The sequence below is a fragment of the Nocardia sp. NPDC058499 genome (assembly GCF_042719915.1).
Taxonomy (GTDB): domain Bacteria; phylum Actinomycetota; class Actinomycetes; order Mycobacteriales; family Mycobacteriaceae; genus Nocardia.
Genome location: NZ_JBHXMZ010000018.1, coordinates 1 through 57671 on the forward strand (window position 1 = coordinate 1; position 57671 = coordinate 57671).

51 protein-coding genes and 2 pseudogenes (1 of these 53 running past the window's edge) are annotated in these 57671 nt (G+C 66.2%); 19 read left to right on the top strand and 34 right to left on the bottom strand.

Annotated features, from left to right (window positions below; translation table 11 throughout):
• The 3 genes from ACFWPH_RS32415 to ACFWPH_RS32425 form a co-directional block, all read right to left on the bottom strand.
• Positions 1–1789 (bottom strand): IS481 family transposase (locus tag ACFWPH_RS32415; RefSeq protein WP_378756073.1); only part of this gene is annotated, 1789 nt, incomplete at its 3' end.
• A gap of 1092 nt (positions 1790–2881) precedes the next feature.
• Positions 2882–4981 carry an FAD-binding protein gene (locus ACFWPH_RS32420; RefSeq protein ID WP_378756074.1) on the bottom strand — a complete coding sequence of 700 codons (2100 nt, stop codon included), beginning with the start codon at positions 4979–4981 and terminating at the stop codon, positions 2882–2884.
• Positions 4982–5807: 826 nt separating this feature from the next.
• Complete coding sequence (locus ACFWPH_RS32425) at positions 5808–5993, bottom strand: hypothetical protein (protein ID WP_378756075.1); 186 nt, start codon at positions 5991–5993, stop codon at positions 5808–5810.
• A 458-nt stretch (positions 5994–6451) separates the two neighbouring features.
• Between ACFWPH_RS32425 and ACFWPH_RS32430 the strand changes: the two genes are divergently transcribed.
• On the top strand, positions 6452–7246 hold the full coding sequence (locus ACFWPH_RS32430) for an IclR family transcriptional regulator (RefSeq protein ID WP_378756076.1): 795 nt from the start codon (positions 6452–6454) through the stop codon (positions 7244–7246).
• An 8-nt stretch (positions 7247–7254) separates the two neighbouring features.
• On the opposite strand, the gene ACFWPH_RS32435 is transcribed toward ACFWPH_RS32430, so the two are convergent.
• On the bottom strand, positions 7255–7878 hold the full coding sequence (locus ACFWPH_RS32435) for an IS5 family transposase (RefSeq protein ID WP_378756077.1): 624 nt from the start codon (positions 7876–7878) through the stop codon (positions 7255–7257).
• Between ACFWPH_RS32435 and ACFWPH_RS32440 the strand changes: the two genes are divergently transcribed.
• On the top strand, positions 7765–9009 hold the full coding sequence (locus ACFWPH_RS32440) for an NF041680 family putative transposase (RefSeq protein ID WP_378756128.1): 1245 nt from the start codon (positions 7765–7767) through the stop codon (positions 9007–9009). The two genes, ACFWPH_RS32435 and ACFWPH_RS32440, sit on opposite strands and share 114 nt — an antisense overlap.
• 65 nt (positions 9010–9074) lie before the next feature.
• Positions 9075–9226: pseudogene (locus ACFWPH_RS32445) on the top strand (IS21 family transposase); the annotation flags it as partial.
• Positions 9227–9344: 118 nt separating this feature from the next.
• On the opposite strand, the gene ACFWPH_RS32450 reads toward ACFWPH_RS32445, so the two are convergent.
• From ACFWPH_RS32450 to ACFWPH_RS32465, 4 genes are all read right to left on the bottom strand, one after another.
• Positions 9345–10127, bottom strand: coding sequence for an SDR family NAD(P)-dependent oxidoreductase (locus ACFWPH_RS32450; protein ID WP_378756078.1), 783 nt, complete (start codon positions 10125–10127; stop codon positions 9345–9347).
• Positions 10128–10240: 113 nt separating this feature from the next.
• The gene (locus ACFWPH_RS32455; RefSeq protein WP_378756079.1) at positions 10241–11713 is read right to left on the bottom strand and encodes an NAD-dependent succinate-semialdehyde dehydrogenase; all 1473 of its coding nucleotides are present in this window, start codon (positions 11711–11713) and stop codon (positions 10241–10243) included.
• Between the two features lie 175 nt (positions 11714–11888).
• Positions 11889–12293: an LLM class flavin-dependent oxidoreductase gene (locus ACFWPH_RS32460; protein WP_378756080.1), complete on the bottom strand. Its 405-nt coding sequence runs from the start codon at positions 12291–12293 to the stop codon at positions 11889–11891.
• A 329-nt stretch (positions 12294–12622) separates the two neighbouring features.
• Positions 12623–12880 carry a hypothetical protein gene (locus tag ACFWPH_RS32465; protein WP_378756082.1) on the bottom strand — a complete coding sequence of 86 codons (258 nt, stop codon included), beginning with the start codon at positions 12878–12880 and terminating at the stop codon, positions 12623–12625.
• 352 nt (positions 12881–13232) lie between these two features.
• Between ACFWPH_RS32465 and ACFWPH_RS32470 the strand changes: the two genes are divergently transcribed.
• Positions 13233–14705, top strand: a complete 1473-nt coding sequence (locus ACFWPH_RS32470) for an MFS transporter (protein WP_378756083.1) — start codon at positions 13233–13235, stop codon at positions 14703–14705.
• Between the two features lie 485 nt (positions 14706–15190).
• Entirely contained in the window at positions 15191–15346 is a 156-nt protein-coding gene (locus ACFWPH_RS32475; protein ID WP_378756084.1) for a hypothetical protein, read from the top strand.
• Positions 15347–15544: 198 nt separating this feature from the next.
• Here the strand turns inward: ACFWPH_RS32475 and ACFWPH_RS32480 are convergent, their stop codons facing one another.
• The gene (locus ACFWPH_RS32480; RefSeq protein WP_378756129.1) at positions 15545–17272 is read right to left on the bottom strand and encodes a 3-ketosteroid-delta-1-dehydrogenase; all 1728 of its coding nucleotides are present in this window, start codon (positions 17270–17272) and stop codon (positions 15545–15547) included.
• Positions 17273–17484: 212 nt separating this feature from the next.
• Between ACFWPH_RS32480 and ACFWPH_RS32485 the strand changes: the two genes are divergently transcribed.
• Positions 17485–18264 (top strand): IclR family transcriptional regulator, encoded by a 780-nt coding sequence (locus ACFWPH_RS32485; RefSeq protein ID WP_378756085.1) that lies wholly within the window; start codon positions 17485–17487, stop codon positions 18262–18264.
• Between the two features lie 15 nt (positions 18265–18279).
• On the opposite strand, the gene ACFWPH_RS32490 is transcribed toward ACFWPH_RS32485, so the two are convergent.
• Positions 18280–18951 carry a PadR family transcriptional regulator gene (locus tag ACFWPH_RS32490; RefSeq protein ID WP_378756130.1) on the bottom strand — a complete coding sequence of 224 codons (672 nt, stop codon included), beginning with the start codon at positions 18949–18951 and terminating at the stop codon, positions 18280–18282.
• A gap of 93 nt (positions 18952–19044) precedes the next feature.
• Here ACFWPH_RS32490 and ACFWPH_RS32495 point away from each other — a divergent pair, with 93 nt between their 5' ends.
• Positions 19045–19392 carry a hypothetical protein gene (locus ACFWPH_RS32495; protein WP_378756086.1) on the top strand — a complete coding sequence of 116 codons (348 nt, stop codon included), beginning with the start codon at positions 19045–19047 and terminating at the stop codon, positions 19390–19392.
• Positions 19385–20062: a Dabb family protein gene (locus tag ACFWPH_RS32500; RefSeq protein WP_378756087.1), complete on the top strand. Its 678-nt coding sequence runs from the start codon at positions 19385–19387 to the stop codon at positions 20060–20062. The genes ACFWPH_RS32495 and ACFWPH_RS32500 overlap by 8 nt, the downstream gene beginning before the upstream one ends.
• Positions 20063–20089: 27 nt before the next feature.
• Here the strand turns inward: ACFWPH_RS32500 and ACFWPH_RS32505 are convergent, their stop codons facing one another.
• The 11 genes from ACFWPH_RS32505 to ACFWPH_RS32555 all read right to left on the bottom strand — a co-directional run bounded on the left by ACFWPH_RS32505 (position 20090) and on the right by ACFWPH_RS32555 (position 33262).
• Positions 20090–20881: an alpha/beta fold hydrolase gene (locus ACFWPH_RS32505; protein WP_378756088.1), complete on the bottom strand. Its 792-nt coding sequence runs from the start codon at positions 20879–20881 to the stop codon at positions 20090–20092.
• 27 nt (positions 20882–20908) lie between these two features.
• Positions 20909–21169, bottom strand: coding sequence for a hypothetical protein (locus ACFWPH_RS32510; protein ID WP_378756089.1), 261 nt, complete (start codon positions 21167–21169; stop codon positions 20909–20911).
• A 433-nt stretch (positions 21170–21602) separates the two neighbouring features.
• The gene (locus tag ACFWPH_RS32515; RefSeq protein WP_378756091.1) at positions 21603–23576 is read right to left on the bottom strand and encodes a flavin-containing monooxygenase; all 1974 of its coding nucleotides are present in this window, start codon (positions 23574–23576) and stop codon (positions 21603–21605) included.
• A complete protein-coding gene (locus ACFWPH_RS32520; RefSeq protein ID WP_378756092.1) occupies positions 23573–24457 on the bottom strand; it encodes an SDR family NAD(P)-dependent oxidoreductase in 885 nt (294 codons plus the stop codon). The genes ACFWPH_RS32515 and ACFWPH_RS32520 overlap by 4 nt, the downstream gene beginning before the upstream one ends.
• Complete coding sequence (locus ACFWPH_RS32525; protein WP_378756093.1) at positions 24457–25347, bottom strand: SDR family NAD(P)-dependent oxidoreductase; 891 nt, start codon at positions 25345–25347, stop codon at positions 24457–24459. The genes ACFWPH_RS32520 and ACFWPH_RS32525 overlap by 1 nt, the downstream gene beginning before the upstream one ends.
• Positions 25348–25405: 58 nt before the next feature.
• Positions 25406–26395, bottom strand: coding sequence for an alpha/beta hydrolase (locus tag ACFWPH_RS32530; RefSeq protein ID WP_378756131.1), 990 nt, complete (start codon positions 26393–26395; stop codon positions 25406–25408).
• A gap of 67 nt (positions 26396–26462) precedes the next feature.
• Positions 26463–28088: a flavin-containing monooxygenase gene (locus ACFWPH_RS32535; protein WP_378756133.1), complete on the bottom strand. Its 1626-nt coding sequence runs from the start codon at positions 28086–28088 to the stop codon at positions 26463–26465.
• 569 nt (positions 28089–28657) lie between these two features.
• A complete protein-coding gene (locus tag ACFWPH_RS32540) occupies positions 28658–29614 on the bottom strand; it encodes a VOC family protein (RefSeq protein WP_378756094.1) in 957 nt (318 codons plus the stop codon).
• 29 nt (positions 29615–29643) lie between these two features.
• Positions 29644–30828, bottom strand: coding sequence for an acyl-CoA dehydrogenase family protein (locus tag ACFWPH_RS32545; protein WP_378756095.1), 1185 nt, complete (start codon positions 30826–30828; stop codon positions 29644–29646).
• A gap of 43 nt (positions 30829–30871) precedes the next feature.
• Positions 30872–32056, bottom strand: coding sequence for a Rieske 2Fe-2S domain-containing protein (locus tag ACFWPH_RS32550; RefSeq protein WP_378756096.1), 1185 nt, complete (start codon positions 32054–32056; stop codon positions 30872–30874).
• Positions 32057–32173: 117 nt separating this feature from the next.
• Positions 32174–33262, bottom strand: coding sequence for a 2Fe-2S iron-sulfur cluster-binding protein (locus ACFWPH_RS32555; RefSeq protein ID WP_378756097.1), 1089 nt, complete (start codon positions 33260–33262; stop codon positions 32174–32176).
• 243 nt (positions 33263–33505) lie between these two features.
• Here ACFWPH_RS32555 and ACFWPH_RS32560 point away from each other — a divergent pair, with 243 nt between their 5' ends.
• Positions 33506–34306 carry an IclR family transcriptional regulator gene (locus tag ACFWPH_RS32560; protein ID WP_378756098.1) on the top strand — a complete coding sequence of 267 codons (801 nt, stop codon included), beginning with the start codon at positions 33506–33508 and terminating at the stop codon, positions 34304–34306.
• Here the strand turns inward: ACFWPH_RS32560 and ACFWPH_RS32565 are convergent.
• The 4 genes from ACFWPH_RS32565 to ACFWPH_RS32580 all read right to left on the bottom strand — a co-directional run bounded on the left by ACFWPH_RS32565 (position 34209) and on the right by ACFWPH_RS32580 (position 36790).
• Complete coding sequence (locus tag ACFWPH_RS32565; RefSeq protein WP_378756099.1) at positions 34209–35063, bottom strand: FAD-binding protein; 855 nt, start codon at positions 35061–35063, stop codon at positions 34209–34211. The genes ACFWPH_RS32560 and ACFWPH_RS32565 overlap by 98 nt on opposite strands.
• Positions 35064–35077: 14 nt before the next feature.
• Entirely contained in the window at positions 35078–35515 is a 438-nt protein-coding gene (locus ACFWPH_RS32570; protein ID WP_378756101.1) for an FAD-dependent oxidoreductase, read from the bottom strand.
• Between the two features lie 85 nt (positions 35516–35600).
• Complete coding sequence (locus ACFWPH_RS32575) at positions 35601–36035, bottom strand: VOC family protein (RefSeq protein WP_378756102.1); 435 nt, start codon at positions 36033–36035, stop codon at positions 35601–35603.
• Positions 36032–36790, bottom strand: coding sequence for an SDR family NAD(P)-dependent oxidoreductase (locus tag ACFWPH_RS32580; RefSeq protein ID WP_378756103.1), 759 nt, complete (start codon positions 36788–36790; stop codon positions 36032–36034). Before ACFWPH_RS32580 ends, ACFWPH_RS32575 begins: the two co-directional genes overlap by 4 nt.
• A gap of 127 nt (positions 36791–36917) precedes the next feature.
• Here ACFWPH_RS32580 and ACFWPH_RS32585 point away from each other — a divergent pair, with 127 nt between their 5' ends.
• Genes ACFWPH_RS32585 through ACFWPH_RS32610 form a run of 6 tightly spaced genes read left to right on the top strand, consistent with a single transcriptional unit; the run spans position 36918 to position 42940 of the window.
• A complete protein-coding gene (locus ACFWPH_RS32585; RefSeq protein ID WP_378756104.1) occupies positions 36918–37718 on the top strand; it encodes an enoyl-CoA hydratase-related protein in 801 nt (266 codons plus the stop codon).
• Entirely contained in the window at positions 37715–38881 is a 1167-nt protein-coding gene (locus ACFWPH_RS32590; RefSeq protein WP_378756105.1) for an acyl-CoA dehydrogenase family protein, read from the top strand. The genes ACFWPH_RS32585 and ACFWPH_RS32590 overlap by 4 nt, the downstream gene beginning before the upstream one ends.
• Positions 38878–39981: an acyl-CoA dehydrogenase family protein gene (locus tag ACFWPH_RS32595; protein WP_378756107.1), complete on the top strand. Its 1104-nt coding sequence runs from the start codon at positions 38878–38880 to the stop codon at positions 39979–39981. The genes ACFWPH_RS32590 and ACFWPH_RS32595 overlap by 4 nt, the downstream gene beginning before the upstream one ends.
• The gene (locus tag ACFWPH_RS32600) at positions 39978–41255 is read left to right on the top strand and encodes a CaiB/BaiF CoA transferase family protein (protein WP_378756108.1); all 1278 of its coding nucleotides are present in this window, start codon (positions 39978–39980) and stop codon (positions 41253–41255) included. Before ACFWPH_RS32595 ends, ACFWPH_RS32600 begins: the two co-directional genes overlap by 4 nt.
• 20 nt (positions 41256–41275) lie before the next feature.
• Entirely contained in the window at positions 41276–41980 is a 705-nt protein-coding gene (locus ACFWPH_RS32605; protein ID WP_378756135.1) for a GntR family transcriptional regulator, read from the top strand.
• A 3-nt stretch (positions 41981–41983) separates the two neighbouring features.
• Positions 41984–42940, top strand: coding sequence for an alpha/beta hydrolase (locus tag ACFWPH_RS32610; protein ID WP_378756110.1), 957 nt, complete (start codon positions 41984–41986; stop codon positions 42938–42940).
• Between the two features lie 290 nt (positions 42941–43230).
• Here the strand turns inward: ACFWPH_RS32610 and ACFWPH_RS32615 are convergent, their stop codons facing one another.
• From ACFWPH_RS32615 to ACFWPH_RS32650, 8 genes and pseudogenes are all read right to left on the bottom strand, one after another.
• Positions 43231–44514, bottom strand: a complete 1284-nt coding sequence (locus ACFWPH_RS32615; protein ID WP_378756111.1) for an NAD(P)/FAD-dependent oxidoreductase — start codon at positions 44512–44514, stop codon at positions 43231–43233.
• 4 nt (positions 44515–44518) lie between these two features.
• Positions 44519–44839, bottom strand: coding sequence for a 2Fe-2S iron-sulfur cluster-binding protein (locus ACFWPH_RS32620; RefSeq protein ID WP_378756112.1), 321 nt, complete (start codon positions 44837–44839; stop codon positions 44519–44521).
• Positions 44840–44848: 9 nt separating this feature from the next.
• Positions 44849–46087 (bottom strand): cytochrome P450, encoded by a 1239-nt coding sequence (locus tag ACFWPH_RS32625; RefSeq protein ID WP_378756113.1) that lies wholly within the window; start codon positions 46085–46087, stop codon positions 44849–44851.
• A 33-nt stretch (positions 46088–46120) separates the two neighbouring features.
• Positions 46121–47026, bottom strand: coding sequence for an SDR family NAD(P)-dependent oxidoreductase (locus ACFWPH_RS32630; RefSeq protein ID WP_378756114.1), 906 nt, complete (start codon positions 47024–47026; stop codon positions 46121–46123).
• Positions 47027–47060: 34 nt separating this feature from the next.
• Positions 47061–48008 carry an SMP-30/gluconolactonase/LRE family protein gene (locus ACFWPH_RS32635; RefSeq protein ID WP_378756115.1) on the bottom strand — a complete coding sequence of 316 codons (948 nt, stop codon included), beginning with the start codon at positions 48006–48008 and terminating at the stop codon, positions 47061–47063.
• A gap of 479 nt (positions 48009–48487) precedes the next feature.
• Positions 48488–48664 (bottom strand): annotated as a pseudogene (locus ACFWPH_RS32640) (FAD-binding protein); the annotation flags it as partial.
• Positions 48665–48723: 59 nt separating this feature from the next.
• Positions 48724–49113, bottom strand: a complete 390-nt coding sequence (locus ACFWPH_RS32645) for a VOC family protein (RefSeq protein WP_378756116.1) — start codon at positions 49111–49113, stop codon at positions 48724–48726.
• Positions 49114–49412: 299 nt separating this feature from the next.
• Positions 49413–50906 carry an MFS transporter gene (locus ACFWPH_RS32650; RefSeq protein ID WP_378756117.1) on the bottom strand — a complete coding sequence of 498 codons (1494 nt, stop codon included), beginning with the start codon at positions 50904–50906 and terminating at the stop codon, positions 49413–49415.
• Positions 50907–51399: 493 nt separating this feature from the next.
• Between ACFWPH_RS32650 and ACFWPH_RS32655 the strand changes: the two genes are divergently transcribed.
• The 4 genes from ACFWPH_RS32655 to ACFWPH_RS32670 all read left to right on the top strand — a co-directional run bounded on the left by ACFWPH_RS32655 (position 51400) and on the right by ACFWPH_RS32670 (position 56796).
• Positions 51400–52236 (top strand): SDR family NAD(P)-dependent oxidoreductase, encoded by an 837-nt coding sequence (locus ACFWPH_RS32655; RefSeq protein ID WP_378756118.1) that lies wholly within the window; start codon positions 51400–51402, stop codon positions 52234–52236.
• Between the two features lie 137 nt (positions 52237–52373).
• Positions 52374–53387: an alpha/beta hydrolase gene (locus ACFWPH_RS32660; RefSeq protein WP_378756119.1), complete on the top strand. Its 1014-nt coding sequence runs from the start codon at positions 52374–52376 to the stop codon at positions 53385–53387.
• Positions 53388–54530: 1143 nt separating this feature from the next.
• Positions 54531–55337, top strand: a complete 807-nt coding sequence (locus ACFWPH_RS32665; RefSeq protein ID WP_378756120.1) for an SDR family NAD(P)-dependent oxidoreductase — start codon at positions 54531–54533, stop codon at positions 55335–55337.
• Positions 55338–56010: 673 nt separating this feature from the next.
• Positions 56011–56796 (top strand): IclR family transcriptional regulator, encoded by a 786-nt coding sequence (locus ACFWPH_RS32670; protein WP_378756121.1) that lies wholly within the window; start codon positions 56011–56013, stop codon positions 56794–56796.
• A gap of 156 nt (positions 56797–56952) precedes the next feature.
• On the opposite strand, the gene ACFWPH_RS32675 is transcribed toward ACFWPH_RS32670, so the two are convergent.
• Positions 56953–57671 carry the final stretch of a glycoside hydrolase family 2 TIM barrel-domain containing protein gene (locus tag ACFWPH_RS32675; protein ID WP_378756136.1) on the bottom strand. It continues 1222 nt past the right edge of the window, so 719 of the gene's 1941 nt are visible here — the last part of the coding sequence; its start codon lies off the right edge, out of view; it ends in the stop codon at positions 56953–56955.

Below are 57671 nucleotides of genomic sequence, written 5' to 3' on the forward strand. Positions count from 1 at the left end.
GCGTCCAGCCATGGTCCCTATCGTCCCTTCTGGCCCTCACCAGGGCCAACGAGACTCTAATTCCGGCTGGTCGCATCCATGGGGAGCGGGTCACCTCGATCACGACGGTGACGGTCTTTCCGGCGTGCGCGATTCCGGGCCGTAGCTTCTGGCCGGCGACCTGGAATGTGCCGTCGGCTCCGATCCGGCGGATGGCTTGCCGTGGCCGTGACGGCGGGGCGGGCAGGGGTGTGGTGGAGGTGCGTGCGCCGGTGAGTTTCGCGCGGCGTTCGTGCGGGATCGGGGCGGGGAGGGTCTTGACCAGCAGTCCTGCGTGGATGACATACATGATGTTGCCGTCGAACCGCAGGGTGAGGTGTTTGCCGATCAGTTCCGAACCGAGGGCGACCGGTGCGGTGCCGAGAGAGACGACGCCGTCCTTGCTTGCTTTGCAATCGACTTCGACGACAGCTGTGGGTGCCAGTGGCCGCTCGGCACTGACACCGCCTCGCGGTTCGGGTCCGCCGATCCGGCCGCCGCGCATGATCACCGCTTGCAGGTCGGCGTCGGTGAAGCTCATCGCCCGGGTCCTGTTGAGTTGCCCGTCGAGTAGGACGTGGACGGTGTGGTGAGAGACCCAGATGGTGACGGTGCGCCCGACCAGGGTCGGGCTGAACTTCAAGCTCCGGTTCCTGGGCAACGTCACATGCCGGCTGGCGCGGATCACGGCGTCGAACTCGACCGCCTGCAGCGCGACGTTGCCCTCGGACGAACCCGGCGGCGGGAGCATCGGCAACCGTGTCACCTTTTCGGTTGCCAGTATCGTTTCGGTCGGCGCCGGATCCGGTGCTGGGGTGGCCGGCATCGTGTGAGGGCGGAAGACCTGAGCGGGAGTGGCCATTTCGAGGGACTGGTGGGGGCGGGTGTGGTTATAGGCGTGGACCCAGGCATCGATCGCGGTCTGGGCGATCGTGGCATCGGCGAACGGCCCGGAGTGGTCGAGCATTTCGCGGCGCAGCGTCTTGTGGAATCGTTCGATCTTGCCTGTCGTGGTCGGCGATCGAGGTTTGGTCAGGCGCTGGAAGATGCCGTTTTCGCGGCATACCCGCTCGAACATGATCTCGGTCGGAAGCGGCTTGGAGTATCGGCCGGTGAACTGCTTGCCGTTGTCGGTCAGGACCTCCGACGGGACCCCGAACCGGCGCATCGCGTCGATGAATGCCTGGCATACTGCCCGCCCGGACGGCTGCACCAGCACCGCGGCGATCACGATGAACCGTGAACAGTCGTCGATCCCGGTGACCAGCTTGCATTCGCGACCGTCGGCGAGGAACACCCCGCCCATGATGTCCATCTGCCACAGCTGCATCGGCGCATCACGCTGCCACCGACGATAGACGCGACGATGAACCTGCACCTGACGCTCGACCAGACCATTGCGCACCAGGATCCGGTGCACCGTCGACCGGCCCGGCGGGTCCGCGATCCCGCGTGCTGCCAGCTCGTGGGCGATCCGGCGCGCACCCCACTTCGGATACGTCTGCCGAAGCTGACAGATCGCGATTTCCACGTCGACCGGAACACGCGACGGCGAGGTATGCGGCCGCCGCGACCGATCCTTCAACCCCTCCCGGCCGCCTTCCCGGAACCGCCGCAACCAGGCATGCACCGACTGCCGCGAGGTCCCATACCGGCGGGCGACCTCGGCAACCGGCGATCCATCGAGCACCTCCGCCACGGCCCGGAACCGGTGCTCCACCATCCAGTCGCCCTCGGCAACTCCACCATGCTCATCCTGCGTCTCGACCACGGCAATCCACGATGACGCAGATCTGTCACGAATGTGGTTGAACCGTAGGAAATGTCCCGCGACCGTAAACACTCACCCGGGACACCGGCGTCAAGCAAGTCCTGGGACTTTACAGTGGGGAGGATCTCATGGCCGCTGACAGATCGGGATGATCAGCCCCATCGCCTACGAACAATCACTGTCTGCGGCTGCGACGACTGCTTGATCCCCTGTCCACCATTCGGGGTGAACCTCAGGGATCCGAGTGTCAAGCATCTCCGTCAGTTTTATATCGACAAACGGAGCTTGAGAATCGGACGCGTGCTAGTTGGATTCACGCCACCAGACCGGAATGCGGACGGATGATGCGTAGCCGTGAAGGCGGACAGGCCGGCACGTCGACCTGAAGCGCGGCCAACTCGTTGCCACCATCGCCATGCTCCACCGCAACGGCCTCCTAACACGCGAAACAAGGCGGGCGACAACCAGCCCACTCGGCTACTCGAGCGCATACGAAAGCCGGTGCCCATCGGCTGCGTTCCCTCCCTGAAAGCACGCGCCGGGTCACCGCGATGTTTGGACGCCATCCCAATGGCACCGAGAAGCAGCAGAGCAATGAGAGGAAGCGTCGGTGGACTGCCTCGCCCGAGCACGACATTCGCCCCGGGAAAAGACTACCCACCGGCAGTTCGCCCGCCAGCCGTTCGCAGGCCGCTTTCCCGCTCCAGGCTGGAGAAAGCCGACCCGGCGCATGCCATCGGTAACAAAGGTGGCCGAGTACGCCGCACCGTCCAAAGGTGGCTTCTGGAACGGTGTCATGCAGATGCTCGCCCCGTTGCTATCCAGCGCGGTCTTGTGGCACTTTCCGGACCCATTCCACGGAGCCGCTCAGGAGCAGGCCATCCGCAACCAAGCTCGGGCCCTGATACTCGACCGAAGCCGACAGAACGACGCTGCCTCTACGAAAACCGCTGTGGGACAGACGTAACAGCATTCGAGCCGGCTACCTGCACGTACCGGCTCCACCTCGGGCCCGGTTGGCTGAGTTCGCAATGCACGTCGCAACCGGGCGGTACTCCTGCCCTAATACGAGACCGGCGAGCCCCAACCCGATCAGCCCCAGCTATCTGCGCCGGAGGCGCCGGCCGCCACTGGCTCCGCCACCAGGTCACGGAACGACGCCCGGTAGAAAAACAGCGGCTCAGCCTCGCGAATCGGCCCGACCGCAGTAACCCGCGCGATCACGATGGTGTGGTCGCCACCACGCAATTCTTCCTCGAACGTGCATTCCAGCGAAACCAGCGATCCGGCAAGTCGTGGAGCGCCGTTACCACCCCGCGCCCACTCCACACCCGCGAAGTTGTCGGCCCTGCTGCGGGCGAAGACGCCGAATACCTCGTTCTGATCGGCGGCGAGCACGTTCACGCAGAAGCTGCCCACGGCCCGGACCTCCGACCAGGTGGTCGAGCTCATCGCTGGGTAAAATCCGATAAACGGCGGTTCGATAGACAGCGACGAGACCGACTGGCAGCTGAATCCTATAGGACCGTCCGCGCCGATCGCCGTCACGATGGTGACGCCAGAACAAAAGCGACCAAGTGCCGATCGGAATTCGCCGGGGGTAGTTTCGGAACGCGCAATTGTAGATACCCCAGGCATTCCGGTCGCGTCCGCCATATCCAGCGCGGCACGATGCGCGAACACCATCGAGGCGCCGATAGGGTTTCCTCCCCTCGGATAGGTGCTGCCTTTCACCGCCGCCATCGAGTTACCCGTGGCATAAAGCCCGGGAATGACCTCCCCTGTGGAATCCAGGACCCGGGCGGCGGCATCGGTCCGCAGGCCCCCTTTCGTCCCCAGGTCCGACAGGCCGAATGCCGCGGCGCAGTACGGGCCGCCGTCGATCCGTACCAACGGATCCGGATAGCCCGGTACCGAGCGGTCGTAGAGTTCGCCGCCGCGGCCGAAATCCGGGTCCGCACCCGCGTCCACGGCATGGTTGAAACGCTGCACGGTCTCTGTCAGCGCCGGGACGGGAACCCCGATGAGACCGGCCAGCTCTGCGAGAGTGTCGGCGCGATGCCACAACCCGGCCTCACGGTATGCCTCATGATCATCCAGTGGTATTCCCGTGAACAAAACCGGGGGTGCAAAATCCGGCGTCCCGCTATAGATCATCCAATAGGGCAGCTCGATGCGGCCGGAATCCACGGCCGCGAGCACATCCCGACCGACCCGGTCGTAAGGCGCGGACTCGTTGGTGAACCGGCGGCCCCCGCTGTCGACGAAAATACCACCGGTGAACCACATCGAGAAGGTGGAGCAGCCGTCAGGATGAGTCAGTCCCGGCGCCCACCACGCCTCGTTCATCAGGTCCACATCGCCCCCCACACCCATCGCGGCTTCGACGGCCGCGCCCGTATTCCCGGCCGGTGCCATGGAATCGCGCGCGAAGCCCGGCACCCCGAAGGCGGAACGCATCCGGCTGTTCCGTTCGAACCCGCCCGCCGCGACGAGCACACCATGCGTGGCCCGAATTCGTCGCAAGCCCTCGGGCGTAGAGACCGAGGCGCCCACAACTCGGCCGTCCAGCCGGATCAATTCCCGGCATGCTACGCGCCGTTTCAACTCCACCGCCGGCAGCGCCTGCAACGCCAGCAGCAGACGTCCGATCAATGCGCGGCCACCTTCCAACTCAGCAGGTACCGGGGCCGACCGGCGATCGGTGGCCAGCGGTGCCCGTATCTCCGCCGCCAATTCCCCCAACGCATCGGCACGCAGCGGGAAAGGAATGATATGACGCCAGGTGGGCCCCACCTGTGGTGCGTTACCGAAGTAGTCGGGCCAGGGCAGAATCTGAAACTGCAGCGCCGGATCCTGTTCGAGATACTCCACCAGAGGGGCCCCGCCGGTCACGAAGGCTCGCTGCAACTCCACTGATGTCCGCTCACCCACCACCGCCCGGAAATACTTCAGGGCATCCACCGGAGTGTCGGCATCACCCGCCCGCACCAGCACCGGATGTCCGGGAAACCACATTCCGCCGCCGGAGTACGCCGTGCTACCACCGAACCGGTCGGTGGCCTCGGCGACGATCACATGCAGTCCCTCGCGCCCGGCGGTGTAGGCCCCGGTGAGCCCACCATCGCCGGATCCAAATACCAGTACCTCGCATCGTTCGTCCCACTCAACCGCCGAATCCACCCAGCTCATGAGGTTAACCTTTCTCACCGCAACTGCTGAGCCCCGTCGCCGCCAGGTGGCCGCCCGCGCTGCGCGGCGGTGATCAGTGAATTGCTCCTTTACGGACCGAGTGAATAGTGACAGAACATCGAGACGCGGCGGACTCCCGAATTCCGTTCAGCGAGATGGCGACCGCAGTATCGACGGTCCTCAGCCCACTTCCGCACTTCACCAGTAGTATCGGTCATGGCGCTACCACGCAACCTGGTCAGCACGGTCGACGGGTCGGAACCGTCGCTGCGCCCACACGACGGTTCGCCCGCTGCTGGCACTGTCTGGGTCCAGCTTCGGACTTCGCGGCCAGAAAGCCGCACGCCGTGCATGCCTTCGGGACCGATCCCGCGCCTGCTGTGCACCTGGGGTACCGACCGCAGGTCAACCTCCTGGATGCGTACTGCCGTCGTATGGCTGCGACCTCAGAGCTGTAAACCGAGCCCTATCCGGTAGTGGTGTCTGCACCAAATGGGTCACGCAAAACTCCTCGACTGTGTGCTCGGCGGCGATGTCGCAGTCGAAACCGCCGACCGCGCGTGCACCGCATCGGCGGCGGCGCTCACCAAATCCGGGCAGGCACTGCCACGAGCACCCAGTTCCGTGAAAGGCTTCGCATACCGACAGGTCTATGGCACCTTTTCCTAATTGAAATAGCTATGTCAGAGCGCTGGCATAGTAGGCAAGGGAGCCACAGCATGACGATCACAAATCACGAGATGCAGACCGGTACTGCCGCGATCCCCCTTCGAATGTAACCAGGACCTCGGGGGGGCGGAGATCGTCCACCGTACCGGCCTGCCGCTCATCCGCCCATCGAATACTGGACCGACTCGTTCAATTGCGCTGACTCAGGCGAGAAGGCCGCAATTACAGTCTCGGGATCAGACTGGTGGAACTGAGCTCTCTCGCGGTACACCAAGACCGGATCGATGCAGCCGCCCGCGAATAACTTCACCACCTGCATCGGGCCACAGGCCTGATGGTCCACCTGGCAATTCTCGATAGCAACGATGTCGTGTACCCGAGAAGCGCGGCGGCCGTTTCGCGGCCTTCGTTCCGACCCGAGTGGGTCGGCGACTGCCGGCCACACATGCTGGATTGGGAAAGGCGCTGTGGCCTTCAACGGCGGCACCAGGCCTCAAGACGCCCGGATCAGGGGATTCGGCTACGTTACAGAGCGCGACGACATCGCGAGGGGCTCGGATGCGTCGCTGCACCGATCGGGCCGGTCGGTGCAGCAGCCACCGCCGTATCCCTCTGCGGGCGGTCCGGACGGCAGCCATATGGGCCGCCGTCTCACTGACCGGGAGGCTCGCTCGGCGCCGGACGGCAGTGAATGAAATGGTCGGTGGCAATGCTCGTCACGGCCCTTTGAGCGCTGCCGCCACGCAATAGTACCGTGCGTTATGTCACATAATCGTGAGGCATGCTGGAGGTCCGATAAGAATGTCAAACGCCGTCGGCGTGCCGGTCTCGGTAGTCGAGCGGATATCGCTCGTTTTGGAGACCTTCAACGGAGCAGGTCCACTCACCTTGGCCCAGATCGCCTCCCGCACTGGACTGCCGCGCTCATCCGCTCATCGTCTCCTCGAGCAGCTCACAAATACGGGCTGGCTTGCCCGCTCACCCGAACAGACCTACGAGCTCGGGATCAAGGCCTATGAGATGGGCCAGGCCGCGTTGAACCAGAACCGTCTGCTGCATGGCGCACGGCCGGTGATGCAAGCGTTTGCACACCGGACTGGCCTCACTATCCAGCTCGCCACATTCAATCGCGGCGACACCGTCTACCTGGCCAAGGCCAACGGCCGCACGTCGGGACCCACACCGACCGCTATCGGCCAGCGGGTCCCCGGCCACCTCACCGCAGCGGGCAAGGCCAAGCTCGCGTTCGCCGAACAGTCGGGCCGCCGGTCGATGTTCGGCGAGCTGCGGCGCGCCGACGATGGCACACTGGTCCGGCGCACTCCACAGAGCGTGACCACCGATGCCCAGCTCGAGGACGACCTAGCCGCGGTGCGCGACCGGGGCGCGGCATTCGATCGAGGCGAGGCGTTCGCCGGTCTCGGCTGCGTCGGCGTATCCATCGGGCCGCCGGATCACATCTACGGCAACCGGGCCGGTATCTCGGTGTGCGCGCCGGTCACCTCGCTCGACTTCAGAGCACTGGTCGGCCCAGTACGAGTGGCAGCGCGGAAGATCTGGGATCGATGCGTCGCCGCGGACCTCACGTCCCATTAGGCCGCGTTTCATAAGCCGCGGCCTGATAACCACAGGTTGATCGCAGCGACGCGGACGGTGGCCAGGTAGCGGACAGCGGGTTTGTCATAGCGGGTAGCCACTGCTCGATACTGTTTGAGGCGGCTGATCGCGCATTCCACGGCATGCCGCAGCGCATAGAGGCTCGGATCGAACACGGGCGGCCGTCCACCGCCATTACCTTTGGCCGCGCGGTGCGCGGCCTGATCCAGCCTGATCGGGATGGTCGCCTTGATACCGCGCCGCCGCAGGTAAGTGCGGTTGGCCGCCGACGAGTAGGCCTTGTCCGCCAGCACCCGATCCGGCCGCGACCAAATACCACCCACGCTCAGCCGCGGCACCCGGATCTCACCGAGCACGGTGGTGAACTGCGGGCAATCGGCCCACTGACCAGGCGCCACTACCAGCGCCAACGGACACTGCCCCTGATCGGCGGCCAAGTGCAGTTTCGTGGTGAACCCGTCCCGCGACCGTCCAAGCCCACGGTCAGCAGGCTCGTTATCGAAGCCGCCCGGCTGCGGCGTGCGCTGGTGTCGGTGCCGCTGCCGCGAGCCGCCGACGGTCGCCTGGTGCTGGTGGTGGATATCACCGCCTGGTTGCGGCCCGAGGCCCATACCTGCCCGCAGCGGATCTTGTGTCACACCTACGGGCGGGCAAAGAACACCGCGCAGATGATCCCGGGATGGCCGTATTCGGTGGTCGCCGCCCTGGAATCGGGGCGCAGTTCCTGGACCGCACCTCTGGACGCGGTGCGGCTGACGCCGGGAGACGATGCCGCGACCGTCACCGCCGGCCAGTTGCGTACCGTCATCGGCAACCTGATCGAAGCCGGGCACTGGCAGCCCGGGGACCCGAATATCTGGATCGTCGCCGACGCCGGATACGACGCACCCCGGCTGGCGTTCCTGCTGGCCGATCTGCCCGTGGCCATACTGGGACGCATGCGGTCGGACCGGGTCCTGCGCCGCCGCGCTCGCGCATGGCAGCCCGGAACCACCGGCCGTCCACCACGTCACGGCGGTGAGTTCGTTTTCGGTGATCAGACGAGTTGGGGTGCACCCGACACTGCTGCCACGACCGACACTCGTCTCTACGGCCCGGCCATAGCCCGGTCATGGAATCGCCTGCATCCCAGGCTCACCCACCGTGCGTCCTGGGTGACCCCGGCCGGGAAGCTTCCGGTGATCGAAGGCACCGTGATCCGGCTCGATGTCAACCGCCTCCCCAGCGGCGCTATACCGAAATCGGTGTGGTTGTGGCATTCGGAGGTCGACCTGGACCGCACCGAGGTCGAGGTGTTGTGGCAGGCGTTCCTGCGGCGTTTCGATATCGAGCACACCTTCCGCATGCTCAAACAGACCCTCGGCTGGGCCTGCCCGAAACTGCGAAACCCGGAAGCCGCTGATCGGTGGACCTGGCTGCTTCTGGCCGCTTACACCCAACTACGCCGGGCCCGGAACCTCACCATCGATTTGCGGCGCCCCTGGGAGAAACCCGTTGCTCCGCAACGACTTACACCCGCGCGTGTCCGTCGAGGGTTTCGGCACCTCCGCCGAAGAGCGGCATGTCCGGCCAGAGCACCGAAACCCTCCCGCCCCGGTCCAGGTCGTCCCGCCGGTCACCGCAACCAGCGGCCAGCACCCCGCTACGACGCGCACATCAAGACCCCCAGCGACAAGAAACCTTCCCAGAAAGCCGGGTCGCGCCCCCGCAGAAACTCCACAAAACACCAGCTCAGAGGTTAAAACTCAAGCTAGTTGGCAATCCAGGCTGGAGTCAATCACGCAAACCGCGCCAGATCCTCGGCCCCCAGATCCGGGGCCCGAAACAGTTACTGGTCCTGACGATGGTTGGGGGCTATTCACGCTGGTTGATGGCGATGTTGGTCCCGACCCGGCATGCAGAGGACCTGCTCCAGGCTGGTGGACTCATATTCACGGGATCGGCTCGGTACCGAAGATAACTTCGTAAGCAAAGCATGACCGGCGCACACGCGGCGAAGCGATGAGCCTGCCAGCTCGGTCGGCCGACAGGCGTCGTCGTTAGTCCGCGACCCTGGTGGATCCTCGTCTAGGCGCCGCTACGCGACCGTTCCGCCATCGACGGGTAGTGCCACGCCGGTGATGAACGACGCGTCCTCCGAGAGCAGGAACAGGGCCGCGTTCGCGACCTCCTCCGGTTGCCCCAGCCTGCGCAGCGGTATTGTCTCGGCTGCTTTGCGGCTCAACTCCTCGGCATTCGCTCCCCGCGCCCGCTCGTCATCCGGCCGGGCGACGAACACGCGCAACATCGGGGTGTCCATCACCCCGGGACACACGGCGTTGAAACGCAAGCCCTCGGGACCGTACTTCTTGGCGAGCGCTCGCATCAACCCGACCACACCGAATTTCGCCATCGAATACACCGGGCTCCACGGCGAGCCGGTCAAACCGGACGACGACGAGGTGAACAGCACGTTCCCGTCCGGAGACTTCTTCAGATGCGGGATGGCGCGCGAGGTCGTCACCATCACCGTGCGCAGGTTGAGATCTACCGTCTTGTCGAACGCCGCGAGATCGATGTCTTCCACCGCGGCAGGTCCCGGATAACCCACGTGGTTCCAGAGAAAATCGAGTTTGCCGAACTTCTGCACGGTCGTATCCACGATCTCCCGGGCGAAATCCTCGTCGCCGAGATCTCCGGCGAGCGCCAGCCCCTGGCCTCCCGCGGCCTCGACGAGCGCCAGCGTTTCCCGGGTCTCCTGTTCCTCGAGCGATACCACGGCCACGGTAGCGCCGGCACGGGCGAAGCGGATCGCGCCGGCACGGCCCATCCCACTGCCCGCCGCGGTCACAATTCCCACTTTCCCGGTCAATACGGACATATCAGTTCCTCTGCTCTCCGGAAATCCCGACAGGGTCGGCGCCGAACGCCTACCGCTGCCATTCCATTACGGCGCCCGCCATTTCCTGTGTTGCGTGCGTACGGGCGCTGTGCTCAATGCGAAACGCCCCTGCCCGGCACCACGGGGTCGTGCTCCAGAACTGCCTTCCGACGCAGGTACGCGTCCACCCCTTCCAGACCGCTCTCGAACCCATGGCCCGAGGCTTTGACCCCGCCGAACGGCATCTCGGCCCGGGACACGACCGTGGTGTTGATACCGACCATCCCGGCTTCCAGATCCCGCGCCATCCGATGGGCTTTCGCCAGCGAATCGGTAAAGACGAACGACGCCAAGCCGTACGCGGTCACATTCGCCCGGGCGATCGCAGTATCGAGATCGTGATACCGGACGATGGGCATGATCGGACCGAAGATCTCTTCAGCGAAGACGATGGCGGAGTCGTCGACCTCGGTCAGCACGGTCGGCTCGACGAAGTAACCGGCGCCGCCCGGTATCCCGCCGCCGCAGACGACCTGCGCGCCCCGGTTGAGCGCATCGGCCAACGCCTTCTGTATGTAGTCGGCGCGACGCGAGTTGGCCAGCGGCCCCATCGTGGTGCCTTCCGCCGTTCCGGAGCCGAGCCTGATATCGCGAACGAACTGTTCCACCGCGGCGACGAACCGGTCGTGCACCGCTGTGTGCACGAAAAACCGGCTGGGACTGTTGCAGACCTGCCCCGCATTACGGAACTTCGAAGTCGCGCAGCGTAACGCGACCTCGTCTACGTCGATATCGGGCTCTACGATCACCGGCGCGTTGCCGCCGAGTTCCATGGTGGTGCGGATGTCGTGTTCGGCGGCCAGCCGCGACAGTGTCCGACCCACTCCGACCGATCCGGTCAGCGAGACCTTCCGGATGACGCCGGCGGACAGCACATGCTCCGATATCTCGGCGGGGACGCCGAGTACCAGGTTGACGACCCCGGGCGGCACGCCCGCGTCTGCGAAAGCAGAAATCACCGCTACAGCACCCGCAGGGGTCTCCTCTGCCGCTTTCACGATGACGGGGCAGCCGGCGGCCAAGGCAGCCGCGACCTTCCGCGCGACGGTGAGGACCGGGAAGTTCCACGGGGTGAACGCCGCCACTGGGCCGACAGGTTCGGCGGTGACCATCAGACGGCTGTCGTCGCCGGACGGCACGATTCGCCCGTAGGTACGCCTGCCCTCCTCAGCACACCAATCAATGATTTCGGCACTGATATACACCTCGGCACGAGCCTCGTGTAGCGGTTTGCCCTGCTCGCTCGACACGGCGAACGCAATATCGTCCGCTCGCTCGCGCAGGAGTTGCGCGGCCCCTCGGATGATGTCGGACCTGCGCAGCGGCGGCGTATCCCGCCAACTCCGCGCGCAACGCGAAACGGCGACCAGTGCACGGTCGAGTTGTCCGGACCCGACATGCGGATAAGTCGCCAGCACCTCCTCCGTCGCTGGATCCAGGACCTTCTCCGAGGTATCCGCGTCCCCGTCCACCCACGTCCCGTCGATGAACTGTCCGATAGCCGGATAGGCATCCCGAGTCGGCATCAAGTTTTCCTTCGCTTTTCGATCCGTGTCGGTAAGAGAAATGTTTGTGACGGTCTCGCCTGCACGCCCTGCCGAACTATCGGCGCGGCGCCCGGTCCGCTCGCCTCGCCTGCACCGCGGAGAGCGGTGAACGCCCTGCAGGACAAGTCGTCGATCATGTGGCGTCCGGAGTCACTCACACCTCCGGCATGACTTCCTCGGCGAACCAGCACAGATAGTCCAGGTATTCGTGCTCCGAACCCACGCTGCGCGGCGGTTCCGCGACCGTGCGGGTGTTCCGATCGTCTGATAGCGGTCGCGCTAGGCCTCGATCAACTGGTCCCGGTACCCGTTCAGTTCGGACGCGGTAGCGCCGTCGAAACCTTTGGACAAGGTACTTACCGTGGTACTCGGGAGGCGCGGCGGTCCAGAGCGTATTCAGAGCTTCGAGGATCTCGTCGGCGATCGCGCCGCGCTCGTGGAACGGCACTCCCATCGCCGCGAACTCTTGTTCGGCGTGACCGACGCCGATCGACACGTTGCCCCGGCCGCCGGACAGCACATCGATCGTCGCCAGCGACTTCGCCAGCCGCAACTCCACGTCGAGGGTATGTGACCAACAAGAGTGGAACCCCGGGATGTGATTGACTCCCGGCAATATGACATCGAACTTAATCGCGCACAGGTCCTTTCGGGTCGGATTACCGACTGGCATGGAGGAGATAGGTCAGTCCGGGGGCATGCTTCGCCGGCCCACCAATCGGTGGGTAGCCATACCGAGGGCACTTCCAGTACACGACAGATCTCCGGCTACAGCCCCGGTCCGTTCCGCTGACCGGGAAAGGCGCCGGCCAGTGCTCCGGCCCCCGGTCCTCTCGGCCGGCCCGAACGTCCTCCCGGACAGTTACGACAGCCGCGTACAAGGTTGCCTCAGCTTCCCAGATACAGCCGTTCGCAAGGTATCCGCGGCACGCCCGAAGTCGGAGCCGAGAAGAACTCGATTGCCCCACACCATCGCTGTCGCTTCCAGTCGGCGACCAGATTGCCGACTGCTGCTGCCGCGATGGCGTATTCAAAAGCGCGCCCAGACAGCCAGATTCGCACGCGTACGTCCGCGCCGTCCTCAGTGGTCGCCACACCACGGACGTACCGGAAATCAGCGCTGTTCTCTTCGTTGGACCTGTTCACGACCATCCATCCTTCTGCACTCACCGCGTGCCATGGCGGGGCATCGAATGCCTCTCGCTATTCCGGTCCGAAGCCCCGTCGGGCTCTGAGCAACGCCGACCACGTCGTCATCGTCGCCCACCCCTCACGCGGACCCTGCTTGCTGCTCATACGCCGGCGCGACGGCAATGAGCCAGCTCACAAGATGACACATGCGCGGCGGCGCCCCCGGCCACCTCCCATTCAGCGGCACAGCAATGGCAGAGTTCCATTGAGCGGTGAGGGCCCTTGCGGCGGCCTCCACCTGGGCCGATTCTGGAACGATGCCACCGACCCGCCGCTTCGACCACCCGCAGTGGTGGGGCGCCCACCAATGGTGACTACTCGCGACACCGAAGCATCGCCCGAGCGCCTTGCCGGTCCTCCGCACACTCCCACGCCCCGGTCCGGGACCGGGATCGTTGTGGTCCTCGCCGCCTGCGGATACCTGATGGCGCTCCAGCAGACCATGGTCCTGCCTCTGCTTCCCGCCCTGCCGACCCTCGTCAACACCTCCGTGAGCAACGCCTCCTGGCTGGTGACCGCCACGCTGGTTACGGGAGCGGTCGTCACACCGCTGATCGGGCGACTCGCCGATATGTTCGGCAAGAAACTCCTGATCCTGCTCACGCTGGTGCTCGTGGTGGCCGCCTCAGTGCTCGGTGCGCTCAGTGATGCGTTGCTCCCACTGGTAATCGCACGCGCTGTCCAAGGATGCGGACTGGCGCTGATCCCCGTCGCGATGGCCACAATGCGCGATGTTCTACCACCGCACCGGGTGCCCGGCGGAGTGGCTACCATGAGCGCCTCTATGGCTATCGGCGCCGCCGCGGGGTTGCCGCTGTCCGGCCTGATCGTCACATTCCTGGACTGGCATTGGGTCTTCTGGGCTGTGGCTCTGGCCGGGTCGCTGCTGCTGCTGGTTGTCGCGAAGGTGGTTCCGCCATCGCCGCCGCGTCCACGAGAGAGGTTCGATGTACTCGGTGCTGTTGTGCTCGCCGGCGCGCTGACCACACTGCTCATACCACTGTCCAAGGGCGGCCAGTGGGGCTGGACCAGCTCCGAGACGCTGCTCCTGGCCGGCACGAGCCTGCTCCTTTTCGCGGGGTGGGTGCCGCTGCAACTCAGATCCGAGACACCTCTGGTGAATCTGCGCGTGGCAACACGGCCACCGCTGCTCCTGGTGAACCTGTGTGCCTTGCTCGTCGGCTTCGCGCTGTTCACCAATATCCTGCTCACCACACAGTTGTTGCAGCTACCCGCCGCGACAGGGTTCGGCGCGGGTATGAGCGTCCTGGAGGCGGGTCTTTGGCTCATGCCCATCGCTATGGTCGGCATAGCCATGGCACCGGTCACGGCGCGCACGATCGCACGCTGGGGCCCACAACCGGTTCTGCTGGTGGCGACGGTCGAACTGTCTCTGGCCTTCGCGTTCCGGGTGCCCTTCAGCCGGGAACCGTGGCAGATGCTTGTGGGCGCGGTTATCGTTGGTATCGGCCTGTCACTCACCATCGCCGCCGTTCCTACTCTGATCATGACGGTGGTCCCGATGACGCAATCGGCGTCGGCCACCAGTATCAGCGCCCTGCTCCAGTCGGTGGGTACCTCGACGGCCAGCGCCACCATGGCCGCCGCGGCAGGCACCTGGACCATCACGATCGGCAACGAGCACTATCCCGGAGAGACGGCCTTCACCACCATGTTCTGGATCGCGGCCGGCACCACCGCGGCCGCCGCGGCACTCGCCGGCCTGCTCATCGCAGGCCGGCGGGGCCGGCAACCGGTCACAAGTCCTGCCAGGGAATGACCGTCCGCAGTGGACCGACGAATAGCGTTTCCCGACGGCCGCGCGACGGCCGAGGTCCCGTTCCAGCTCCACCACCGCAGGAGTCACCTCGGAAGGGTCGCCATCGAGCTACAACATTCGGATCCAGAGCGAATTCGCGAGTACCGGCACCGAGAGGCAGGCTGAGATGCAAACCGCGGTTCGGCCGGAATGGAGTGTGCCGACCGGCCCCCCGATAGGCAGTGCCGGATGGCTTTGACCGGTGTGAAGCACCCGAGGAACAGTCACCTGCCCGCGGGCAGGTGCGGACCCCAGCCCCACTGGAAGGAGTCCACGCCCAGTTTCGTCCACGCCGCTGCTCTTCTTTGGTGGGCGGACCCGATACAAGCCCATGTAGTCGATCTCGGCTAGCTCCCCCAATCGATAACTGGTCCAGCGTGGCGTACTCCGCTGGCCTGGCCCACCGGTCTCCCAGGCGACACGCAGCAGCAACAAATTCTCGGGCGATGGTGGAGCTGATGCCATTCGTTGTATTCGCGATGGACACGGGCCCGCAGGTAGCGAAGGTGGCGTTTTCGCGAGTCATTGGTGAACAACCGCCGCAACTGCGCGCTGCCGCGCCGATCTCGATCATGACGCGGGGAGTGCAATACGACCGGTAGCCTTTCCACTGGCTGGGCGCCGTGCGCAAAGTGCCGACTGGCTGGCGCAACCGGATCGTGCCGATGCGGGGTAGTGAACGGCAGGACGAGCTGGGGCTGGTGCGCGGCCATCAGATAGATCTTGTGCGTAACGAGGCGGCTTCCCTACAGGCGATCCACCGGCTTGACGCGCGGACCACTGCCGATGCGCCGACCGAGCTACTTGGCGGATGTAGGTACCCCGGACTCCGCAATACCATGGGCCGCGGCGTGCCGGGCGGCGATGTAGCCGTAGACCAGGCCCTGTCCGATGGTGGCGCCGGCGCCGGGGTAGGACGCCCCGAAGGCGTTGCCCGCTGTATTGCCGATCGCGTACAGGCCCTCGATGAGACTTCCGTCCTCGCGCAGCACCCGTGCGTGCTCGTCGGCGACGACACCGCCGCAGGTACCGAGGTCGCTGAGAATCATCTTCACCGCGTAGAAGGGCGCGGTGCCCAGCGCGGACAGGTTCGGGTTCGGCGTCACCGTGGGATCGCCATAGTAGCGGTCGTAAGCGCTTGCACCGCGGTCGAATTCGGGATCCGTCCCGGCTTCGGCATAGTCGTTGTGCTGAGCGAAAGTGCCGGTGAACGTATCCACCGGCACACCGATAGCCTCAGCCAGTGCGGCCGGGTCGTCGGCGCGGTGTGCGATACCCGCCTTGTACCAGGCCTCCGGTAGCGACTGCCGGGGGAAGAGTCCGCCGGCCATGATGTAGCTGTTGCGGTAGCGCTGGTCGAAGATCAGCCACATCTCGGTGACCGGGTCGCCGGCCTGCTCGCGAGCCAGCACTTGCTGGCCGAAGGTCATGTAGTCGGTGGCTTCGTTGATGAACCGCCGGCCCGTCTGGTCGACGATGAACGACCCCGGCAGCGAGCGTTCCGCGAGCATCACCGCGGGTGCACCATCGGGCAGGGATGCGAAGGCGGGGAACCACCAGGCCTGGTCCATGGAGACGGTGCCGGCCCCGAGTTCCCGCGCCGCTTCGATGGCATCGCCGGTATTTCCCTCGGAGCCGAGACTGGCGTGCGGGGTCAGCGCCGGAGACTGGTACTTGTGCCGGGCGGCGGTATCGTGGTCGAAACCGCCGGCCGCCAGTACGACACCGCGGCGGGCCCGCACGGTGACCTCACGCTCGCCCTGCCGCAGCACGGCACCCGAGACTCGGCCGCCGCCGTCGTGTACCAGTCGCATCAGGCTCGTCTCGGTCCACACCGGTATCCCTGCGCGCAGGACACCTGCGAACAAGCCGGCGGCGAGCGCCTGCCCACCGGCCAGGTATTCCCGGCCAATCAACATGCCGCCGATACCGAGTGCGGCCCGCCGCACGATGCGCGGCAAGGCCTTCAGCGGCTTGCGCGCGATGAGGTTCATCCACTTGTAGTCCGCGCCGGTCACCGGCATCGGAACCGGCGCCTCCATCACACCTGGCCGCAGCCTGGGCCGCTGTTCGCCCAGAATCGAAGCGTTGAACGGACGGCATTCACAGGTACGCCCTTCGGCCCGGCCGCCCGGCTTCTCGGGATGGTAATCGGAATAGCCCTCGGCCCAGAAGAATTGCATGGGTGTCGCCCGCTCCAGCATCGCGACGGTTTCGGCGCCCGCGTCCAGGAAGGCGGTGCCGCGTTCGGCCGGGGCCGCATCTCCGACGACGGCCTGCAGGTAGGTCCCGGCTTCGGTCACTCCCTTTTCGCGCGGTTCCGGCAGGATCGAACTGCCCGGTATCCAGAAGGCGCCGCCGGAACGCGCGGTCGAACCGCCGACGTAGGCCGTCTTCTCGGCGATCACCACCGACAGTCCCAGTTCGTGTGCGGCGAGGGCAGCCGACATTCCGGTGCCCGAACCGATGACGAGCAGATCGACGATCGTGTCGTGGGCGGGTACGAGCGGGGGCATTTTCTTCACCATCTGGTCCTGGCTCCACATTCCGATCGGGACGACAAGTGGAGGTAAAGGTAAGCCGCCCGAGCCGGTGTCCCCGCCCATGTGTCCATTGGGCGGGAGCCCCGTCTGACCTCCCAATTTCGTGATCTGCTTCACATACCGCCGGGTCTATGGCACTATTTCTAATAGAAATAGCCATGTCAGAGCGATGGCGCAGGTAGGCAAGGGAGCCAAGCATGACGATCACCACCCAGGAGACGCAGACCGGTACGGCCGCAACCCCCAGCGCCATTCTCGACCGCATCTCGCTCGTACTGGACGCCTTCGACGGCCGCGAAAGCCTCGCATTGGCGGAGGTCGTCCTCCGCACCGGACTGCCCCGCTCCTCCGCCCACCGGATGCTGGACCGGCTCGTCCAGTTGCGCTGGCTGCGGCGGGAAGGCCGCAGTTACAGTCTCGGAATCCGGTTGGTCGAGCTGGGCTCGCTGGCGGTGCACCAGGATCGGGTCCACGCCGCCTCCGGCGAACACCTGCACCACCTCTACCGGGCCACCGGCCTGGTCGTGCACCTGGCGGTCCTCGACGGCGACGATGTCGTGTATCTCGACAAAATCGGTGGCCGGCTCGCCGCACATGTGCCGACCCGGGTGGGCGGCCGGCGACCCGCCTCGAGTACAGCCCTCGGCAAGGCGCTGCTGGCCTTCAACGGCGGCCGCGGGCCGGAAGCCACCCGTATCCGTGAGCTGGGCTACGCCACCGAACGCAACAGCGCCGTGCCCGGCTTCGGGTGCATCGCCGCGCCGATCGGCTCGGTCGGCGATGCGACGACCGCAGTGTCGATCTGCGGGCCACTGACCAAGATGAACTTCGACAGCAGGATGATAAGCCCCATCCAACTCGCTGCCAACGCAATCTGGCGCAACGTCTCCGGCGGGGTGCGGATCACACCGACGCTGCAGCGCCGCAACATATTGCGAGCGCTACCCAGCGCACCGAGTGTACTCGCGGAGGGATGAACAGCAGCACGGTCGTCACGAGTCGTTGGAAAGATCTTCGCCGATCGTGCGCCATCTGCCCGGCTGCCGCGGCACTGGCAGGTCGTTTTCGTCCCGAACTGCCAGTGTTCGATACCGCGCGGCTGAATCATCGATCTCGGCCAGCAACTGTTCGGCCAGTTCGATCTCCGCCGCGAAATACCGTTGCGACCACCGCAGACTCATCTGAGTGAATGCCCAGCCGGGTTCCGGGTCGGAGTGGTCGGCATGCAGCTTTGCCTGCTGGGCCTGTTTGCGCAAGTTCTCGATATGTCTGCGGACGATTGCTTTCAAATGATCGGGGTCATGTAGATGTCCCATCCAGAGACGAAGCATCACACCGTGTTTGAGCACCGGCATATCGACCTCGGCATCACGCGACCAGTTCCGCAACGCGCGAAGGCCGGCATCGGTGATCCCGTAGAGCCGCCGGCCGCGCACACCCTCGTCGGCGACCGCCCGGGATCGTACCAACGCGAGATCCTCGAGCTTCTCCAGCGCGCCGTAGACCTGACTCACCGACGGACTCCAATAGAAGAACCCGATACTCCAATCCGCCCATTTCTTCAGGTCGTTGCCGGTCAGTTCCTCACCGAAGGACAACATGCCCAAAACAGCCCAGCTCGTCGCAGGCAGGTAGGGGTAGGAATCGGGGTCGGCAGCGGCCATGATCGTCCAGCCTACAAGGCATCCCACGATCAGCGCTCCCGGCCACCGGGAGATACCGGCACCGGCCCAGACGGTAGCGCTTACGTTCATTTCATGGACGACCGCACCATCTACATCATCGATCGGATCGTGCTCAGCCCCGGCAGTGCCCGCGCATTCATCGACGCGTATCTCAGCGGCTACGCGCCGCAGGCGCGCGAGCGGGGCCTGACGCTCGATCGGATTCTGGTGAGCCCGCCGGCCTGGATCGACGGTGAGACCAACACCGTCACCGCCACCTGGACGGTGCCGGGCCCCAGAGCCTGGTGGGCGGCGGCGGTCAGCGCCCGCCACGACCCCGAACCGGCCCGGTGGTGGGAATCGATGGCGCCGATGATCGTCGAACGAACACGTTCCATGGCGAGCTGCGCCGAGGATGTGGAAGGACTGTGCGATGTATAAGGTGACGTGTCTGCTGCACCTGGCCGATCCCGCCGACGCCATGACCACGGAGATGACCGTCAAACGCCTCACCGCGGCCGCGGAAGCGGTGGGTGTGCGGCGCCCGCTGGTCGCCCGGACCCTGCCGGGAGCACGCAACGGTGGAGACCTTCTCGCGCATTTCCGATTCGCCTCGAAGTCCCAGTGGCTATCCGGTCGCGAAGCGGTCCACGAGGCCATGTCCTGCCCGGCCATCGACCATATCGACTCCGCCGAGTACCACGGGGGCCACGCCGGCAGCGGCTGCGCCGACTACCACGGCGACGCGAACCCGTCGACGGTCTACCGGACCCTGCTCTTGCGTGTGGACGATGCGGCAGCCCAGGCGGAGATCGAACGGTTCGAACTCGCGACCCTACAGATGCCGCGACACATACCCACGATCCAGGCATGGCAGCTCAGCCGCGTCGACCGCGCCGGGGGCACCTCGCAATGGACGCATGTCTGGGAGCAGGAATACGCCGATGTCGACGGCCTGCTCGGACCCTATATGAAGCACCCCGTGCACTGGGCCCTGGTGGATCAGTGGTTCGATCCGGAAAGCCCGGAGCAGATCGTCAAAGACCGTGTCTGCCATAGCTTCTGCACTATTCCGGCATCGGTCATCGACCCGGCGCCGGTGATCGGTTAGGCGCCGGACACAGCAGGTAAGCCGCCATCAGCGGCTGAGGAAGGCTAGGACGGTAGCTTCCCAGGCTTCCTTCTGCTCGATCATCACCCAGTGGCCGCAGTTGGGGAAGATGTGCACCTCTCCGTTACGGAGAGTGCGCATCGGCAGCAACGCCATATCGACCGGGCTGACCCGGTCGTCACGGCCCCAGGTGACGAGGGTCGGTACGGCGAGCCCGCCCAGTTTGGCCCAGTTCGGCGTGGTGTCCACACTGCGCGCGGCGGCGGCCATCCGCGCCAGCGCCGCGCTGCTGTACATCCGGCGCGAGTTCTCCAGCGTCGCCGGATCGGTGGCCTGCTCCCAGCGCTCCTCGATCAGATCGTCGGTCACCAGCGCCTGGTCGAACACCATCGAGCGCAGCCACGCCACGAGCGCCTCCCGGGTGGGATTGTCGACGAACTCGCTGAGCAGGATGATCCCCTCGCCCGGCTGTGGGCTGAGCACCGGCGTGCCGATACCGCCGATGGTGACCAGGCGTTCGACCTGCTCGGGTGCGGCGAGCGCGAAATCGGTGGCCACGAAGCCACCCATCGAGTTGCCGATGATGCGGACCCGGTCGAGTCCGAGTCCGTCCAGGAAAGCGGTGACCGCCTGCTGGGCGGACATCATGGGGTGGCCGGCACCGAAGTCGTCGCTGACACCGAATCCGGGCAGCTCCAGGACCAGCGTCCGGTAGTGCTCGGCGAATGTCGCGAAGTTACCGCCGAAGTTGCGCCATCCGGTGACGCCGGGACCGGACCCGTGCAACAGGAGCAGGGGCGGCCCGTCCCCGAGTCGCATCGCCGCCGAAGCATAGGACTGTGCGGCTCAGTGCAGTCTGGGAATCGCCTCGCCGCGCGGCAGTTCGATCCGCGATTCGGGCAGTTCGTTCTCGCGCACGGCGCGATCGATACTGCGATGCAGTGCCTCGCATTCCCGTTTCCGGTCGCCGATACCCAGACGGCGTGCCGCGATCACCGGGCATTCGCGGGGATCGGACGTCCATTGCACGGCGGTGTGGACAGGACTGAACTTTTCCACCAGAACTCGGTTACCGCACCTCTCGCAGGCGAGCGGTCGCATGGTCATCGCTTCAGCCCCTGTGTGCTGGGTTCGCCTGTCATTCGGCCACTCCTAATGCTCAGCTTGGGTACAGTGCGACCGTATCGGCTCCTCCGCCGGCAAGACTGGCGCTTCCCGATGACCGGAACGACCGATCGGGTTCACACCGGAGCAGCCGCATCGAGCGTGAACGTGCCTTTCTCTCGCAATCACTGCGCCCGGGCTGCCATGGCGGCCCGGACATCAGCGCCAGGCTCGCAAACTAGACAAGCCGCGGCAGCCGACACGTCCACAACCGCGTGGCGGCAAGAGTCGAGACCACCGATTACCCGTTCGGCGGCAGCCCTTTGCTGAGATCGTCGCCGAACGGCACCCTGGGAGAATAGATTCGAAGGTCGCGGGTTTGATAGTTCGCTAGTGGACGGCCTCCGGAGCGAGAACGTCCTGATCTTCCCTGAGATCAGTCAGCAGCGTAATCGTTGAACATGAATGTCAGGTCCTCCGGTTCCGGTTCCCGCAACATGGTCCAGTAGTCGACCAGGCGCCACGGACAGGGCACGACGGCCCGGCCCGAACTGTTGCGGTAGTACCCGTTGGTCTCCGCGCCGGGATGTACCCAGACGGTTTCGTCGAGTGCTTCGTCGACCCGGCGGTTGTACTCGTCCTGCGCCGACTGTACGACGTCCATGGCGGCGTGGTCGTTCTCGAGCAGGTACTGCAGGCATTCGATGAGATAGTGGACCTGTTCCTCACTGGTGATGTTGTGGCCCGCGCCGTGGTTCGGGGCCGAGTTAGGTCCGGCGGTGATGAACAGGTTCGGGAAGCCCGACACCTGCACGCCCCGGTACGCCCGGGGGTCCTCGCCACCCTTCCAGAGCTCTGCCAGGGTGCGGCCGTCCCGGCCGGTGATATCGATGGCGGTGGTGAACTGGAGCCGGAAGCCGGTGGCGAGCACGATCACGTCGGCGGGGATGAATGTCCCGTCCGTGGTGACGACACCGTCCGGGGTGATCTCCCGGAAGGAGGCCCGGTGCAGGTTCGCATGCTCCTGGTTCAGTGCTGCGAAGAATCCGGGGTCTTTCACGATCCGTTTGGAGTACGGCCGGAAGTCGGGGGTGAGTTTCTCGATCATGTCGGGGCGGTCCGGGAAGCTTTTCTGCAGGTACTCCAGCGCCGTGTTCAGCACCATATCGTTGGCCGGTGAGGCCGACAGGTGCGTGGCCGCCCATTCCTTGTCGATGCGGGGCAGCACGTAGAGGTTGTCCGAGGCGAACCAGTACGTGCGGAGCCGGAACCACCGGTCGTAGAAGGGCAGGTTGGCCATCGCCCATTTCTCCCCCGGGGGCACATCGCCGCCGACGGTTTTCTCCGGGACCAGCCAGTGCGGGCTGCGGACGACGACGTCCAGGGATTCGACCTCGTCGACGATATTCGCCACTACCTGCACCGAGGTGCACCCCGTCCCCAGCACTACGACCCGTTTACCGCGCAGGTCGAGATCGGTATCCCATTCGGCAGTGTGGGTGATCGTGCCGGCGAAGGTATCCATTCCCGGCACATCGGGGATATTCGGGGCGTTGAGCATGCCCAGCGCGGTGACGACCGCGCGCGCCCGGTGCCGGCGCACGGTGCCGGCACTGTCCTCGGTCACCACTTCCCACCGGTTCTCCTCGGTCAGCCAGGTGGCCGACCGAACCCGGGTGCCGAACCGGATGTGCTCGCGTAACCGGTACTTCTCGACGACATCGAGCAGGTAGTCCTGGTATTCGATACCTGTCGGGTAGTACTTCGACCAGTTCGGATTCAGTTCGAACGAGTAGGAGTAGTAGTGGCTGGGGGTGTCCACCGCCGCCCCGGGATAGGTGTTGCGATGCCAGGTGCCGCCGATATCGTCGCGTTCCTCGAAGATGGTGAACGGGAAACCGGCCTCGCCCAGCTTGATCCCCGCGTTGATCCCGACCATTCCCGCGCCGATCACGATGACCTCGAAATCGGCGGGCGGGGCGGTGGTCACCGGTACATGGCGCCGGTCCTTCGAGAAGCCCGACTGCTCCAGCAGCAGCGGAAGGAACTCGGCGTCCACTCGTTCCGAGGTGCACACCTTGGCCATCCGGCCGAACAGTTCCTCGTCGGGCACTCCCAGTTTCGGTTCGAGCCCGGGAGTGAGGAGTTCGCGGGCGCGCGCACGGATATCGGCCACCACGTCTTCGGGATAGGTCCCGGGTGGACTGGTCGGGCGGGCACCGGTGCGGTAGTGGTTGCCAGGTTCGGTGATCGTCAGCCGCGCACCGAATTCCTCGAGCAGGCCTATATCACCGGTCGCGTGCACCATCGACATCAGCAACGGAGCCGGGTCTGCTACCGATATTGCGTTGTGTAGGAGGGTTTCCGGATCGGTCGTCGCATCGGGACCGGCGTCGATGGTGTCTGTCATGAACTGCCTTCCGGGAGCGGCACGCCCATCCGGGCGAGCATATCGCGTGGGTTCGAGGGCGGGTTCTGGTCGATGAGTTGCCGGCCGCGCCGAGTCACCGCGGCGGTGCACATCTCGTCGTCGGAGAAGACCCAGAAATCGCCGCGGGCGATCTGTTCGAGCATATGGGCGGCCGCGTCGAGCGGATCCAGCCCTTTCTCGACGTTGTCGCGCTGCATGGCCGCGAAGACGGCGTTCGCGGTGGGGTTCGTGGTGGGTGCCTCGCGCTGGGCGGCGAGGAAGATCTCGCTGCGGATGGAATGCGGTACGACGGCACTGACCTGGATCGGTGCGCCCACAACGGACAGATCCTGGTACAGGCATTCGGTGATGGCCTGAACCGCGAATTTACTGACGATATAGGGCGATTGCACGGCAACGGTATTGATCCCGCCGACCGAGGAGAGATTGGCGATACATGCCGCTGTCCCAGCGTCGATCATCCGCGGCACGAACGATTTCACGCAGTGGAACACACCGTCGACGTTGATCTGCATCACCCGCTGCCACCGCTGCGGATCGATCTCCCAGAGGAGGCCCGCCGATTCGACGCCCGCATTGTTGATCAGTAGTTCCACACTGCCGTAACGCTCGAAGACGGTAGCTGCCAGCGCCTCGACCTGAGCGGCGTCGGCGACGTCGACGCCGAATCCCTCGGCACGGCCTCCGGCCTCGACGATCCCGGCCGCGACCTCGGCGGCGCGCGCGCTGTCGATATCGGCGACGACGACGAACATCCCGAACTCGCCGAGCCGCTGGGCGAGCCCCTTACCGATCCCCGCAGCGGCCCCGGTGACCACAGCGGTTCCTCGCGCGAACCGTTGCCTCGCCGTTGTCGTCATCAGATCCCCTCCGGCCGGATATTCGGGTTCGCCCATGCCGGCGGCTCACGCCGCGGCAGTTCGGTGCGCCCGTCGAGAGACATGACGGGTGTGTTCGTCACGTACGGATAGTGCAGGCTGAAGGCCACCAGACCGGTGCGCTCGGCGGCCGGCGCCGTCGACATCTCCAGTACCGTCTGCGCGAGATACTCGACCGGTTCGGTCTCGTAGCCGCCCGGCAGCAGCGCCGCCGCGCCTGGAGTCATGATGGCCGTCGACGGTCCCACCGCGTTGACGGCGATACCGTCGTCGAGCAATTCGGCGGCCAGTCCCTGGGTGAACCGGTGCAGCCCGGCTTTGGCGGAGGCGTAGACGACATCGCCGGAGGTCTTGTTGTACTCGCGGAAGGGCCTGATGGGGTCGAGCCCGGTCGAGGACCCGATATTGACGATCCAGCCGCTACCGCGTTCACGCATGTATGGGATCGCGGCGCGACTGAGAACGAACGGAACTTTGAGATAGTGCTCGATCGTGCGATCGAAGGTGGTGTCGTTCATCTCGGCGATCGAGCTGTAGTCGGCGAAACCCGCATTGTTGACCAAGATGTCGAGACCGCCGACGGCTTCGACGGCTCTGTCGACCAACCCGGCACGCTGCTCGGCATCCTCGAGGTCGGCGGGAACCGCGATCGCCTTCCCCCCGGCGTTCTCGATGGCCGCCACGGTGTCGTCCAGCGAACCGGACAACAAATGGGTCGCTCCGTCGCGGATGGACGGAGTCGGGGCCGCCGCCGAGCGGGCCGTGACAACGACGGTCGCGCCTTCGGCCGCCAGCCGTCGGGCGATCGCGCGACCTATTCCGCGGCTGCTTCCCGTCACCAGAGCAGTCCGGCTTGCCAATCGCTGTGTCATATTCCTCTCCGTGCCAGCTGGGTTCGGTTCCACTGCGGTGCGCGCCGCCCGGCGGCTGTCACCCGGCCGCGCCACTCGCATCGGCCCCCGCCGGAGCGTCGGAGTCCGCGGTGGCCGCCAGGACGTCCCGCATCATCTGCCACAGCTTTTCGCGGGCGGGCCCGGTGAGCGACAGCGACGGGAAGGTCAGGAAACCGTGGAAGAGCCCGTCGAAACGATGGGTAACGACCGGGACCCCGGCCGCCGCCAGCCGCCGCGCGTACTCTTCACCGGCCGAGCAGGGCGGATCGAGTTCGGCGGTGGCGACGATCGCCCGGGGCAGCCCGGCCAGGGATTCGGCGCGGGTCGGGACCAGATACGGGCTGTCGGTTCCATGCGGGGCGTACTGCTGCCAGTACCAGCGCATCGCCTTGGTGGTGTTGTAGTAGTTCTCTCCGTAGAGCCGATACGATTCGGTCGTGAAATCGTCGTCGATCACCGGGTAGAGCAGAACCTGCGCCGCGATCGCCGGGCCGCCCCGATCCCGAGCGGCCAGGCTCACCGTCGCCGCGAGATTTCCTCCGGCGCTGTCCCCGGCGACCATCAGCCGTTCCGGATCTGCGCCGAACTCCGTGGCATGGTCGGCGGTCCAGCACACCGCGGCGTACATATCCTCCAGCGCCGCCGGTCCGGGATGCTCGGGCGCGCGCCGGTAGTCGACCGAAACGACCACGACGTCGACCGCCTGGGCCATCGACCGGCAGAACTCGTCGTGACTGTCGAGATCGCAGAAGACAAAACCGCCGCCGTGCGCGAATACCACCACCGGCCGCGTCCGGCCACCACCGTGCGGTACGTAGACGCGAACGGCCAGCTCCCCGCCCGGGCCGCCGATCGCCCGGTCCTGCGCGATCCGCATCTGCGGTTCGCGTGTCAACGGTGCACGACGCGACGCGATGATCTCGCGTAACTCCGTCGCCGCGTGCTGGGTGACATCCGGGAACGATTCCAGCGCCGACAGCATTACCTCGACGTCCGGATGCAGGTCGGTCCTTCGTTGTCCGCCCATCTCGACCACGTCCTCACTCTTCGTCGTACGGAAAGGCGCACTGCGCCGGGAAACAGGTGTCGTCGGCTCAGGTGCCCGGTGCCGCGGCCCGGCCGTCGAGCGCGAAACCCTTGTATCCGGCCGCCGCCACCTCCGCGCAGATACTGTTGTAGTTACCGAAACCGCCGATATAGGGCATGAATACGCGTGGTTTACCTGGAATGTTCGCGCCCGTATACCAGGAATTGGCGCTCGGGAACAGCGTGCCCGCTGCCTTGGCATTACATTCGGCCACCCATTCGTCGGCCGCTTCCCGGGTCGCCTCGATCGTGGCGATGCCATGGGAATCCAGGTGGTCCATACAGCCCGCGATCCAATCCACGTGCTGCTCGGCCATCAGCACCATATTCGCGAGCACACTGGGGCTGCCGGGGCCGGCCAGAATGAACATATTCGGGAATCCGTCGACGGCCAGCCCGAGATAATTGCGTGGCCCCGCCGACCATTCGGCCGTCAGTTCCCGGCCCGCCCGGCCCCGGATATCGATCCGCGACAGCGAACCGGTCATCGCGTCGAAACCTGTCGCGAAGACGAGAATGTCCAGGTCATAGGACGCATCGCCGGTCCGCACACCGGACTCGGTGATCTGGGTGATCGGCGTACGCCGCAGGTTGACCAGCGTGACGTTGGCGCGGTTGTAGGTCTGGAAGTAACCCGTATCGGTCACGATCCGCTTGGTGCCGATGGGGTGATCGGTGGGAATCAGCTGGTCGGCGACCTCCGGGTCGTCCACCATTTCCCGGATCTTCGCTTCGACGTATTCCCGCGCGGTATCGTTGGCCGCCTTGCTCACCATCTGGTCCGGGAACGCTTTGGTGAACAGATATCCTCCGCGCCGCCACCATTCGTCGTACACCCGGGTCCGCTCGGCCTCGTCGACCTCCAGGGCACCTTTGGGATGCGGACTGTTCGGTGTGCCCCCGCCACTGAGCCGGGACAACCTGCGCCGCTCGGCATACTCGGCCTTCACCTGGGCGACGAAGTCGTCGGTCAATCGCCGATTACCGGCGGGAATCGAATAATTGGGGCTGCGCTGGAATACATAGACCTGCTCGGCGTCTTCGGCGATGATCGGTATGGCCTGGATACCGGAGGACCCTGTGCCGATCACGCCGACTCGCTTCCCGGTGAAATCGACGGGCTCGTGCGGCCATTCACCGGTGTGGTAGGTCTCGCCGGTAAACGTATCGCGGCCTGGGATGTCCGGTTTGTTGGTGGCCGAGAGCACACCCGTTGCCAGAATGCAGAAACGGGCGGTGACGGTTTTCCCGGTATCGGTGGTCACCGTCCACCGCCCGGCCCATTCGTCGTAGACGGCCGAGGTCACCCGGGTCAGGAAGTCGTAGGCCGAACGCAGATCGTGCCGGTCGGCGACGTGCTCGAGGTAGCGCAGGATCTCTTCCTGGGTGGCGAACCGTTCGGTCCAGGTCCATTCCTGCTGCAAATCTTCGTCGAAGGAGTAGGAGTAGTCGATGCTTTCGACATCGCACCGGGCGCCTGGGTACCGATTGTGATACCAGGTGCCGCCCACTCCTTCGGCGGATTCGAAGCCGTGCACGCGCATACCGCGCTGCTGGAACTTGTACACCGCGTACAGGCCGGAGATCCCGGCACCGACTACGACGGCATCGAAATCGCTGTCCTGGGTTGTCACCACATTCACTTCCCTCGTTGAGGTACCTGTGTTCGAGTCAAGTTAAGGGCCCCGGGGCGCGGCTCGAGCGCTCGTTCCCACCCAGCGGTCCTTCGATTCGAGTTGCACCGCCGGTAGCGACATGCAGGCGTGGTGGCCGAGCGTGCCACGCCTCGCCACTCGGAACGGCGGATCGGCCCGGCCACCTGTACAGCAGGCGCGGCACGGGGCCGCCGCGGGATCAGGAAAATCGCCCGGTTCGGGCACGGTCTACTCGCTCGCCGGCCGGGGCTCGTGCGCGCACCCGGCGTCCGTCGGCATGCCGGCCTACGCCGTAGGCACGGCCCGGCAGTCGGATCGACCACAGGCACGGATCGGTTCGGTGACCGGGCCGTTCATCCGATTGACGGCTCGGTCGCTTCGCAAGCCGGGCCCGAGCCCGTCAAACCGGGATCGGGTTCGGAAAATGCGGCTCCTTCGGCAGGTCGGCCGATGGGCTCGCCGAGCGGCCGTTCCCGGTGTACAACCCCGCTTGGGAGACGTCTGCACTGTCTCCGCGCCGTGCGGTGCCGGGAGGGGCAGCACTGCGCTCAGGCTCGTCCCGGGTCCTCTCCGCCGGATTCCTCGGCTGCCGCGGCCCGCTGCGCTTCCTTCATCTCCCGGGCCCACATCCATTCGTGACCCCAGTAGCTGTCGGCGGTGATCTCCTCGGCCGTGTAGTAGGCCTCGTCGACAAGTTTGCCGCCGGTACCGTATTCGATATCCCAGCCGCCGGGCACCCGCACGTAAAAAGAGATCATCTTGTCGTTCGTGTGCCGGCCGAGCGTCGAGGACACCGGGAAATCCCGGGCCATCACCTGGTCGTAGGCGCGACCGACCGCGTCGAGTTCGTCCACCTCGACCATGACGTGGATCAGCCCCGGATCACGACCCTCCATGCTGGGCATGATCGCCAGGCTGTGATGACGCTGGTTGACGCCCATGAAGCGGATCCGCAGCGGACCCATTTCCGGCGGTGCCGGCATGCGGAAGGCCCCTCGGGACAGGAACCCCAGTGTCTCGGTGTAGAAAACGAAGGATTCGTCGAAGTTGGTCGTCGGCATCACCACATGGCCCAGGCCCTGCTCGCCGGTGATGAACTTCTGGCCGTACTTCGTGACCACCGGGCTGTGCTCGAGCACCGGCCCGTGGAAGAACTCCAGCGGCGTGCCACCGGGATCCTTCATACAGATACCCGCCTCGACCTTGCGCCGGTCGGCCAGTTCCTGAGTCATGGGCGTATACGCGAAACCGGCCGCGTCCAGGATGGCAGTCAGCCTGCGCAGCGCGGGCGCGTCCCGGACTTCCCAGCCGACCGCGGTCACCCGATCGACGTCGCCACGTTCGACCGTGATGCGCGAGGCGCGCTCATCCATCCGGAAGTGCAGGGCGTCGGTCTCGTCACCGAAACCCGGTGCGAAACCGAGCACGTCGAACCCGAGTTCGCGCCAGCGGTCCATATCCGTAGCCTGAACCCGCACATAGCCGAGCGCTTTGATTTCCGTCATCGGTTGGTCCATATTCCTTTCCGGAGTGATCAGATCATCACGCGCAGTGGCCCCTGGGGGACCTCCACGCCGAGCGAGGCCATCGCGGCCGCGTGATAGGTGGTGCTGGTGACATGGATTGCGTGGTGCAGACCGGCGTGCGCGTCCCGCCAGAATCGCTGCAGCGGGTTGTCCATGCGCAATGCGTTGCCGCCCGCCCGGTCGAAGACCTCGTCGGCGGCACGGACCGCCCGCCACGCGGCGCGGGCCTGATCGCGCCGTACTGCGGCCCGCGTTTCGAAATCGATGTCCTCGCCGCGGTCGACCTTGTCCCAGATGCGGTCGACATTGGCCAGCAGTTGCTGGCGCGCCGCATCGATTTCCGAGGCCGCCTCGCCGAGTGCGTGCAGCACGTACGGGTCATCCTTGACAAGGGCGCCGGTGGCGCCCACGCGGTTGCGCTGATAGTCGACGCCGGCCGCGAGAACACCTTCACAGATTCCGATGGTCGCGGAGGTGATGCCCAGCGGGAACATGGTGGACCAGGGCATCCTGTAAAGAGTTTCGGTGACGCCGTATTCCTTCGCGGCGGTGCCGTCCATCACTTTCGCCGAATCCATCACCCGGTAGGCGGGGATGAAGGCGTCCTTCACGACGATGTCCTTGCTACCGGTTCCACGCAGACCCACCACGTCCCAGGAATCCGGGACGATCTCGTAGTCCGACCGGGGCAGAATCACATGCAGGCCCTGCGGCGGCATCAGCGGTTTGCCGTCCGCGCCGCCCACCATCGCGCCGAGGAAGATCCACTCACAGTGGTCGGTGCCGGAGGAGAACTGCCAACGGCCGTTCATCACATACCCACCGTCGGTGGGTACGACGACGCCACCCGGCATGTACGGCGAGGCCTGCCAGGTGTCGCTGTCCGCGCCGAGCACTTCGTCCTGCACTCTGGGGTCGGCGAAGGCGAGCTGCCACGGATGCACACCGACGATGCCACCGACCCAGCCGGCGGAACCATAAATGCTCGCGGTCTTCATGACCGTCTCGGCGAACTCGCGCGGGTGCGCTTCATATCCGTTGTACTTCTTGCGCTGCAGCAGCCGGATGATACCGGCCTCTTTCATACCTTTGGCCATATCGTCGGGCAGGCGGCCGAGGGAATCACCCTCATCGGCGCCGGCCCGGATCTCGTCGGCGATGGCGACGATCTTGTCGAGTACTTCGTAGGACATCGGAACTCCTGGTCCGGATAGCGAAATATAGTGGGCCTGAAAATCAGGATGAAGCGGAGGCGGCCTGGCGATGCGCCGGGATGGCACTGCGACCGGCGGCGAGGTTCGCGTCGACCTCGGCCTGCCAGTTCTGCAAGGCGCGTTCGGTATCGATCTCGAACTCGAACCGGTTCACCATCTCCGGCTTGATGTCCTCGACGTCGACATAGAACTGTTCGTACCACCGGCGCAGCTGGTAAACCGGGCCGTCTTCCTCACACAGCAGCGGATTGTCGATGCGCGACTTGTTCTTCCAGATCTCCACGTCCTGTTCGAAGCCGATCGCGACACCTTTCGCTACGGCGGCGGCGACCTGCTCGGCCGCGGCATCGTCCATCCCGGTCGGTTTCTCCACCATCACGCCGTACTGCAGCCGGAAAGAGGTCGAAGTGATCGGGTAGTGGCAGTTGATGAGGTAGATGTTCGGCTCACCGGCACCGGCCATGCCTCCGCTCCAGAGCTTGTCGATCATGTAGGAGGGCCCGTAATACGTCGCATCCGACTGGCTCTCGGTGCTGTAATTCGTGCTGGTACTGACTCCGACCGCATCGGCACGCGGACGAGACCGCATGATCTGGGTCGCGGTGTGGCCCTCGAAGATATTCCGGAAATAGGTCGGCATGCCGTAGTGGACGTAGAAGAAATGCGCCATATCGACGACGTTGTCGACGATCTCGCGGCAGTGCGAACCCTCGACCATGATCGAATTCCACACCCAGTCCGTCCACCCCGGATCTCCGTAGGTGGGGATCTCTGGAATGGTCAGCTCGGCGGACGGCTTCCCGCCCTGAGGATCGTTCCAGACGAACAGCTGCCCGCTGATCTCCAGCGTCGGCCACGCCTTGGTCCGAGCCAGCGGCGGAACCCGCCGGGCATAGGGGATGGCAGCGCATTTGCCGTCCCCGCGCCACCGCCAGTCATGGAAAGGGCAGGCGATATCGTTGCCCTTGACGGTGCCGTGGGCGAGATTGCCGCCCATATGCGGGCAGAAGGCGTTGAGAACGTTCAACTTTCCGTCGTCGCCGCGGAACACGACGAGTTCGGTGCCGAACGCGGAGACCTGGTGGGGCCGGCCATCGGAGAAGTCGCGGATGAGACCGAGGCAGTGCCAGCCCCGAGCGAAGCGCGCGGGCGGCGCGCCGGTGTCGATGACACGGACCGTGTTGCCGGTGTCGGTCGTGGGACTCACGATACCTCCTGGTCAGATGGTTGCGACCGCGAAACTCGTCGCAGTGTGTCCACCTTCCCAGCCGAAAAGGCGGTGTGACGCGGGTCTCTCGCTGAGTGGGAGGCTTTACCCGCCCGGTCAGTATTCGATCGAGATCTCGTCGCTCACCGGCTCGGCCTGGCAGGCCAGGATGTAGCCCTCCGCCAGGTCGTCGTCGGTGAGGATCTCGTTGTGCGCCAGCTTCACCCGGCCCGACTTCAGTGAGCAGACGCACGCACTACATGCACCTTCCCGGCACGAATAGGGGGCCTCGAGACCGGCATCGAGAAGTGCGTCGAGGAGTTTCCGGCCGGTAACCCAGGGCACCCGCTTTTCGTCACCGTGGAGGGTCACCTGCACCTGGCAGGCGATCTCACCTGAATTGCCCGATTCGTCGCCGCCGGGGGCCGAATCGTCGGCGAACGGATCCCGGCGCAGAGAGAGGAATCGCTCCGAGTGCACCCGGCCCCCCGAGAAGCCCACCTCCGCACACACCTGGGCGGTGAGGTCCATGAGCGGCGTCGGGCCACAGATGAACACAGCCCTTTCCACGAGGGGCCGTAGAAGTGTCGCCAGCAGGCGGCGGCTCGGATAACCCTGAACCGACTCGAGCACGTGCACCACGTGAAATCGATCGCCGAACCGCGACTCCAGCGACCGCAGCTCCGCCCCGAAGATGACCGCGGCCTCGTCACGATTCGCGTAGATCAGCACAACATCGCCGCTGCCCCCGAGCAGGATGGATTTCGCGATGGCGATGACGGGGGTGATTCCGCTGCCGCCGGCCACCAGGACCACCGGTTCGTCGAGGGAATCAGGGGTGAAGGTGCCCGCGGGCGGCAGCACCTCGAGCTCGTCGCCCGCCGAAACGGTGTCGCAGAGCCAATTGGATCCGTGACCGCCCGCGACCCGTTTCACCGTGAATTTGAGCGCGGTGTCACTGTGCGGCGAACTAGACAACGAATAGCACCGCCCGGATCCGCTTCCGATATCCGGAACACGGACGGTCAGGAACTGGCCGGGCCGGTAACCAAAGGCCGGCGCCTGCTCCGGGTCGGGCACGACGACGAACGAGCGCGCATCCGCGGTCTCGTCGATCACCTCGACCACCCGGACGCGGCGTGCGCGCGAATCCGGCGCCGCAGCGTCCGCATGGGCAGTCCGGCCGACACTGGTCTCCGTGGGCATCCGCTCTCCTGATCGTCTCGTATCCCGCCCGGCACCCCCCGTCGGGTTCGAACCTCCGGCAGGCTACGGTCCAGATGGAGTCCGTATGGCCCGATGTCTCGCTGATCGGGAGACTCACTCGGCGGCGGACGGGAGCGAATGCGATGGTCGGTGACGACGCTCGTCACGGTCCTTTGAGACCTGCCGCCACACAGTAGTACCGTGACTCATGTCACAGAGTCGTGATGCGTGTTGGGAGATCCGATGAGAACGTCAAACTCCGCCGGGGTGCCGGTCTCGGTGGTCGAGCGGGTATCGCTCGTTCTGGAGACCTTCAACGGGGTAGGCCCACTCACCCTGGCTCAGGTCACCTCGCGCACGGGGTTGCCGCGCTCGTCCGTCCATCGTCTTCTCGAGCAGCTGACGACCGCGGGCTGGCTCGCCCGCTCACCCGAACAGACCTACGAGCTCGGGATCAAGACCTATGAGATGGGCCAGGCAGCGTTGAACCAGAACCGCCTGCTGCACGGAGCGCGCCCGGTCATGCAAGCGTTCGCGCACCGGACGGGCCTCACCATGCAGCTCGCCATCCTCGACCGCGGCGACACCGTCTACCTGGCCAAGGTCAACGGCCGGACGTCGGGGCCCACACCGACCGCTGTCGGCCAGCGGGTCCCCGGCCACCTCACCGCGGTGGGCAAAGCCCAGCTCGCCTTCGTCGACCAGACCGGCCGCCGGTCGTTATTCGGCGAGCTACGGCGCACCGGCGACGGCACATTGATCCGGCGCACTCCGCAGAGCGTGACCACCGATGCCCAGCTCGAGGACGATTTGGCCGCGGCACGCGATAGAGGCGCGGCGTTCGATCGAGGCGAGGCGTTCGCCGGTCTCGGTTGCGTCGGCGTATCCGTCGGGCCGCCGGATCACATCTACGGCAACCGGGCCGGCATCTCGGTATGCGCGCCGGTCACCTCGCTCGACTACCGTGCGCTGGTCGGCCCGGTACGAGTGGCAGCGCGGGAGATCTGGGATCGGTGCGTCGCCGCGGACCTCGCGGCCCATTAGGGCGACGCCGCCTCCGCTCCGGCAGCCGCGAGTTCACCTCCGGCGAGCGACCCACCACTGGTTCTTCACGACGAGCGAGATCCGCCACAGTGTCGGCGGTATGCCAGAGTCCGGCCGCTGCCAGTTCGTCGCGGCCGGGCACCGGTACGCAGATCGCGGGGAGTTCCGCCCCGAAGCGCTCGTCGAAGACGAACCAGAATTTTTCATTCCCCTGTGCCATCTGTGCGCGCATGGCACGCCCCATCTGGTCGTAGGGCAGCATCTCGTTGGCGAATCGGCGGCCCTGGTCCTCGACGATGATTCCGGAACGGACCCCGAGGGTGAACGCGGCGTGCCCGTTGGGGAACTGCGTCGCGGGGCACCACCACGACTGATCCAGCAGATCGAGCGCGGCACCCACGGTCTCCAGCATCGAGACGGCGTCCCCTGACCCGGTGCCGGGATGCGACGACGACCAATCGGCGGTCGGCATGTCCTGCCAGCGCTTACGCAGTTCGATCGCTCGCTCGAACCCACCCGCGGCCAGGAGGACTCCGCCGCGTGCCCCGATCCGCATCTCCGCACCCGCGGAATCGGTCACCACCACTCCGGTCACCCGCCCCGATTCGTCCTGCACCAGGCGATCGGCCCGGGTGGACAACAGTAGGTCCGCGCAGCCCGTCGCATCCAGGGCGAGCACCATCCGCGCGATCCAGGCCTGGCCGCCGTCTAGCGTGGAGCGGTCGACGTCGAGGCCGAACTGGTCGGCAGCCACCATCGGCCGCACTTCGGTCAGCCGATCACCGACCTCGTCCGCCGAGATGGACTCGGCGAAATACTGCGGCCACCCGCGCTGCGCCCGGGGGCATCGAAGTAGTCCGGGAAGGGCCGATGTTCGAGCGGGATCCCGATGGTCCGCTCAAGGAAGTAGGCCACGTCCGGCCCGGTTTCCAGATATGCCCGCTGCAGTTCCGGCCGGGTGCGGTCGCCGACGACCGCACCGAAATACGTCAGTCCCTTCGCCACGGAGTCGTCCACGCCCTGTCGTGCGAGCACATGATTCCCGGGCAGCCAGACACTGCCGCCGGAATACGCCGAGGTCCCGCCGAAGCGGTCGGCCTTTTCGATCACACAGGTCGACAGGCCGCGAGCGGCCGCCGCGAGAGCCCCGGCGAGGGCGGCGCCGCCGGAGCCCACCACTACTACGTCATAGGTTCTGCCCCAGGTCATCGTCGACTGCACTTCCTATCGCTGCAAGGGGGTGAGCCGCCGCGGCGCTAGTGACCGAGGCCACGGCGTGCTCATACCCTCCCGCTCAGCGGTCACCGGATTGCCGACTCGTCTCGCTCGCGCGCTCGACCAGTTCGACGCGGTACCCGTCGGGATCGCGCAGGACAGCAATGGTGATGCCGCCGAATTCCGGCAGCGCGGTAGCGGGCATCTCCTCGACGCCGCTGTACCCGCAAGCGTGTGCGAGCAGCGCGGGAACGTCCGGAGTGTTGACGACGAACTTCACGAACATATTGCCCGGTTGCGGGGCCGGCGCGTCGTCGCGTGGCGCGATGAGCTCGATACCGGCCGAACCGGCGCGCAGGATCACCGCGTCGAAACCCGGCGTGGAGAACTCACGCTCAACGTCGAACCCACACCCCGCGGTGTAGAACTCCGTCGATTTCGCGAGGTCGGCCACGCGGATTGCGCCGAGGGACAATATCGTCCCGGCCGGAGCCATACTGTCCTGCTCGCTCACCGGGTCTGCGATCCGCCGTTGAAGTCCAGGGTCTGCCCGGTGATCCCCCCGGCTTCGGAGGACGCGAGGTAGGCACAGAACGCACCGACCTCGAGGGGGTCTCCCAGCCGGCCGATCGGAATGGTCGCGAGGATCTTGTCGATCATCTCCGGTGTCATCTTCTCGACCAGGTTGGCCTGGTGACCGAGCGCGACGATATTCGCCGTCACCCCGTACTGTCCGGTCTCCGCCGCGAGATGACGGATGAAGCCCTCGATCCCGCTCTTTCCGGTCGCGTACATCGACACATTGATGTTCTGCCCGGTCCGCGCCGATCCAGAGGAGATCTGCACGATGCGGCCCCAGCCGGCGTCGCACATCCCGTCCAGCACGGCTTTGATGCAGTTCATCGCACCGTAGATATTGAGATCGATGGACGGCGGCCACTGGTCGGGAGTGAGTTCCCGGAACGGTTTGGCGACCCGTCCTTCGGCAATTCCGGCATTGTTCACCAGGATGTTCACCTGCCCGCCCAGCTCGGCCTCGGCCGAGCGGACAGCCGCGACACTGGCCTCGTAGTCGGTGACATCGAAGGCGGCGGCGAGCGCCTGGTGGCCCTCGGCGACGATCTTCGCGGCCACGCGCTCGGCACGATCGGCGAACAGGTCATTGACGATCACTGTCGCGCCTTGGCGCGCGAGCACTGTTGCGATTCCTTCGCCCACGCTCTGGCCTGCACCGGACACCAGGGCGATCCGCCCGTCCAACTCGAACACGAGCGCTCCTTTCCACTCGCCACCCGGCCACTCCGGGGGCTTACCAAGGCACACTCTCCGGGCAGGCTCGACAAATTGTCAATCAATATTGGATTTTATTTTGGATCCAATATGCTACGGTCGGGCCATGACGTCAGACGACACGGTCGGCGCGCCACCGGAAATCTCGGTTCTCACCGAATTCACCGACGGTGTCGCACGGCTGACCCTCAACAATCCCCGCCGTAAGAACGCCATCACGCTGGAGATGGCCGCACTCATCGGCGAATTCTGCGATCGAGTGGAAAACGATCCCACCATCGGCGCGGCCGTCGTCCGCTCGACCGGCACCTACTTCTGCAGCGGTGCGGACACTCGCGACCTCGCCGCCTCGTCCGCCGACCCGGCCTCACCCGAGGCCGTCCGTCGCACCTCCGCGGTCTACGGGGCCTTCGTGCGAGTCGGTTCCCTCCCGGTGCCCACCATCGCCCGGGTGGCAGGCGGCGCCGTCGGCGCGGGGCTCAATCTCGCGCTCGCCGCCGACATCATGGTCGTGACCCCGGAGTCGGTGCTGGACAGCGGGTTCCTGGCGCGCAACATCCATCCGGGTGGCGGCCACCTCGCCTTACTCGGCCGGGCGGTCGGCTGGTCGCGGACGGTAGCACTGGCAGCATGTGGCCGTTCGATGTCCGGTACCGAGGCAGCCGCCTGCGGACTCGCCTACGCCGCCGTCCCCGAACCCGAACTCGACCCGCTCATCGCCGAACTCACCACCGTACCCGCCGCCGACCCGGAACTCAGCAGGCGAATCATGACCAGCGCCCGTCTCGAACTCGGCCCACCGGCTGTCGGCTGGTCGTCGGCGCTCGAGATCGAGCGCGGTGTGCAGATGTGGTCGATGTCCCGCAAAGGGCAGGAATCCTGGTCGTCACGGGGGCCGGGCCGATGACGGTCACCACCGCCGAAACCGAGGCACAAACCGCCGGGAACACAGAACTGGATACGCTGCGCACCGAGGTCCGCACATTCCTGGCCGAAGAACTCGCGGCGGGCACGTTCGTTCCCGCCGTGGACAATTGGATGAGCGGATTCGATCCGGAGTTCAGCGCACGGCTCGGGCAGCGCGGCTGGCTCGGGATGACGCTGCCGGCCACCTACGGTGGCCACGGCAGGTCGCCGGTCGAGCGTTTCGTGGTGACCGAGGAGTTGCTCGCCCACGGCGCCCCTGTCGCCGCGCACTGGATCGCCGACCGGCAGATGGCGCCGGGCATCCTCGCCAACGGCACCGAGCAGCAGAAGCAGCGCTACCTGCCCGGAATAGCGGCGGGCACACTGTTCTTCGCGATCGGCATGAGCGAACCGGATGCCGGCTCCGATCTCGCCGCGGTCCGTACCCGGGCCACGCCCCGCAATGACGGTTCCTGGACCCTCAGCGGTACCAAGGTGTGGACCACCGGCGCGCATATGGCGCACGCCATGGTGCTGCTCGCCCGCAGCGACGGCGACCCGGGCGATCGGCAGGCCGGGCTGTCCCAGTTCCTGGTGGACCTTTCCCACCCCGATATCGAGGTGCGCCCGCTGCGCAGTATCGACGGCGAAGCCCATTTCAACGAAGTGATCTTCCACGACGCGCAGGTGGGCCCGGACGCCCTGCTGGGCCGCCGCGGCGAAGGCTGGGCTCAGGTGATGGGCGAACTCGCCTTCGAGCGCTCCGGCCCGGAACGCTATCTGTCGACAATGCCGCTGCTGCGGGCCTGGGCCGAGGAACTACGCAGCGCGGGCGCCACCCCGGAGCAGCGGGTCACGCTCGGGTCGCTCACCGCCCGCGCCTGGGCGCTGCGCCGGATGTCACTGTCGGTGGCTGCCGAATTGGCCGCGGGGCGCAGACCCGATGTGCGGGCGGCGATGGTGAAAGATCTCGGCTCGGCATTCGAAGGCGATCTCGTGGAGGCGGTACGTGCCTCTTGCGATACCGAGCCCCGGCGCGGCGGCAGCGACCCGTTCGCCCGCCTGCTCGCCGACAGCATGCTGCACATTCCGGCATTCACACTACGCGGCGGGACGAACGAGATTCTTCGCGGAATCGTCGCCCGCGGAATGGGATTACGATGACGACCCCTCACGCCGAGTTACGTGCGGCGACCCAGGCGATGATCGAACGGGCCGGAGTCGACACCACCACTCCCGCCACCGGTGTGGACGGCGGGGTCTGGACGGCGCTCACCGAAGCCGGATTCACCGGAATCGGTATCCCCGAAGACCACGACGGCAGCGGTGGCACCCTCGCCGAAGCGCTCGCCGTCGTCTCCGCCGCGGTCACCGGTGGCGCGCTCACCATGCTCGTCGAGCACACAGTGCTCGCCGGCTGGCTCGCGGCACGCTGCGGTATCTCCCTCGGCGCACATACCGCAACGATCGCGGTTGCCGACGACGGCGCCACTATCCGCGACACCGACGACGGCCGGCCGGTCCTGCACGGCTCGGCACGCGCGGTGGTGCACGGACCCGACGCCGACCGGCTGGTCATCCTGCTCGACCCCGCCGCCGACCGCCGCCCGGCGGTCGCGGTGCTCTCCCCCACGGCCCCGGGCGTGGTCGGCACCGCCGGCGCCGACCTGATCGGCGCCCCGGTCGCCGATTACGATTTCGATGCGGCTCCGGTCGAGTCGTATGCCGCATCCCCGGTCGACGGGACAGAGCTCGGTCGGCGCGGTGCGCTGGCGTACGCGGTGGCGTCGGCCGCGGCCGCGCGTGCCGTCTGCGACCGCACGCTGGGCTACGCGGGACAGCGCGTCCAGTTCGGGCGCCCATTGAGCAAGTTCCAGGCCGTCCAGCAGCGGCTGGCCGGTCTCGCCGCCCGTACCGCCCTCATGGAGACGGCCACCGAGACCGCGGTCGCCGAGGACGCCGGCAGCGATCCGGACCGCGCACGGACCGCGATCGCCGCCGCCAAGGTGGTGACGGCCGAGTCGGCCCGGGAGATCGCCGCCGCGGGCCACCAGCTCCACGGCGCGATCGGTTTCACCTCCGAGCATCCACTCGGCCGGTCCACCACCGCATTGCTGACCTGGCGGGAACGCTACGGCTCGGAGCGCCGGTGGGCCGGTGTCCTCGCCGGCCACATCCTCGAAGGCGGCGCCGACGTCTGGGATCTCGTGACCGGCTTCCATCACGAGCACACCGGCGCGGCGGGAGAAGGGAACAATCGATGACCGTCACCACACCACCGCAGGCCGGCCATGCCGCCACCCCTGCGATCGACGGCCGCGCCGCCTGGCGCGCCGCCGACACCGCCACCGGCAACGGTGTGCTGACCGGGGTTCGGGTACTCGACCTCAGCCGGGTACTCGCCGGTCCCTACACCGCCCAGATCCTGGCCGACCACGGCGCCGAGGTCATCAAGGTGGAAGCTCCCGGCGGGGACGAGACCCGCGGCTGGGGCCCGCCCTTCCTGGACAACGGTGCGAGCAGTGCCTACTACGCGAGCCTCAACCACAGCAAAGACAACATCAGCCTCGACCTGCGCACGGACGCGGGCCGCGAAATCCTCGCACACCTACTCGGCGGTGCCGATATCGTGATCGAAAACTTCAAGGCGGGCACAATGGCACGCTGGGGCTTCGACTACAAGTCCGTGCTCAGCGAACGCCATCCGCGCATGATCTACTGCCGGATCACCGGTTTCGGCGTAGACGGACCGATGGGCGGGCTACCCGGCTACGATGCCGTTCTCCAGTGCTTCGGCGGCCTGATGAGCGTCAACGGCTATCCCGACGGTAACCCGCTACGGGTCGGTGTCCCGATCGTGGATATCGTCGCCGCGAATATGGCGGTGAGCGGGATTCTGCTGGCGATGCTGGAACGCGAGCGCAGCGGGCAGGGGCAGCTGATCGATATCACGCTGCTGGATTCCGTCATCTCCATACTGCATCCGCACGCCGCCAACTGGATGGCCAGCGGCAAGGTGCCACAGCGGACCGGGGACTTCCATCCCACGGTGGCGCCGTACCAGGTGTTCCGTGCCGCGGACGGTGATTTCTTCGTCAGCGCGGCCAACGATCGCCAGTTCCGTTCGCTGGTCCAGACCCTGGGGCTTGCCGAACTCGCCGACGATCCCCGATTCGCGTCCAACGGCCACCGCTACGCCCACCGGGAAGAACTCGTGGCGCTGCTGGCCGAGCGCATTGCCAAGAGTTCGCGCGAGGACCTGGGGCGGCGACTCGAGGCAGCTGGTGTACCAGCGAGCCCGGTCCACACAATCGACGAGGCCTTACACTCCGCCCAAGCACGTCATCGAGGCCTGTTCATCGACGACGACGATTACCGGGGTGTCGGTGTCCCGATCAGCCTGGGCCGGTCGCCCCGGCGCCGCCCGCGTCCGGCGGTGCCCCTCGGCGCCGATACCACCGCTGTCCTCACGGCCATGGGTTACCACACCGACCGCGTCGAGGAACTACGCGCGGCTGGTATCTTCGGGAACCCGTGAACAGACCCAGCGAGGACTCCATGCCCGCCGACCGCGGGCGTGAGGGCGAACGGGCGGCGGCGCGGGTGGTCGAGGAGATCGAACGGCTCATCGTCACCGGCGAATTGCTCCCCGGACAGCCGATCCGTCAGGTGCTGATGGCCGACCGCCTCGGCGTCAGCCGGCTACCCATCCGAGAGGCACTGCGCCAGCTCGCGGCCGCCGGCCTGGTCGACCACCAGCACAACGTGGGGTACACGGTCGCGCGGCTGCAGCAGTCGGATTTCGATCAGATCTATCTGATGCGCGCCGCGCTCGAGCCGGAGATCATCGCCACACTGCCGCGGTTCTCCGAGGAGGTCCTCACCGAGGTCCGGCGGGTCGGCGATCTGGTGGTCGAGGCTGCCGACCGCGGTGACCTCCTGGCGATGCGGCTGCACAATCACGCCTTCCACTTCGCCATATTCGACCACTCTCCGCTGCACCTGGTCGTCACCGAGATTCGCCGGCTCTGGACACTGGCGATGCCCTATCACGCGGCGTACCTGTACGACCCCGCCGCTCGTGCCCGGGTCGTCGCCGAGCACGACCAGATGATCGAAGCGCTCTCCGAGCACGACAACGAGCGCCTCGACGAATTGATGAATCTGCACCGCCAGGGCGGCGAGATCAGTGCCGGGGTCATGCTCCGCGCCGACCGTACCTCGGTACGCAGATCGCCCGATCCTGCCGATCGCGAGGAATAACCGATGACCACACCGACCGACAACGTCCCCGCTGCATCGATCTGGGATCCCGATGTGGCCGCGATCATCGCGCGCTCGAATCGGTCCGGGCCGCTGCGCGACGTCGGCGTGGCGGGCGCCCCCCACGCCCTGGAGTCGATCGAACGGCCCCCCGGCCCGCGGATGCAGTCGGTGCACGACGCAACCGCCGACGGACCGCACGGACAGATCCCACTGCGCATCTACCGTCCAACCTCCGCTCCACCGGAGAACTCACCGGCCCTGGTCTGGTTCCACGGCGGCGGCATGATCATGGGCTCGCTGCACTCGTTCGACCGCCTCGCTCGCGATATCGCCGACGCCACCGGCGCCGTCATCTGCAATGTCGACTACCGGCTCGCCCCGGAACATCGCTACCCCGTCGCCAACGACGAGGCCTACGCGGCCCTGCGCTGGCTCTCCGGAAACGCTGCCGCCTGGGGCGTGGACCCGTCCCGTATCGGAGTCGGTGGCGACAGCGCCGGCGGCAGTCTGGCCACCGCCACCGCCCTGCGCAGCCGCGACGAGAACGGCCCGGCCATCGCCCAGCAAGTACTGTTCTATCCCGGTGTCGAACGCCGCACCGATCGTCGGTCGATGCGCGAGTTCGGGGCTTCGCCGTTCCTCACCGCCGAGGACATCGACTGGATGAAGAACCTCTACCTCGGTGACGATCCGGCCGCCGACGACGCCTACGGCGTCCCCGCCCTGGCCGAGTCACTCGCCGGCCTTCCACCGGCGATTCTGGCCGTCGGATACGGCGACCCGCTCCGCGACGCGGTAGAAGCCTACGGCGATCGACTCCGCGCGGCCGGGGTCTCGACCGCCCAGCTCCGTTACCCGGGCGTGGGTCACGGGTTCGCCATGCAGGCACCGTCGGTTGCCCGGGCACGGGCGGCGATAGCGGAAGTAGGCGCACTGGTTGCGGCACGATTCCGGTAGTGGTCCCGGGTTTCCGGTGTTTGAACCCTCTTCTCGGCGCGAACACACCTGCCCGAAACCGCAACCGCCACTATGCCGGTTCGGTGCCTTCGACTCCGGCTCCTCGACACCATGATGGGCATCTCCGCGCGCCCGTCGCCGCCGGGGCGTTGCGGGCTGGCACGGTCACCCGATGAGTATCCGTTCGACACGGCAGAAGGGCGCGGCGATGGACACCGAACACGTACACAACGCCCTCTGCGACGATGAAGGCATCGCCACACCCGCTCTGCCCGGTGCTGCGACCGAAGTCAGCTGCGGACCGGAGTCAGCAGTTGCTTGAGCGGAATACTGCTGTCGGACAAGGCTTCCGGGCGCGGCCGGTAACCACGACCCAGCGCCGCGCGCAGCGCCACGAAATCCGCCGGCGCGTTGAGACACTCGGCCGCGACCAAGGAGTCGTCGACGAAGTACAGCGCAACCCGCCGTCGCGGTCTCGCCGGATCGGTACGGACCACCACCGACGTGTATTCACCGATCAAGCCGACGATCTGGAGCTTTTGATCGCCCTGATCCGACCAGAACCACGGTTCGGCCGAGGTGGGCGCGGCGCTCCCCGCCAGTACCGCCGCCGCGACCTCGGCCTGGGTGGTGGCGTTGTCCACCGATTCGAGCCGGTAGTGCCGACCGGTGGTGGGCGAAACCCGGGTCGTGCAGTCGCCGATGGCCAGCGTCCAGCCGTCGGACGCAAGGCATCGGTCGTCGACCACCACACCGCCCGCGCAGGACAGGCCGAGCTGGCCGGCCAGTTCGGTACGTGCCTGCGCCCCGATTCCGACCAGTACCGTCGCCGCCGGGACTTCGCGGCCGTCGTCGAGCCGGACACCGCGTACCTTGTTGTCCGCGAACGTGATCGCCGTCGGTTGCGCGTCCAGGACGATATCGGTCTGCATCGCCCGGTGCGCCGCGAGCAGCGCCGCTGCGGTGGCCTCCCCCACCGCGCGCCCCAGAAGTCGCGATCCGGCCTCGATCACGGTCACCTCCGCACCCAGGGACCGTGCGGTGGCGGCGACCTCAAGGCCGACGAAGCCGCCGCCGATCACCGCGATCGGCCCCTTCCGGATCCGCTCGGCCAGAACCGAGGCGTGCTCGAGGTCGCGTAACCGCACGACATCGGGGTGATCGGCGCCGGGCAGCGCCAAGGTCCGGGCCAGCGCACCGGTGGCCAGGACCAGCCGATCGAAATCTCGGGGGCGTGAGCCACCTTCACCGGTGAGCGCGATCCGGACCCCCGCCGGTGTGCGGGTCACCCGTTCGACCCGGGTGCCGGTGACCAGTTCGATGTCCTTGTCGGCATAGTGTGCGGGGTCGCGTAACAGCAGCGACTCGCTGGTCGCCTCGCCCTTCAACCATGCCTTGGACAGCGGCGGCCGTTGATACGGTAGCCGCGGCTCATGGGAGACCAGGGTGAGCGCACCGTCATACCCCATATCCCGCAAACGATCCGCGAGATGCACGGCGGCGTGCGAGGCACCCACCACCACGACGCTGCGCGGTGGTGTCCCGGCGCCCGGCACCGTTTCCGATTCCCGCACCGCCTCAGACCTGCTCGTCGGGAACGGTCACGTGCAGATCGACGCCGTCGGCCAATGTCAACTGACACGACAGCCGGGAGTTGTCCGCACGATCGGATGCGGTGCATTCGAGCATATCGTCCTCGTCTTCGGTGGGATCGGGGAAATATTTCAGCTCGGCCCGATCGACGTACACGTGGCACGTGGCGCAGGAAAGGGTGCCGCCGCACTGGCCGACGATTCCCGTCACGCAGTTCTTCACGGCGGTGGACATCACGGAATCGCCCACGGCGCCGTCGATCACCTTCACCGCGCCGCCGGGCTGGGTGTAGAAAACTTTCGGCATCCGGCGCTCCTACCAGGCCACGGGCAGATCGGTGACCGCCTGCGTCAGGTTGTCCATATCGATCACGGCCTCACCCTCGAGCCGCAGACTCGGCAGACGTTTGAACAGCTCGGCGAGACCCACCTGCATCTCCATTCGCGCGAGCGGCGCGCCGAGGCAGTGGTGCAGACCGTAACTCAGGGTGAGGTGCGGATTGTTCTCCCGCCGGATATCGAACACCCCGTCGTTCTCGACGACCACACCGTCGTGGTTCACCGCGGCCGGATCGACCAGTACGGCATCGCCTTTCGCGATGGTATGACCGTCCAGTTCCACGTCCTCGGTCGCCACGAACGGCACCAGTCCACCGCCGCCGGTCACGGTGGATCCGACGGCCATCCGGCCGTGCCGCAGGATCTCCTCCACCGCGGTCGGCGCCACCCCGTCGGGATCGGCGAGGAAGAGTTCGAGCTGATCGGGGTTGCGCAGCAGCGCGTGCACGCCCGCGCAGAGGAAGTTCGCGGTATTGTCGAATCCGCCGATGATCAGCACCAGTGCGATCGGCAGAATTTCCCCGTCGGTGAGGCTGTCGTCCTTGTCACGGGCATTGGCCAGATCGCTGAGCAGATCCTCCCGTGGGTTCTTCCGGCGTTCCTCGATCAGGCCCATCATGTACACGACGAGTTCGGTCATGTTCGCCACGACCTCCTCCTCGGGCATATTCGCCACCGCGAGTGTCGAGGAGCTCCACTTCTGGAACTTCGGCCGGTCCTCGGGGGGCACGCCGAGAAGGTTGGCCAGCATCTGGATCGGCAACGCTACGGCGTAGTCGTGTACCAGATTCGTCGGGGCACCCTTGGCGATCATCTCGTCGATGAGATGGTTGGCGAATTCCACCGCCGAATCACGCATCGCCTTGACCCGCTTCGGGGAGATCGAGCGCTGCACCAGTTTCCGCAGTTTGGTGTGATGCGGTGGATCCTCGAACTGGAGAGTGGTCTTCAGAAAGTCGGGGAACTCGACGAAATACGGCACGACCCGCTCGCCGGTCCGGAACGGTTCGCGGACGAACCGGCCGTCGCTCAGCATTTCCCGGGCCGCGGCGTTGCGGTGGATCACCCAGACGTCGCCGCCGAAGGGCATGGTCATCTTGGTCATCGGCCGGTCGGCGGCGATGGCGTGGTAGCGATTCATCGCTTCGTCGGGCGATACCGCCGGGAACGGATATTCGGTGCTCACGGCATTACCGGCCGTCTCGGTTGTGCTCATCGGATCACTCCAGTAGAGACGGTGGGAGGTGGATCAGGACGCCGGCACCTGCGCGGGCGCGACCACCTGCGGAATCGCTTCCGGCGTGATCGCCATGATCGTGTCGAAGCGTTCGGCCACGGTTTCCACGGTGAGACCGCGATCGTGGATGCCCACGGTGTTGATCAGAGCCAGCCGGTTCACGATGCCGCCCGCCACGTTGAACACCTCGCCGGTGACCTCGCACGACGGATGCAGCAGGTAGGCGACGACAGGGGCGACGTGCTCGGGCAGCAACGCCGTGCGTATGTACTCCATAACCTCCGGGGACAGCGTGTCCGCGGCGGCCTCGGCCATCCGGGTGCCGGCGCCGGGTGCGATGGCGTTGACCTTGATACCCGCTTCCAGGCCCTCGAGGGCGATATTGCGGGTCAGGCCGAAGAGCGCCCCTTTGGAACCGCCGTAGTGCGACATCCCCGGATTCCCGAGCATCGCCTGGGAAACGGTGTTCACGATCCGGGGCGCCTCGGCCTGCAGCAGGTGCGGCCAGGCGGCGCGGATGACCCGCAGGGAACCGAAGTAGTGAACATCGAGATGCCGCTGGTACTCCTCGTCCGGCACTTCGGCGAACGGCGCGGCCCGCACGATACCGGCGTTGTTGATCACCGACGTCAGACCGCCGAACGAATCGACCGCCGCATCGACGAGCGCACGGGCTCCGTCTTCGGTGGACACGTCGCCGGTGCAGGCAACGGCCTTGCCACCGGCGGCGGTGATCTCGGCGACGACCTCCGCGGCCGGATTGTCGCCGTCGACTCCGGAGCCATCGGTGCGCGCGCCAAGATCGCCGACCACGACCGAGGCACCGCGAGAAGCCAACAGCAGGGCGTGGGCGCGACCGATACCGCGACCGGCGCCGGTAACGATGATGATGCGATCGGAGAAGTCCAGTGTTGCCATGATTTCCTCAGAGTTTCTGTACGTTGCGGACGGGTCAGGGACGGGTCGCACCACCGGAGTGCTCGACATCGGCCACCCAGATGGTTCCCTGCGCTTCCCGAGCCGATTTCGCGAAGTCGAAAACCTCGAAGCCGACCGTCATGTACAGCGTTTTTCGATCCGGGCCGCCGAGGAGGCAGGCGGAGGCTAGACCGTCCTCCAGCGGCAGCGAGACCGCGTGGGAGAGCCCCTGGTCGGTGAAGCGCGCGATGTAGCCGCCGCCGGGCATGGCAGCCCACACTCCGCCGTCGGCGTCGAGACCGATCCCGTCGGGCATGAAGGGACACGTGGCGAACTCGCGCGCGTTCGACAGCGTGCCGTCCGCGGCGCGATCCATCACGGTGATCTTGAAGGCCATCACTTCGGCCGCGTAGACCTTGGTGCCGTCCTCACTGATGGCGATACCGTTCGCGCACAACAGCGGGTCGACCTTCTCCGGCGTCGAGACCGTACGATCCGGATCCACCACGATCAGCGGCGACGCCACCGGCTCGTCGCCTTTGAAGATATCGAATCCGAGCTGGGTGATGTAGGCCCGGCCGTCGGCGTCGACGACCATATCGTTGGCAGCTGCCAGGGTGTACTGGGAAATATCGGCGTACACGCTCAGATCGTCCGGCGCGCCGCCACCGTGTACCAGTACACGTTTCTCGTGCATCGACACCACGATGAGCCGCCCGTCCGGCAGCCAGCCGAAACCACCCAGCTGGATCGGCACATCGGTATCGGCGGCGCGCCCGGTCGCGTCCACCACAACCGTCGCGTTGCCGTCCGCATCCAGCGTTTTCAGTGTGCCGGTGTACATATCCGAGAACCAGAAAGTGCCTTCGTGCCACCGCGGGCACTCCGGCCAGTAGTAGCCGGTGGAGATCCGGCGGGCACCCAGGGTCTCGGCACCGGCCGCGGAGACTGCGGCGGCTACGGTTTCGACGGGGTTTGTCATGAGGCGGGGCCTTCCGGGTGCAGGGTTCGCCGGGCCGGCACGTACCCCCGCGGCAGCGGGTGGTCGGGTCGGTCCCGGTTGACGGTCGGGTCGTAACTACGGGTTGTGGAGCCGGGGCGCGGGCGCCTCGGGCCGGCCCGGTCGGGGAGCGACCCTGTCGGCGCGCCCGGTGCGACCGAGCGATTCGACGGCTCGCGGCTCCCCACGACGGGTGGGTTGCGGCGGTGTGCGCCGCCCAGCGAACGGGGTTTCCGTCGGTGAACTGCGTCACAAGCACGTGGCATGACAGGACGATAGGGTCTGTCCGAGGAGCCGATCGTGCCCTCCCATTCAGCGGGAGCGCTCGTCTCCGAAACGGCGAAATCCGCAGGTCGCACCCGCTGAAATCCGCAAACGGGCAGACCCGGCCCCGAGCGCGCCGACGCGCGGGCCCGGAGCCGGAACGGACGGGGCATTCATCGTCGGATCCCGGCCGGCGACTACTGGTCCGCGGCCCGCGCGGCCGCGTGTCGTCCGGCCCGGTGACCGAAGTACGACCCCGCACCGAGCTGCGTACCGCTGGCGTAACCTTTTCCGTCCTGAGCGAGATTCGATGTGCAGGCACCAGCAGCGTGCAGTTCGGCGACGCCAGATCCGTCCGCCCGCCGGACCATGCCCCCTCCCGCTGAGCGAGAAATACGGTGGGCCGGAACCACGACCGCATCGACAACGCTGGTCACAACCGCTCGAACAGTTCCAGCACATGTCCTTCCGGGTCCTCGACGAAGGCGACCCGGATACCGATATCCGCCATTGTGGTCGGCGGTTCGGTCACGGTGGCGCCGGCCTCCGCGGCCCGCCGTACGATGTCATCGAGACCGTGCACCTCGAACCCGATCACCGCCGACCCCGGAGTCGGGGCCGTCCGGTTCTTGTAGTGCAACAGCACCAGTGACTGCTGGGTCCCGTCCGGTGAGGTCATGATGATCTCGGCGAGTGGATCGGGACGGTCGTCGAACTCGTAACGGGTCCGCTCCACGCGGCCGAAAATCTTGGAGTAGAAGTCGAATTGAGCGGGGAGATCGTTCACCAGGAGTTTGGTAAAGGCGAAACAAGGACCGGGCATATGTTTTCCTTTCATCCCACGGTGGGCGTAACCATCGCGATGCTTCGCAGCTCCCGTGACCGGCGACGCCGGACGTACCGGGTAACAAGGTCCTGACGGACCCGGCTACCCGGTGGAGTCGTCGAGGACCGCCCGCCTTCCCCGGCCCGCGGGACGGGGAAGGGGGAACGCAGCCACGGTCGGATCGTAGGAGTCCACCGGCATGGCTCCGCACCGCCGATCCCGATGACCGGGAGGTACCGGGCGCCGGCCTTGCGGGCTGCGGCCGGGATCGACGACTGCGCCCGGGCCGCGGGCTGTCAGGCGTAGGCCGCCGAGGGCGCGGTGCCTTCCTCTCCGGTCGCGACATCGCCCGCCGCCGGTGCCGATTGCTGCGGCCTGCCGATGAACAGGCAGATGGCTGCCACGATCAGTGCGCACCCGATGAACCAACCCACGGCCAGGTTGAACGACGGCAGGGCGGGCGCGGCCGTCCCCGGAACGGTCGACAGCGACAGCGTGACCGATACCATGGCCACGCCTACGGCGGAGAACGCCTGCCGAGCGGTGCTCAGTACACCTGTGGTGACACTCGTGATGCTGTCCGGAACGGATTCGATCACGATCTTCGGGTAGCCGGTATAGGCGAACGCGGTGGCAACGGCTCCGACAGCGAACACGCCGACCATAACGGGCAGCGACTTGTGGCCCACGAAGATCATGAGGTTCGCGACCACGAACAGAGCGGCCCCGATGAGGAAGGCCGTTCGCCCGCCCCACCGACCGGCGACCGCACCCGCGATCGGCGAAGCGGCGAAACCCACCAGTGCCCCGACACCGGCCACCAGGCCCGTGACCGTCGCACTCATTCCGAGACCGACCGGTAACGAGGTCGGGGACTGCAGGATCATCGGAGTCACCATCTGCACGGCACCCACGGGGCCGAGGGCCAGAACCGACAGAGCGATCAGATTGAGCGACATTCTCCTGTTCGCCAGCACGCGCAGATCTACCAGCGGTTCGCGCCGGCCGAGTTCCCAGAAGGTCCACACGGCCAGGATGGCCAGACCGGTGATGATCAGGCCGACCACCCGGAAACTGGCCCACCCCCAGGCCGGGCCCTGGGTAAGGCCGTACAGCAGTGCGGTCAGGCCGGGTGTCATCAAGATCGCGCCTACAAAATCGAACCGAGGGAGATCGGCCGATGCAGGAGACCCGGGGAGCGCGAATGCGGCCAGGGCCGAAGCCACGACGGCCAGTACGGCGGCAAAGAGGAAGATCATGTGCCAGTCGGCGATATCGAGCAGGATGCCGGCGATCAGGGAACCTCCCGAACCGGCCAGCAAAGCCGCGCCCCCGATGAAGCCCACGGCGATCGATACCTTCTGGGCCGGCAGGGCCTCACGGGCGAGGCCGTAGCAGAGCGGCAGGATCGCACCCGCTACACCCTGCACTCCTCGCCCCGCGATGATGGCCGCCATCGAGTCACCGAAGACGCTGATCAACGAACCGAGGGTGGATATCAGCATCACGATGATGAGGACCTTCTTGCGGCCGTACATGTCACCGAGGCGCCCGCCCACCAGCGCGGTCGTCGCGGCAACGAGCATATAGGCGGTGACCGACCACCCGGTCGTGGATGCCGGTGCTCCGAAGATCTCGCTGAACCTCGGCAACGCGATGAAGATCATGCCGGCTTCGAAGGCGCTGACCGATTCGGCGAGCACGAGCGCTGTGATGATCAGCGCCGGGACCCGGAAAGCCGGTGTAGTTCCGGAATCTCCGGTGGTGGACCGGGATGAAGGATCGGACATCGATCGTCCTCCTGAGACGAGACGGACCCGTGGTGTCTGCCGGCGAGCATTCCCTTCGCGCTCGTTGGACGAGATACCGCGGCGGCTATCGCTCGATCGGAATTCGGCGGCAAACCCAGCGGACCAACGGCACCGCGGACAAACTGCGCCTGCCCTGGTACCGACAGCACAAGACGGACTCGAGAAGTGGTCATTCGTGATGTAGGTCACCGGCAGCCGGCACGACGAACGATAAGGTCCACGCCGGACAGTCGATCGCCGTGTTTCCGTTCAGCGGGAACGAACCGCACTGCTCGGTGGGCGTCCGATGATGCGACTTCCGCACGATCACTTTCCCATCTGGCGGAACCACCGTCACCAGGTGACCGGTCGACGTGGTCCTATGTGGCCGATGTCGCGGCGGCCGACCGTGCCGTCGGGAAAAGATCCGATGCCATCCAGCCCGCAGATCACCAGTTCGGCCGATGTCATCACTACACAAGGAGAGTGACCTGTGCGTCAACTGACGGGCCGGGTAGCTGTCGTCACCGGCGGCGCGAACGGCATCGGCAAAGGACTGGCGACACGTTTCCTCGAGGAGGGTATGAAAGTCGTTGTCGCGGACAACGACACCGGGGACCTGGAGAAAACGGCCACCGAACTGTCCGCACTCGGCGAAGTACTCGGCGTAGCCACCGATGTCGCCGACGCGAATTCGGTGCAGGCACTCGCGGATGCGGCGGTGGACCGGTTCGGTGCCGTGCACGTGCTGTGCAACAACGCCGGAGTGGGTGGAGCCCAGCACTTCTCGACCATTCCCCACGCCACCTGGGAATGGACACTCGGCGTGAACCTCTGGGGTGTCATCAACGGCTGCCGGATCTTCCAGCCGATCCTGGCCGCTCAGGAGGAGGCATACATCGTCAACACCGCATCGATGTCGGGTTTCCTGACCGGCGGGTATCTGACCCCTTACAGCGTCTCGAAGGCGGGAGTGATCACGCTGTCGGAGGGATTGGCTTTCGAATGGGCCACCGAGTTCCCGCATATCGGTGTCGCGGTGCTGTGCCCGGCCTACACGGCCACCTCTATCCGGCACGACGAGCGCAACGCGCCCCCCGGACATATCCCCCGCGCCGTAGCCGACCCGTCGCTGGTCGAACATCAGGAGAAGGTCGACCGGACCATCGAGGAAGAGGGGATGCCGGTTTCGCAGATCGCGGAACTCGTCGTGCGCGGCATGGCGGAACGCAAGACCCATATCTTCCCTCATCCCGAGTGGCTACGGCTGTGGGGCGATCGCTTCGCACGCGTCACCGCGCAGGCGGACCCACCTGCCGCGGAGAACTGATCCGCGGAATCCATCACGACTCGGGCCCGGTGTCACACCGGCCGACGCGAGTGGAGGTACGCCGCCGGGCGACCTTCCGTCGATCCGTATGCCCGACCACAGCGCCTACCCGTACGCCTATCGCCGAGGAGATGACCGTGCCCGTTCCCCCGCTCGATCCCGATGTAGCAGCGCGCATCAGCGCTCTCGGAGCAATTCCGTCGATGCGTTCCCGGGGCATCGACGCGGTCCGCGCCGGCGTCGAGGCGATGAAACCCCCCGCCGAATTACCGGCGATGGCCGAGATCGAGGATCTTGTTGTTCCGGGTCCGCACGGGGGCATTCCGCTTCGTGTGTACCGGCCGGCAACCGGACCGGCCGCCCCGGCCGTCGTCCATCTGCACGGGGGCGGTCTCGTAATGGGTTCCAACGACTCCTTCGAACCGCTGGCCCGGCAGATCGCGGCCGCCGCCGGTGCGACGGTGATCGGCGTCGACTACCGGCTGGCCCCGGAGTGGAGTGCGCCGGTGCAGCTCGAGGAGTCGTACGCGGCAACCGCCTGGGTCGCCGCCAACGCAGAGCTCTTGCGTATCGATGCCGAGCGCCTGGTGGTACTGGGCGACAGCGCGGGCGGCGCGCTCGCGGCCGGTGTCGCACTGCTGGCCAGAGACCGGGGCGGCCCGGCGCTCTTCGGCCAGGTACTGATGTACCCGGGACTGGACCGTGATATGGGCGCACCGTCGATCGTAGCCATGCCCGACGCACCGATGCTGCTCCGCGAGGACATCGTCTACATGCACGAGCTCGCGGACAGCGGTGCGACCGAACCCCACGACTGCTACCGCATTCCGGCCTATGCCGAGGACCTGTCGGGTCTCCCGCAGGCGATCGTGGTCACCGCAGAAGGCGACCCGATCCGGGACTGGGGCGAGCGATACGCTCGCCGGCTGCGGGACGCCCAGGTCCAGACCACCGTGACCCGGTATCCGGGGGTGCTGCACGGCTTTCTGATGCGACCCGAGAATTCGGCGCGCGCGACGCTGGCGGTAGCCGAAGTCGGCGGCCTGCTGCGCGCCAAGTTCGCTCATCCCCTGCCCTTCGGCCGAGGCCGGGGACTCGCTACCGCTGGTCCGAGCGACGAACCTCAACGGGTGAATTCGAAGCCCTCGTAGCCGTGGTCCCGAACCGCAGTGCATTTCTCGATGGTCATTCCCTGCGGAGTCTGCGAATTCCCGAGTACGGATCTCGGCCAGGGCACCGAGTTGCTCGCAGTAGTGATCGGCCGAGGTCGCCTCGATTCCGGCACCGATGAGGGGCGGGTGGCGCCGCCGGAGTGCTCGACATCGGCCACCCAGATGGTTCCCTGCGCTTCCCGGGCCGATTTCTCGAAGCGGTCGTCACTACGGGGTGGTCCAGCCGGGGCAGGTAAACCTCCGGCTCATCCGCTCGGAAAGAGACTCCGTTGATACGCCCGGTGCGACCGAGCCGTCCAACGAGTCGCGACTTCCCACGTTGATCGGGTTGCAGCGGTATGAGCAGTCCGACGACCGGCCGGCGGGAACCGACGATCCTTTCACCGAGCGAGAAGCACAGCGGCCGAGGTAGAGATCCTCGGCCCTGTCACTGCGAGCACTCCATGCGGGCTCCCGCTCAACGGGAAAGCTCGTAGATCCCCAACGCGTCAGCCCCTAACGGATTTATCGTCAAACCCTGCCGAGAATCCGGCATCCCCTCAGCAAAAGCGATCAGTCGTTCAGCGAGACAGCCATGACAGCAGAACCGCGTTCACCGGCGCCGGCCGACATCATCATCTGAATCGTCGCGCAAGCGGAGGCGTCGACTCGATGCCGTAGGTCGGCTACACCAAGCCATCGGATCCACTCAACGATGCCGACTTCACCACGGTTCTGTCGCACACCTACGCAATGGCACCGAAATCCTACCCACAAGTAGCACCGCTCGACATCGTTCGAAATTGACGCTCGTGAACCCGGCTCGATTCGAGCCCCCGAGGCTGTCAGCGAATCAGGCCGGAGACTCCGATAAACCACAGTCCCACGCTGTTCGAATACACCAGCAACGTGGTACTGGTCACCGCGGTGGTCCTGGCGCTGAATGCAGTCGCAAACGATACAGTTGATGTTGCTGAATGGCCTGGAAATTCATGATCCCACGGCGACCCGGCGGGCGTCGTGACACCGACTGTCCATTGAGCGAAACGGCGGCGACCATCAAGCGGCAACACCCGGCATTCTGTGATGCTGGAGGCCGGACACCGACCGACTCCTCGCAACTATAGACAGGAGCTCAAAACAATGCCCCAGCTTCAGCGCTACAACGGTCGCCGCGTACTCGTGACCGGTGGTGGTTCCGGCATCGGCCAGGCCACCGTCTTGCGCATCCTCGAGGAAGGCGGGCGTGTCGTTGCCGCGGACATCAGTGAGACCGGCTTGAAGGACACCAGCGCCAAGGCGGGCGGCGACATCGACCGGCTGATCACCGTGTCCATGGACATCTCCCAGGAGGAGTCGGTGCGCAACGGCGTGGCTTCCGCGGTCGAGCAACTCGGCGGGCTGGACACCCTGGTCAATGCGGCAGGCGTGCTGCGCTCGGCACACTTCGAGCAGACAACGCTGGCCGATTTCGAACAGGTACTGCGAATCAACCTGGTCGGCACTTTCCTCGTGATCCGCGAGTCGATCCCTGCTCTGCGCGAGGGCAATGGCTCGGCCGTAGTGAACTTCAGCTCAACTTCGGCCATGTTTGCGCACCCATACATGTCTGCGTATGCAGCGTCCAAGGGCGGCATCCAGGCCATGACGCACGCGCTCGCCTCGGAGTTCAGCAAGCAGGGCATCCGGTTCAACGCAGTGCAGCCGGGCTCCATCTCCTCCGGTATGACCGATGGCAGCGGCGAGGCCAAGTCCAGCGTGGGCCCCGGCCTGCCTTCCGACGCCGATTTCGCGCTCTTCGCCAAGGCCGCCCCGGCGCTGCCACTGGAGAACGGCGCCATCTTCGCCGGGCCGAATGCGGTTGCCGCGGTGGTGGCGATGCTGGGTTCCGCGGACGCCTATTTCGTCACGGGTACCGAGGTCCGCGTCGATGGCGGCTCCCACATGTGATTCACGGTTGATCAGCAAGGTCTGGTACGCCTACATCCGACCGCTGCTTTCGACGCATCCTGACTGTCACGCGTTTGTATGAACTGCATCGGATATCCGATCTCCGTTCGGGCCCAACACTGGCACCTACGATTCGGATCCGGCGAAGCCACGCTACCTCGACCACTGAGACTGCTGTTTCCACCTGCGGGCCATGACTGAATCGAACCTCAGCGTCCGGATGACGACCCGGTCCACCAGCCGTGCACACCCCGCGAAGCATGCTTCGGGCACGGATCACCCACACTGTGGAGCCGCGACATATTGCACTCCTGCCGACCGCACCTGCACACACGGGTGGTCAGACCTCCGCAGCCGCCTCCACGCTCGTTCAGCTGACCCTCCCTCTCGATCGCAACGTGCCAGGATCGCGCTGCCCACGACATTCTGTCGTCGCCGGCCACAGATGCCTCTGTGGCCGGCGTCCGTGGCATATCGCGCGAGTTCTCGTGCTGAAACGCCGAACTTCCCACTGACCGGGAACACCGTTGAGTCGTTGCGGTGACTTTGTGTGACCCTGACACTCACCCCGTTGTGCGGGCTGATTGCATCCCACATGCACGTGATAGTAACGTGACTCCTGTCACAGTGATGTGGCGACGTACTGGGAGGTCAAGTGAGAACATCAAACCGCGTGGGCGTGCCGGTCTCGGTCGTCGAGCGAATCGCGCTGGTATTGGAGACGTTCAACGGTGCGGGCCCGTTGACTCTGGCCCACGTGACGTCCCGGACCGGTCTGCCCCGCTCGTCGGCACATCGCCTATTGGAGCAGCTCGCAACCGTCGGGTGGCTCTCTCGCTCGCCGGCACAGACATATGAACTCGGCGTCAAGGCTTACGAGACGGGGCAGGCCGCGATTAATCAGAACCGGTTGTTGCAAGGCGCGCGGCCGGTCATGCGTGCGTTCGCGCAGCGAACCGGTCTCACCATCCAGCTCGCTGTGGTCGACCGTGGCGATACGGTCTATCTCGCCAAGTTCAACGGTCGCAACTCAGGCCCGACACCCACTGCAGTCGGGCAGCGCATCCCCGCGCATCTCACCGCCGTCGGCAAGGTTCAGCTGGCGCTCGCCGAGACGAGCCGGAATCCGACCGTCGGGTGCGGGCTCGCGCGCACCCACACCGGCGAGCTGGCCCGGCGTACGACTCAGAGCATCGCTAAAGATGCCCAGATCGCGCAGGAGTTCGCCGTCACCCGGGAGCGGGGAGCAGCGTTCGATCGCGGGGAGGCGTTCTCCGGCGTCGGCTGCGTCGGCGTCTCCATCGGTCCGCCGGACCACGACTACGGCAATCTCGCCGGGCTCTCGGTCAGTGCCCCGGTCACCGCTCTCGACTACCGCAAACTGGTCGGACCCGTCCGCATTGCCGCCCGCGAAATCTGGGACCGCTGCGTGACAGCCGAACTTGCCGCGCACCCCTAACGGCCGATTGCAGTCTCGGTAAGTTGCCCCTACTCGTATTCAACCGGTGCCTGTGGGGGCCGAGCTACTGTTCCCCCGGCCGTGCGGGCGAGGTCACGCATGGTGTCGGGATTCTGACGCCTCGCTGATTCCGGCGGTGGTACCGAGCAGCAGCCGCTACGGCTGCACCGCCCGCAGCACAGTGGTGGCCGGTGGGTACGCCGTTGATCGGGCAGTGACCCGGACGGGCCCCGCACCGCCGGTGGAACGCAGGACCGCTAAAGCCCGGCCCCGGTAGGTCCGGTCGGTCGTATCGACGTAGCTGCCGAAGGGAGCCGGGTCGGCGGAGCCGAAGCCGACCAGCTCCGCCGGCCCCTCGACCTCGATGGTGATGTCGACATCGGCCAGCATTTCCACGACACCGCCGGGGTAGGCCACCCGTACCGCCACGAAGGCCAGATCGACGCCGTTCGCGACGAGTTCCATCGACTCGGGAACAACTTGGAGTGCCAAATCACCTGAACCCGAGCGTAATTCAGACCGTCCGCGCTCGAGGCCCGCGCGGTAGCCGACGGCAACCAAGACTCCGGGCTCGTATGCCGTTCGATAACGAGCGACGTACCGTTTCGGACGCCGGCGACCGAGGGAACGCCCGTTGAGGATCAGTTCCACCTCGTCATCAGCGGAATACACCTCGATCTCAGTGCTCCGCCCGGCACAACCACGCCAGGACCAGCTCTCGACCGCGTCGGTGAAGCGCCAGGAGACCCGTGCCACGGGCAAGCCGGACCGGTCGAGGGGACGCACCGCGACAGCCGGAGCGGACAGCGTGCCCCATGCCGCTTGGGCGAGGCGCAGCGAGGCGTCGGGGCGGCCAGTGATGTCGAACATCCCCG

What these genes read in the sequence shown, in the direction of transcription:
- ACFWPH_RS32420 (WP_378756074.1), bottom strand. Translation starts at nt 4,981, where the DNA reads ATGAGCTGGGTGGATTCGGCGGTTGAGTGGGACGAACGATGCGAGGTA.
- ACFWPH_RS32430 (WP_378756076.1), top strand. Translation starts at nt 6,452, where the DNA reads ATGTCAAACGCCGTCGGCGTGCCGGTCTCGGTAGTCGAGCGGATATCG.
- ACFWPH_RS32435 (WP_378756077.1), bottom strand. Translation starts at nt 7,878, where the DNA reads ATGGGCCTCGGGCCGCAACCAGGCGGTGATATCCACCACCAGCACCAG.
- ACFWPH_RS32450 (WP_378756078.1), bottom strand. Translation starts at nt 10,127, where the DNA reads ATGTCCGTATTGACCGGGAAAGTGGGAATTGTGACCGCGGCGGGCAGT.
- ACFWPH_RS32455 (WP_378756079.1), bottom strand. Translation starts at nt 11,713, where the DNA reads ATGCCGACTCGGGATGCCTATCCGGCTATCGGACAGTTCATCGACGGG.
- ACFWPH_RS32470 (WP_378756083.1), top strand. Translation starts at nt 13,233, where the DNA reads ATGGTGACTACTCGCGACACCGAAGCATCGCCCGAGCGCCTTGCCGGT.
- ACFWPH_RS32475 (WP_378756084.1), top strand. Translation starts at nt 15,191, where the DNA reads ATGGTGGAGCTGATGCCATTCGTTGTATTCGCGATGGACACGGGCCCG.
- ACFWPH_RS32480 (WP_378756129.1), bottom strand. Translation starts at nt 17,272, where the DNA reads ATGGTGAAGAAAATGCCCCCGCTCGTACCCGCCCACGACACGATCGTC.
- ACFWPH_RS32485 (WP_378756085.1), top strand. Translation starts at nt 17,485, where the DNA reads ATGACGATCACCACCCAGGAGACGCAGACCGGTACGGCCGCAACCCCC.
- ACFWPH_RS32490 (WP_378756130.1), bottom strand. Translation starts at nt 18,951, where the DNA reads ATGGCCGCTGCCGACCCCGATTCCTACCCCTACCTGCCTGCGACGAGC.
- ACFWPH_RS32495 (WP_378756086.1), top strand. Translation starts at nt 19,045, where the DNA reads ATGGACGACCGCACCATCTACATCATCGATCGGATCGTGCTCAGCCCC.
- ACFWPH_RS32500 (WP_378756087.1), top strand. Translation starts at nt 19,385, where the DNA reads ATGTATAAGGTGACGTGTCTGCTGCACCTGGCCGATCCCGCCGACGCC.
- ACFWPH_RS32505 (WP_378756088.1), bottom strand. Translation starts at nt 20,881, where the DNA reads ATGCGACTCGGGGACGGGCCGCCCCTGCTCCTGTTGCACGGGTCCGGT.
- ACFWPH_RS32510 (WP_378756089.1), bottom strand. Translation starts at nt 21,169, where the DNA reads ATGACCATGCGACCGCTCGCCTGCGAGAGGTGCGGTAACCGAGTTCTG.
- ACFWPH_RS32515 (WP_378756091.1), bottom strand. Translation starts at nt 23,576, where the DNA reads ATGACAGACACCATCGACGCCGGTCCCGATGCGACGACCGATCCGGAA.
- ACFWPH_RS32520 (WP_378756092.1), bottom strand. Translation starts at nt 24,457, where the DNA reads ATGACGACAACGGCGAGGCAACGGTTCGCGCGAGGAACCGCTGTGGTC.
- ACFWPH_RS32525 (WP_378756093.1), bottom strand. Translation starts at nt 25,347, where the DNA reads ATGACACAGCGATTGGCAAGCCGGACTGCTCTGGTGACGGGAAGCAGC.
- ACFWPH_RS32530 (WP_378756131.1), bottom strand. Translation starts at nt 26,395, where the DNA reads ATGGGCGGACAACGAAGGACCGACCTGCATCCGGACGTCGAGGTAATG.
- ACFWPH_RS32540 (WP_378756094.1), bottom strand. Translation starts at nt 29,614, where the DNA reads ATGACGGAAATCAAAGCGCTCGGCTATGTGCGGGTTCAGGCTACGGAT.
- ACFWPH_RS32545 (WP_378756095.1), bottom strand. Translation starts at nt 30,828, where the DNA reads ATGTCCTACGAAGTACTCGACAAGATCGTCGCCATCGCCGACGAGATC.
- ACFWPH_RS32555 (WP_378756097.1), bottom strand. Translation starts at nt 33,262, where the DNA reads ATGCCCACGGAGACCAGTGTCGGCCGGACTGCCCATGCGGACGCTGCG.
- ACFWPH_RS32560 (WP_378756098.1), top strand. Translation starts at nt 33,506, where the DNA reads ATGAGAACGTCAAACTCCGCCGGGGTGCCGGTCTCGGTGGTCGAGCGG.
- ACFWPH_RS32565 (WP_378756099.1), bottom strand. Translation starts at nt 35,063, where the DNA reads ATGGTGGCTGCCGACCAGTTCGGCCTCGACGTCGACCGCTCCACGCTA.
- ACFWPH_RS32570 (WP_378756101.1), bottom strand. Translation starts at nt 35,515, where the DNA reads ATGACCTGGGGCAGAACCTATGACGTAGTAGTGGTGGGCTCCGGCGGC.
- ACFWPH_RS32585 (WP_378756104.1), top strand. Translation starts at nt 36,918, where the DNA reads ATGACGTCAGACGACACGGTCGGCGCGCCACCGGAAATCTCGGTTCTC.
- ACFWPH_RS32590 (WP_378756105.1), top strand. Translation starts at nt 37,715, where the DNA reads ATGACGGTCACCACCGCCGAAACCGAGGCACAAACCGCCGGGAACACA.
- ACFWPH_RS32595 (WP_378756107.1), top strand. Translation starts at nt 38,878, where the DNA reads ATGACGACCCCTCACGCCGAGTTACGTGCGGCGACCCAGGCGATGATC.
- ACFWPH_RS32600 (WP_378756108.1), top strand. Translation starts at nt 39,978, where the DNA reads ATGACCGTCACCACACCACCGCAGGCCGGCCATGCCGCCACCCCTGCG.
- ACFWPH_RS32605 (WP_378756135.1), top strand. Translation starts at nt 41,276, where the DNA reads ATGCCCGCCGACCGCGGGCGTGAGGGCGAACGGGCGGCGGCGCGGGTG.
- ACFWPH_RS32610 (WP_378756110.1), top strand. Translation starts at nt 41,984, where the DNA reads ATGACCACACCGACCGACAACGTCCCCGCTGCATCGATCTGGGATCCC.
- ACFWPH_RS32620 (WP_378756112.1), bottom strand. Translation starts at nt 44,839, where the DNA reads ATGCCGAAAGTTTTCTACACCCAGCCCGGCGGCGCGGTGAAGGTGATC.
- ACFWPH_RS32625 (WP_378756113.1), bottom strand. Translation starts at nt 46,087, where the DNA reads ATGAGCACAACCGAGACGGCCGGTAATGCCGTGAGCACCGAATATCCG.
- ACFWPH_RS32630 (WP_378756114.1), bottom strand. Translation starts at nt 47,026, where the DNA reads ATGGCAACACTGGACTTCTCCGATCGCATCATCATCGTTACCGGCGCC.
- ACFWPH_RS32635 (WP_378756115.1), bottom strand. Translation starts at nt 48,008, where the DNA reads ATGACAAACCCCGTCGAAACCGTAGCCGCCGCAGTCTCCGCGGCCGGT.
- ACFWPH_RS32645 (WP_378756116.1), bottom strand. Translation starts at nt 49,113, where the DNA reads ATGCCCGGTCCTTGTTTCGCCTTTACCAAACTCCTGGTGAACGATCTC.
- ACFWPH_RS32650 (WP_378756117.1), bottom strand. Translation starts at nt 50,906, where the DNA reads ATGTCCGATCCTTCATCCCGGTCCACCACCGGAGATTCCGGAACTACA.
- ACFWPH_RS32665 (WP_378756120.1), top strand. Translation starts at nt 54,531, where the DNA reads ATGCCCCAGCTTCAGCGCTACAACGGTCGCCGCGTACTCGTGACCGGT.